This window comes from Streptomyces sp. NPDC021749, assembly GCF_040640655.1.
Classification (GTDB): domain Bacteria; phylum Actinomycetota; class Actinomycetes; order Streptomycetales; family Streptomycetaceae; genus Streptomyces.
In genome coordinates this window covers 1-56,133 of record NZ_JBFACE010000039.1, presented here as the reverse complement: position 1 = coordinate 56,133, position 56,133 = coordinate 1, and the positions used below count along the sequence as shown (strand labels likewise).

Sequence of the window (56,133 nt, the reverse complement as noted above, 5' to 3'; positions counted from 1 at the left end):
TCGCCGGGCTGCGCGTCTACTTCCCCGACCCGTGGCCCAAGAAGCGCCACCACAAGCGGCGGCTGATCCAGCCGGAGTTCGTCTCCCTGGCGACGACCCGGCTCGCGCCCGGCGCGCTGGTGCACTGCGCGACCGACTGGGAGCCGTACGCCGAGCAGATGCTGGAGGTGCTCTCGGCGGAGCCGACGCTGGAGAACCTCCACGCCGGCTACGCGCCGCGTCCCGACTTCCGGCCGCTCACCAAGTTCGAGGGCCAGGGCCTGGACAAGGGGCACGTCGTCCACGACCTGCTGTTCCGCCGCCGCGGCGCGTGAGGCGGCCGCCGCTCGTTACGGTCGACAGGTGCACCCGCCCGTTCAGCCACCGCCGCAGCAGCAGCCGCGCCGGAGAGCCCTCCGGCGCGGCACGACCCGCAGTACGACCCGCGGCACGACCGGTGACCCGGCCCGCGACCCGGCCCGCCGTACGCGCCGCGGCACGACCCTCCGCGCCACCGCCCTGATATCCCTGCTCACGCTCTCCGGCGTGATCATCGTCGGGATGGTCCGCCGGGAGACCGGCACCGAGGGCCTGCTCGTCGGGCTGGGCCTCGCGGTCTTCCCGGTGCCGCTGCTGCTCGCCGCGTTCCGCTGGCTCGACCGCATAGAACCGGAGCCCCGGCGGAACCTTGCGTTCGCCTTCGCCTGGGGGGCGTGCGCCGCGGCCCTGGTGGCGCTGGTCACCAACGGCTTCGCCACCGACTGGCTCGCCGCCAACATCGCCTCCACCTCACCCTCCGAGGCCGAGACCTGGGGCGCGACAGCGATCGCCCCGGTCGTCGAGGAGACCGTGAAGGCCGCCGCCGTACTGCTCCTCTACCGCTTCCGCCGGCGCGACTTCGACGGCATCACGGACGGCATCGTCATCGCCGGCATCACTGCCACCGGTTTCGCCTTCACCGAGAACATCGTCTATCTGGGCAACGCCTTCGGCGAGGACCGGTCCATGGGCCACACCGGCCTGGACACGCTCACCGTGGGCACCTTCTTCGTCCGCATCGTCATCTCCCCCTTCGCCCACCCCCTCTTCACCATCCTCACCGGCCTCGCCTTCGGCATCGCCGCCACCCGCTACCCCCGCCGCCGCGCCGCCCGTATCGCCCTCGCCGCCCTCGGCCTGCTCACCGCCGTCCTCCTGCACGCCATCTGGAACGCGGCCTCCTCCCTCGGCGACATCGGCTTCCTCCTCGTCTACGGGCTCTTCATGGTCCCGGTCTTCCTCGCCCTGGCCTCCCTGGCCGTCTGGGCCCGCAAACAGGAACTCCTCTCCCTCCGCGGCTACCTCGCCCCCTACATCACGGCCGGCTGGCTCACCCCCGCCGAACCGGACGCGCTCTCCTCCCTCAAGACCCGCGCCCTGGCCCGCGACCTCGCCCGCCGCGCCCACGGCCCCGCCGCCGCCCGCGCCGTCACCGCCTACGCCACCGCCGCCACCGCCCTCTCCTTCCACCGCCGCCGCGCCCACCTCACGGGCCCGGATCCGGACTTCACCACCCGCGAGCAGTACTTGCTGCAACGGGTCAGGCATTACCAGAGGTGGGGGCGGCCGGCGTTGACGTGTGCGTTGCGGACTGCACACCAGCAGGGTGCCCCTTCAGCACAGCCCTCGGGGCACGGAAGGTCGCACTCCACTTAGTCGCACATGGCAGCATCAGTGCGCTGGCCGGCATTGCGGACTAGGTATGGCGGTCATCGCCACCCCTGTCAGTCTTGCTGGCAGGCAGGGATACGCTCAGTGGGTGCCTTCCGAAGAGGACTGGACGGCCCCTGAAGGATCGTGGGCCTCGTCCGCCGCCCGCCGCCGCAATATGCAGGCGATCCGCAGCCGCGACACTAAGCCTGAGCAGCGGATCCGCCGTCTAGTCCATGCGCAGGGGCTGCGCTACCGCGTAGCGGCCCGGCCGTTGCCGGGTCTCCGGCGGACTGCCGACATGGTGTTCCGGCCTGCAAAGGTGGCGGTTTTCATCGACGGCTGTTACTGGCACGGCTGTCCTGAGCACTACGTTGCACCCCGGACCAACTCCGGGTACTGGTCGGAGAAGGTGACCAGAAATGTCACCCGTGACCGCGACACTGACCAGCGGCTTGGCGAGGCAGGATGGCTCGTGCTCCGTTTCTGGGAGCACGAGCCCGCGGAACTATGCGCCTACAAGATCGCTGCTGCGGTCATCCAGAGACGCCTGAGCGGAGGCAGCGATTGAAACACCGATCAGCTCGCCGATCTCCCCCTGCCGGTATCCGCGCCTTCCTCTCTTCGCCCCTAGCTGCTCAATCCTGAGGCCACTGAGGAGTTCTTCCCGGCGCTCGGGCTGGAGGACGGAAGCAATGGCGCGTCCCACAGCTTCGGCAACCGGCGGCGGAAAAGCATTGCCGACCTGACGGTACTGTGCAGTCTTACCACCCTCGAATTTCCAGCCGCCCGGGAAGGACTGGATCAGCGCGGCTTGCTCAACGGTCAGCATGGGCCCCTCCCGGAGGAACTCCCGCATGAGGTGTTTTTCCCTCTGGACCTTGACGCACTCGATATCGTCCGCGACGCCAAGGGCGTTGACACCAAGATCGCGCCAGGCCGCCTTGGCTCGGCTGGGGCCCAGGTCAGCACCGCCATGCTTCTTGGAGCCGCCAACCAGGGTAGGTGCTACCACGTCGGGCTTGTCAGCCATGCCACACCATGCTTCGTATGCTTTTTCAATAGCATCAGCATCGTCCGGAAACTTCTCAATCAGCTGATCGCGGCGATGCGCCATGCTTTTTTCGAGGGCTTCAAAAACGTTGTCCCGGTGCGTCGTGATTCCCACCGGCCAGGGAAAGTCCTCGACACCCAGACCAGCCTTAACGCGCTCCTCCTCCTTGATGGCAACGAAAATCGAACGGGGGCGCAACTGAGGGACACCATAATTGCGCGCCTCAAGCAAATGCCATCCGCAGAACCAGTAATTCATTCCTTCGATGGCCTCGGTGATCGAATTGCAGTATGCGTCAAACTTGGAATCCATGATCCCTCGGACGTTCTCGATCATTACAGCCCGGGGCTGCAATTCATCGATCAGCTCAACCATCCGAGGGAACAAGTCTCTTTCGTCTTCAGCACCGAGCTGCTTCCCTGCTACAGAGAATGGCGGGCAAGGCACGCCTCCAGCCAGCAGGTCAAGCTCCCCCGCCCTGAGAGCCCTGCCGCCGAGCGCAGCCATCGGCCGGCTGGCCTTGAACTTGTGGAGATCCTCTTTCAGCGCTTCACAGCTGCCCCAGTCGGCATGCTTCGCGATGTTCTTCGTCAGTGTTGCATGCGCGTTCTTATCGATCTCAACAAGGGCAAGGTGCCGGAAACCAGCTTCATGCAAGCCGAGCGCCTGCCCCCCTGCTCCTGCACAGATCTCGATCGAGGTCAGCGGAACGCTCTCGTCACGGCTGCTCGCGCCCATGGGCGTGGCTCCTCCTGGTGTGGCTCAAAGCAGATTCTCAAGTGTCGCAGAGTTCCCGGCTGCCGCTCACAAAGCGCCGCTGCCCGCTGTCTGCTGTTCAGCACCAGAAGTTTCCCAGGGCCCGCGCAGGCTGCCGGGGGCAGGGCAGCCCCGGCAGCCCACGAGCCTCTTTGATGCCTGCCTACCCCTGCCCCCTGCCGATGTGCCTCAGCATCGCACGGATGTCCTGTGGGTCCAGACCGCCCGCCAGCGGTGGCGCCTCCTGCAGGTCAGCTAGCTGCTGGACAGAAGGATCGTCCAGGACCCTGGCCATGAACTCCAGCTTCTGCTGCAGCCGGACGGCCACCACCTCGTCAATCGTTTCCTGGGCAGCCAGGACCGTCACACGTGTCTCGACGTCCGGGTCCAGTCCCAGCCGGTGAATACGGTCAAGACTTTGCAGGTAGCGGCCCGCCATGAAATCCCGGTCGACGTAAACCGCGTCATGACACACCTGATGGAGGCTGATTCCCTCCCCCAGAGTGGCGGGGTTGGACACGAGCACCATGCAGTCAGGATCTTCACGGAACCTGCGCAGCTGTTCCTCGCGGTCAGGAGTCCCGCCATGTACCACCGCGGGCCCGAAGTTCTCCAGCAGCTTGGCCAGTGAGGTCAGACTCCGCACGAACGTCGTCCATACGAGCGTCTTCCGTCCCTGCGCAGCATTCTCCGCGACGATCCTTGCGGCTTCCTTGTACTTGGGTGAAAGCTCGTAACTGGCCAGATCCTTGAGCAGCTCATACAGGGAGTCGCCCTGCGGAATTTCCAGAGGAGGGAGACGGTACTCGACCGGCTCATACTTACTGCTTCCTTCCAGCAGCAGAGCAGGATTCGTCGCAGCCATCAAAAGCCGCAAAGCGGACTTCCCAAGGGCGGCGAAGTCGTCAGCTGAAGACTCAGCCCGTGCCGACATGTCACCCACGAGGGCTTGATATATCTCTGAGTGCAGGGGAGTCATACCTACTGGGACCAGTACCGGTTCCAGCGGTGGCAGCTGGAGTTCCCGCTTGGTCGTCCGGGTAAAGAGGGGACGGAGAACCGCACTTGCATGGGCAAGGTCACCACCCGCAACTGCCTGGGCCACCGACCGCTGACCGTAGCCTGGCCAGACAAACCCCAGAAGGTTCTCCAGATCCTTTGCACCATTCGGCGCCGGCGTGCCAGTGAGGATCAGCCGACGTCTCGCGAGCGGTCCCAGGGTCATGCAAGCAGCACCGTAAGTCCCCCGGGCACCCAGTTTCATTCGGTGCGCCTCGTCAAGAACAATCATTGACGGAGCCTCCTGGAGCCAGGAGGCCAGAAAGGGAAGCGAACGGTCAAGCCGTTCATAATTGACGATCAGGATCTCGGCCCATTCATCACGGGCTGATTCCAGCAGCATGGGCCGCGGCCGGTTCCGGAAGCACGCGCCGCTCTCATACAGCCATGACTCATAGGCCGATTTGGGGCTTACCACCATCAGGCGGCTGACCTCACCAGCCTCCTTCATCGCTGCATAGACAGCGAGACCGACGCGAGTCTTACCAGCACCGGGAACACTGAAGTTGGCGCCGTGCCGCAGGGAGAGCAGTTTTGCGATGTCCCGCTTCTGGAACTCCGTGAGCTGGGCGGACCAGTTGTCGCCGAGCCTTTCCGCAACGTCACTCGCGGCCAGCTGTTCCTGGGACCCGGGTGCCTCCAGCTCCTTCCGGACCGTTTCCGCATCCTGCACGCTTGAGGCGACCAAGTGCCTGAGCTCAGGCGCCCATTCGACCCCGCGGGGGTCAGGCCAGCTTCCGATGGCATTGAGGCTGGAGAGAAGATCACCGATGTCGACGACCACAGCCAGGGGGCCTAGCTGGCCGCCCGTACGGAAGCGGGCAGCCAGCTGGACGAGTTGTGAGCGGTATTCCTCCGTGGTTCTCAGAACGACCTTGGTGTGTGAAGTGTCAAAGCCGAGCCGCAGCGTGGCCTCGCTGCCCGCGTCCGGCATCACTCCCGCCCCGCAGACGCGGCAGCCAGCAGCCACCCAACGCCTTCGCCGAGTTCCTGCGAACCCCTGCCGGCCTGATGCGCCAGCTGCCGAATGCTCTCCCGCAGCTTGAGGACGGCGTCGTCAAATGCCTCCTCATCAAGGCTGTGGGAGGCACGCGCCTTCACCAGCTCACCCACGCAGAGCTCAATAGCTGCACAGGCATCCATCAGACGCTCCGGCGCCATCTGCTTCCGCTTGCGCAGCCGGGCATCACGGCCAGCCCGGTCGATGGCCTTGTCGAACGCCTTCCGCAGATCGTCTTGAAGAGACTGCGCTCCGCTCTTCTGCGACTCGCTGGCACCAGGAGCAGCTACACGCGCCTTTGCCTGAAGGACGTGCCGGTTCAGCTCACGTGCCGCCGAGACACCGGATGACACCCCGGGGACCGAGAGGCCCAGGCCAGGCACTGCGATGTTCTCTTCCTGCACGGCCTCGGTGATGAGGTCCGGCGGGAGGACGGTGGACAGGTACTTTTCCTGGAAGCCCTCTTCAATATGCCGGACATCCGTCTTGGAAAACCCGAGAGTGATTGCCGCCATGCGGGTCTCCTTGAGGATCTCCGCCCCGTCAGGGTCGGCGGCAGCCAGCTTGATGTAGTCCCGGTGCAACTCCTTCAGCTTCTCCTGGTGGTCCTCGAAATCGATCAGGCGCAGAGCCGCACCCCCGTTCTCGCTGCGCTCAATCTGGTCCCGTACGACCCGGAGGATCCACCGTTCCTGTTCGTACGTCTTTACCTGGATGCGAAAGGCCTTGGCGATCACATCCGGCGTACGTCCAAGGCTCGCCTGCTCTTCCATGGCGAGGAGCCGGTTGATGTACGAGTAGTCCCGGCGGTGGTCCTTCCTGAGCTGCAGGGAGAGTTCTACTGCGTTGATGTCAGCCCAGGTAAACGACTCGGGCAGGACTCCTACCCTCATGGAAGCGGCACCGAGTTCCTTGAGTGCCGCGGCCCGGGTGTTGCCGTTGACCAGGACGCCGTGATGGGTGATCAGCCCGGGGTCGTTCTGCCCGTAGTCGTCCAGGCTCTTCTTGAGCTTGTCGAACGCGGGGTCCCTCCGGATCGGGTCGGCCGGCTCAGCCTTCAGCAAGGACTCCAGGAACTCCTGGCCCTCCTCGCTCCAAGGCGCAGCCTTCAGCACTTCGTCCTTTTCGGCATCATGAGTCCGCTGCGCGCGAATCCGGTGCGTCGCCGGGTTGTAGTAGAGGCCCGAGAGCGGGAGGTCGATGACCTCGACGGGCAAGGGCTGCCCATTCCAGTCCACGGTAACGGTCTCGCGCGTACCGCCGGAGTTTTTCACCTCGTTGACGCGCTTCGTGATCAGCTCACTGAACTCAGCCGCCCTCGGCGGCGGCGGAAACTCCTGCATGGTGCTGTCCCCTCCCTTTACTGGTCCTCGCCAAGAAGCTTGTACTTGGCGGCCTCACGCGCCTCCGCCGGAAGCGTGCGGTATTCTCCCCACAGTTTCTCAAGGGCGCTGTAGGTGCGGCGGTCCGCCTCGATCCACTGCGCCAGGACCTTGCGTTCGATAGGACCAAGGACTTCCACACGCTTGAGCCAGGCCGCCAGATCGGCTTCGCCGCCGCGGTTACCTACTCGGCAGCGGTTGCACTCCGTGACCAACTGGATTTCCGTGCCGCCGTCGGGCAACTTCACCTGACGGCGGGCGATGTCGAGCTGAGCACTCGTCCGGCCGTCGCCATAGCTCTCGCCAGGTCCCACCCCGCAGCTCCGGCACGAGTAACCGTCTGCCTTCATGACATCGGCCCGTTGAGTGGCGGTCAAGGTGCTGTTCGGCTTCGCCTTGCCCTTGCCCGGCTCCCAGACAGGCTCGCCCTGCTTCACGAAGCGCTGTTCGTTGCTGTTGAGGCTTGGGTCGCTCCGGCTGTTGAGGATCTCCCAACCGGCGTCGCGCAGGTCACGCATGCGCCGGTCAATCTGTGCGACCCCGGGAAACGCTTCCTGCAGCGCCGCCTTCGTGAAGCAGTTGCCTTCACCCACCACTTCTACGAGCCATCGGGCCACACGGATCTTGCTGCCGTACGACGTGTCCTGCCAAGACGGTACGTCCATGACACCCCAGCCTTCTCGTAAATCCGCCAACTTCCCGCTGCCTGGCCGCAGCAGCCAGCGAGTCCATTCATGTCACCGCTTCGGGACCGGCATTGCGAGCAGTTGCCGCTGTTGCGCCGCGAAATGCAACGAAGCGACCTAGGCTGGGGAAGCGGTGCTATGACAGCGAAGGCGGGGGATATGGCACAGCAAGTGCGTCGTCTGGCAGCGATTGATCCGTCTCTGCCAGCAGGGCAGCAGCGGCTGGCAGAGGCCCTCCGGTCACTGCGCTTACGACTGACACCAGGCCTGGGAACGTTCGCACTCATCGCCGAGCAGGCCGCCAAGGATTGCGGACGCGAAGCCCTGAGCAGGGCTACTGTCTCTCGCTACTTCAGCGGCAAACTCGTAGCTCCCAGCTGGTTCATTTCCTGGCTGCACGACCAGGCACAGCTCAACAGCGGAGCCATGCAGCACGTCCCCGGGCTTGAGGAACTGCTTCTGCTGCAAAGGGAAGCAAATGAACCAACCGACTGCTCTCGGTGCAACAGACTCATCAGGCAACTCAGCAGTAGCGAGGCTGAGCTTCTGACCGTCAGGAGCCGGAGCTGGCAGCTTGAAAGGATCCTCGCCGCGCGCCTGGATGCGGCCGGGCCAGCGGGACTTACAGCCGGCTCTCGCAGGCGTTCGTCGGCACAGCCCTGGCCCCTGCATCCCCTGCCGGTCCCCCGCCGCATGGAGGACCGGCAGAAAGAATTGAGCGACATTCAGGCAGCGAGGGCAGCCACGGACCACATCGCCTCCTTGGCTAGCAAGCAGGACCTTCATGGGCAGACCGCTGCCGTCCAGAACGCCATCGCGGCTTTACCGCCCTCCGGCTTGGCCGTCATTGTGGTCAGCCTGCGTGGACGTCAGGTCAGGGAAACTGCCGAGACGTTGCTGCAAGTGTGTGCACGAGAGTTGCCAGCCCGCGGCGTGATGGAGCTTGCTGCGAGCCTGCTGCAGCGCGGCCTCGCAGCCGATGCGGAAGAGCTCCTCCGCTCCGCAACCAGATGACACTGCACTCTGGGCCGGCCTGCTGCTAACCCTCCTCGAAGACAGGACAAGCGTAGGCTCAGCACCGTTTCAGCCCAGGTAAGGAGAAAACAGAAATGGCCGGCGTTCCGAGCAGTGTGGTGGCGGCGAGTGGGCTCGTGGGGGGTTATGGGGTGGCTCGGTGGACGAAGAAGCGGCCGTTGGGGGGTGTGGCGCTGGCTGCGGCGGGGGCGGTGGCGGCGCGGGAGTGGCAGCGGAAGGCCGGGGGCAAGACGGCGGCGGCGTTGAGTGGGGCCTATGTGGCGGCGTTTGTGGGGTCGCATCCGTTGGCCAAGAAGATCGGGGCCTGGCCTTCGGTGTTCGCGGTGGCCGGTGGGGTGGCGCTGGCGTCCTGGGCGGTGGTGGACCGGCGGGGGTAGCCCCAACGCGCAGCACGCAGCACGCGTCACGCATCACTCAGCACGCGTCACGCAGCACGCAGCACGCGTCACGCAGCACGCAGCACGCAGCACGCAGCACGCAGCACGCAGTAAGCATCACGCGTCACACGTCACGCAGTAAGGCATCACGCGGTCCGCAGCACGCATCACCCCGTACATATCGCGGACCGCGGCAGGTGTACGGAAGAAGCGGGGCCCCGGGGTCCCGCTTCTTCCGTGTGGTGGGCAGTTCAGCCCTGGCCTGGGTCAGGCCGATGCCTCGGTCAGGAGGGTGAGTTCGGGGTCCGTGAGGGTCAGGCCGGTGACGGCCAGGAGGGGGGCGAGCTGGGCGGTCGTGCGGGCGCTGGCGATCGGGGCGGCGACCGTGGGCTGGGCGACGAGCCAGGCCAGCGCGACGGTGGCGAGCTCGGCACCGTGGGCGGCGGCGATCGCGTCGAGGGCCGCCAGGACGCGCGGACCGCGGTCGGTGGACAGGTACTGCGCGGCCTTCGCGGACCGGGCGCTGTCGACCTCGGCACCCGGCCGGTACTTGCCGGTCAGGAAGCCGGAGGCCAGCGCGTAGTACGGGACCGCGGAGACGCCGTGGCGGGCGGCCACCTCGGCGAGTTCCCCCTCGTACGTGTCGCGGGAGACCAGGTTGTAGTGCGGCTGCAGGGCCACGTAACGGGCCACGCCCTCGCGGTCGGAGAAGGCGAGGGACTCCTCCAGGCGCCGCGCGGAGATGTTGGAGGCACCGATCTCGCGGACCTTGCCGGCCCGGACGAGGTCGTCCAGGGCGGTCAGGAACTCGCCGACCTCGACCGACTCGTCGTCGTAGTGGGTGTAGTAGAGGTCGATGTAATCCGTGCGGAGACGGGTGAGGGACTTCTCGACCGCGGACTTGATGGTGGCGGCGGAGAGGCCCTTGTAGTCGGGGTGCGCACCGACCTTGGTGGCGATCACGATGTCGTCGCGATTGCCGCGGGAGGCGAGCCAGTTGCCGAGGACGGTCTCGGACTCGCCGCCCTTGTTGCCGGGCACCCAGGCCGAGTACACGTCGGCGGTGTCGATGAAGTTGCCGCCGCCCGCCACGTACGCGTCGAGGACGGCGAACGACTCGGCCTCGTCGGCGGTCCAGCCGAAGACGTTGCCCCCGAGGGAGAGGGGGGAGACGGACAGCGAGCCCAGGGCCCTGGGGGTAGGGGAGTTGTTGCTTGTCGCGCTCATGGCGGCGGCAGCGTCGCGGGGCGGGTGGTTATTCCCTCGTGCGGCGGTCGCCGCCGCGCGCGGGCCCGCCCCGCCCCGCCCCTCTTCGTCAGACGTCGACGCCGTGGTCGCGCAGCCAGGGCATCGGGTCTATCGGGTCGCCGGCACCGGGGCGTACCTCCAGGTGGAGGTGGGGACCGGTGACGTTGCCCGTGGCGCCGACCCGGCCGATGACGTCGCCGGTGTTGACCTTGCCCGAGGTCTTGACCATCGAGGAGAGGTGGCAGAACCAGAGCTCGGTGCCGTCGTCGAGGGTCAGGACGATGCGGTAGCCGTACGAACCGGCCCAGCCGGCCTGGGTGATGGTGCCGGAGTGCACCGCCTTGACGGGCGTGCCGGTCGGGGCGGCGAAGTCCTGGCCGGTGTGGTCCGCGACCCAGCGGTCCCCGGCCTGGCCGAAGCCCGCGGTGAGGGTGTACGAGGAGACCGGGGTGATGAAGCTCTGTGCCAGTTTGGCGAGGCGTTCGGCCTCCGCCTTCCGGCGGGCCGCCTCCTCGGCCTTGCGCCGGGCCTCGGCCGCTGCCTCCTTCTTGGCGGCCTCGGCCTTCTCGGCGGCCTTCAGGTCCGCGGCCGCGTCCGTCGTGGCCTGCTTGATCGCGGCCTGCTCGGCGGCCTCGCGGGCCTCCTGTTCGCTGGCGCCCTGCTGGGCATCGGCCTGCTGGAGGATACGGCTGCGCAGCGCCTCACCGGCGTTCCCGCCCGAGCCGGTGTCCGTGACCGTACGTGCACCGGTGTCCGTGTCCTGGCCGGTGGTCGCCGGCGAGCCCGTCCCGGCGGGCTGGGCGAGCGGGTCGACGGGAGCGGAGGCCGAGGCGGAGGCGGTGTCCGAGCCGCCGTCGGATATCAGGTCGCCGACGCCGGGCAGGGAGGCGGCGTCCGGAAGGTGGTCGGAGACGGCGTCGGCCACTCCGCCGAGGTCGGGCATCGAGATGGGCACCGGCGGCTTGCCCTCGGCCGTGGCCATTCCGCCCGCGCCGACCGCCGCGATGACGCCGACGCCGAGGACCGTGCCGCCGCGGGCGAGTCCGCCGGCGCGCTGCTTGGCCACCCGGTGCTTGCCGCGGACCGGGCGGACGGACTCCTCGGTGGGGTTCCATTCCTCCCACGGACCGTCAGGGGCCGGTGCGGCGAAGCCCGCATCCGTCCCTGTGGCGGTGCGGGCGGCGAAGCCGGTGTCGCCGGGACCGGCGAAGGAGCCCGGGCCGTACGGGGCGCCGGGGCCCCGGTCGTCGGACTCGTAGGCGGACGGAACCTCGGGAACGGGCCTGTTGGACGCCACGGGGGCGCACTCCTTTCCTTCCTTCTCGCCTACCGGGTTAGCTGACGGGTTCGGAGCAGGAAGGTCTCCTACGGGCACGCTCTGGCGGAGGCGTCCGATTCACCCCAAGGTGGTGGTTCCCCGGTTCCCTTGGTGCAGTTCGAGGTGCTGGAGGTGCGTGAAAAGCGCGTGCGGGATTCGGCGTCGGCGCGCGGTGCCGCCTCTTGCGGCGGCTGGGACGACCGCGCTGCGTTATCGGACAGTAATAGAGATCGCGGCCGTTTTCCAAGCCTTCCCCGGAATCCATATGCCGCGCGCACCAGCTTTGGCGTGGTCTTTTCCGGTCACCATGGCCATAAATGGGGCGAGTTGACCCCACCGCCCCGCGCCGGATCTAAACGATCTTTCGATGATTGTGCGTCAGTTGTTATGCGGAGGGGTGCCTGGCCATTACGGAACGTGAAGACAGTAACGTCGGATCATGGTCGTCAACGCCGAGCGCCCCGGACACCTCGAACCCGCCCGCACCAGCGGTCCCGGCCGTCACGGCCGCCCCGGCCGCCCCGGCCACGGCGGTGTCACGACCGGCAGCGCCCACGACGTGGCGCGGCGGTACCAGGCGTTCTCCTGGCGCGAGGCGCGCGGGCGGTCCGACGCCCATGAGGAGCTGTCCGCACGGATCGGCCAGGACCAGGAGTTGTGCGAGCTGCTGGCGGGTTCGCTGCCGGCCGGCGACAAACAGCAGCCCCAGCTCCTGCTCGCCGCCGTCCGCCATCTCGACGGCCCGCACGCGGAGCAGGGCCCGCGCGGCGCGGCGGCGTACGGGCGCTGGCGCGAATGGACGATCCGGCACTGGGACCAGGTGCGGGACGTGGTCCTGCGCCGCGGCACCCAGACCAACGAGCCGGCCCGCTGCGCCACGCTGTTGCCGCTGCTCGCCCGGCTGCCCCAGCCCCTGGCCCTGCTGGAGGTCGGCACCTCGGCCGGGCTGTGTCTGCACCCGGACCGGTATCGCTACGCGTACGAGTACGAGTACGGGTACGCGGGCGAGCCGGCCCCCGGCCACCCGGGCGGGCGCGAACCGGGAGCGCACCGCCCGGCCGTCGAAGTGGGCGCGGCCGACAGCCCGGTGGTCTTCCCCTGCCAGGTGCCGGCGCCGCCGCCGGCAGGGCAGGGGGCGCGCGGGCCGCAGCTCCCCACCCGGCTCCCCGAGGTCGTCTGGCGGGCCGGGATCGATCTCGAACCGCTCGACCCGGTCGCCGAGCCGGACGACCTGCGCTGGCTGCAGTCGCTCGTATGGCCCGGCGACGAGGCGCGGGCGGCCCGGCTGTCCGCGGCCGTCGAGGCGGTGCGGGCGGCGCCGCGGCCGCGGATCGTCCGCGGGGACCTGATCGACGAACTGCCCGCGCTGGCGGCCGAGGCGCCGGCCGGGGCCACGCTGGTCGTGTTCCACACCTCCGTGCTGAGCTACCTGCCGCCGGCCCGGCGCGAGGAGTTCGCCCGGCTCGTACGGTCGGTCCTCGACGGGCGGGACGGCGGCGGGCACTGGATCTCCCAGGAGCACCACTCCGTGCTGCCGTGGCTTCCGCTGCCCGCGCACCACACCCCGCGCCCGGACGACCCGTTGCAGCTGACCCTCGCCCTGGACGGCCACCCGGTCGCGCTCACCGGCCCGCACGGGCAGAGCTTCCGCCCGCTGTAGGGCACGCCGCCCCGGGCCGGCCGGCCTCACTCCCCCATGGGCCGCTGCAGCGCCAACAGGGCCATGTCGTCCGCCGGGGCCCCGCCCGCGTGCCGGGAGACGTCCTCGATGAGGGCGTCCAGGAGGCTCGCGGGGCCCGGGAAGCGCCGGCCGCGGAGCTTGTCGGCCGGGTCGTAGAAGCGGCCGCGCAGGTCGCGGGCCTCGGTCACGCCGTCGGTGAAGAACAGGAGCAGCGACCCGGCCGGGAAGAACGACTCGTCGGAACGGTCCGGCCAGCTCGCCACCTCGCTCATCCCCAGCGGCAGCGCCGGCACGGCGGGCGTCAGCTCGCACAGTCCGCCGTCCGGGCCGAGCAGCAGGGGCGCCGGATGGCCCCGGTTGAGGATCCGCAGCACGGACCGCCCGCCGGCGGGGATCTCGGCCAGGACCGCGGTGGTGAAGCCCTCGCACTGGTCGAGCCCCGCGCGCCGCCCGCCCTCCCGTTGCAGCGCCCGTTCCAGCCGGCCGGCCACCGCCTCCAGGCTGGCCTCCTGTTCCGCCGCCTCCCGGAAGGCGCCGACGACGACCACGGCGGCCTCCACCGCCTCCAGGCCGTGGCCGCGGACATCGGCCACGATCAGCCGTACGCCGTGCGGGGTGTCCTGCACCGCGTACAGATCGCCGCCGATCCGGGCGTCCGCCCGCGCGCCCACGTAACGGGCGGCGACCGCGAGCCCGCCGAGCCGCTCGGGCGGCACCGGCAGCAGCGCCCGCTGCGCGGCCTCCGAGACGTCCCGTAGGGACGCCGGGTGGGCGTCGCTCATCCGGACGGCGCGGTGGACGGCGAGCGCCAGCAGGACGACCACGAAGACCGTCGCGATCTCGGTCACCGACTCGGGGGTGTCCTGGGCGGCGCTGCGGTACGTCACCACCAGCGACTCGCCGGCCAGGGCGGTCAGGGCGGCCAGGGCGGTGGCGGGCAGCGAGAAGAGCGGCGCCGCCACCAGCGGGGCGGCGGAGAAGAAGGGCGCGGCGGTGTAGCCGGGCGGCGTGGCCATGCCGAACGCGAGGCCACCGACGATCAGGACGGCGGGGAGCCAGCAGGCCGGGCTCCGGCCCAGCGGCGACGTCCGGGCCCGGCGCGCCCGCCGCTGCTCGTCGCCCGTGGAGGGCCCGTCGCCCTGCCGCATCCGCACCGGCCTCTTCCCGCTCCCGCCCGTCGCCGCACGAGCACCGGCATGCCGGACGCATGTCGACGTCACCTCGACGCCCCAAGGCTGTCCGCTCGGGGGGCGCACGGCGAATCCACGGGGGCCGGACGGGGCACCGCACAACGTTCCGCCAGGCCCGGACCGGGGCGGGCCGCTGTTCGGCCGTATCGGGGTGGTGGTGCGGGCCGGGAGCGTTCATGGTGAAGCTGAGCGCTCGTGCAGGCCCGGGCCGCGCCGCGGGGCTCCCGGTGTGGACCCGTCGAGGTGCGGCGGGCCGGGGTGGGGCGTGGTGGGCCGGTGACGACTGCCGGAGGTTGCTGTGTCCTTGACCGAGAGTGCCCTGCTGACGGCGACGAACGGCCGGCTGGAGGAGGTGTTCCGTTCCAGTCCGGCCGGGGAGGTGCCCCGTGGTCCGATGGAGGGCACCGCGATCCTGGCTGCCGGGACCCGCCTGGTACGACCGCTCGCGGCACTGGTGCGGCTGGCGGTGTGGCAGGGGAAGGTGTTCAGCCCCGAGAGCGGCTATCTGAGCAACCGGGTGGGGCCGTTCGAGACGCTGGCGGTGCTGGCCACGGTGGCCCCGGGCCCGAGCCTGCTGGACGAGCGGGCGTGCCTCGTCATCGACTACTCGCGCACGTCCCTGGTCGCCCGCGGGATTCGCGACGAGATCCGCCAGGTGGGCCCGGGCCTGTACCTGGGCCTGGTCTGGCTGTTCGGCAGGTCGAGGGCCGGCTGGTTCACCCTCCGCACACCGGAGAACGACGGCGGTACGGGCCGCGACCGGGCACAGCCGGAACGATGACCCGTCCGGCCCGCGGCCGGCGCAGGGCGGCGTGCTCCCCGCCGTGGAACAGGTGCAGGGCGAACGGGCGCCTCGCGGAGGGCGAGGGCCACTTCGGGCTCGACAAGCTCAACGGAACTTCGGGACAGGGGACGTTTCATCGGAAAGCGAAGCCCGTCAAGATAGCGTGGTGACTGGTGACTGTTCAGTCATGAAGCCTCGGCCGGGAGCGTAATGCGCTCCCGGCCGGCTTTCTCTCGGCTCGCGAGAAGCAAGGACGGCATGTCTCTGAAATTCACTCGGTGCTCCTTCCGATACAGCCGGAAGGTTCCCGTCCTCAACAGGCTCGATCTCTCCATCGGACACAGATCCACGGTCCTCCTCGGGCCGAACGGGGCGGGGAAATCAACCCTCCTGGGCATCGCCGCCTCATGGATCTCACCGAGTGAGGGCACCGTCACCTGGCGGGGAACCGATCCTTCTCAGCCGAAATCGCAGGCGGCTTACCGGAAGGCGGTGGGCTGGCTCCCTCAGAACGTCAAACCCATGCCCGGACTCACGTTACGTGAGAACGTCGCCTACATCGGCTGGTTGAAAGGGATGGCCCGCTCCGATGCCTGGGATCAGTCACGCGATGCCCTGGAGCGCGTCAAGCTGGGCAGCCTTGCCGACCGGAAGAGCCATCAACTCTCCGGTGGCCAGCTGCGACGCATGGGTATAGCCGGAACGCTCGTCCACAGCAGCGAAATCGTGCTGCTTGATGAACCGACGGCGGGCCTCGACCCCTCGCAACGGCAGATCTTCCGCGACCTCGTCACCAACCTGCTGTCCGACATCCAGGTGGTGGTGTCGACCCACCAGACCGAGGACCTCGACGCCCTCTACGACCATGTCGTCATCCTCGACAAGGGCCAGGTCCGCTTCGAGGGCGACACGCACGGTTTCCTGGCCGTCGCGCCGCAGGGGACTCCCGAGGGACGTCGGGCAGAGGGCGCCTACACCCAGCTGATCGCTCAGGAGGTGTGAGCCGTGCTGTGGCGTACGGTTCTCCGCTCCTCCTCCGCCACCTGGCTGGCTCCTCTGCTGGCCGCCTTCGTCGCCCTGCTCCTGTCGGACGACCTCACCGCCCAGGTGACCCACGGCTACTGGCCCAGCGCCCTGGGGGCCGCCACCTTCGCACTGCCCTTCGTCGCCCCCGCATGCGCCACCGCCGGCGCCTGGGAGGGGACACGCTTCACCCGCGGCAACGTGGCCGGCTGGGCACCGACCCGCTCGGCCATCGGCATCGCCCTGCCACTCCTGACGCCCGTCTTCGTACTGGGAGCGGTCGGCATGGCAGTCGCCGCCGCCCTGACCGTCTCCACGGGCCGGCCCGATGTCGGCACGCCGCCGATCGGCATGGTGCTCGTCTGGCTGGTCATCCTCGCCGCCCACTCCATGGCCGGCTTCCTGCTCGGCAAACGCCTTCCTCTGGTGATCGCCACACCTTTGGCGCTCGTCCTCAGCTTCGTCCTGACCGCCTACCCGGCCGCCATGGAACCGCTGTGGCTGCGCCACATGGTCGCCGGCGGCATGTCCTCGTGCTGCTCCCTCGACCAGGCCCCCGATTGGCGCGCCGCTGCCAGCGCCCTCGTACTGGCGCTCGGAGTGATCGGCGCATGCGCACTGGCCCTGACCGCACTGCACCAGCGGACGCGCGCCGTCCTGATCAGCACAGCGCTGGTGGTCGGCATGGCGGGCAGCGGTTGGCTCGCCTACGGGCTGCCCGCCGACCCCGTCACACCCCGTGCCGAGGAGCAGTTGCAATGCGCCGGGGACAACCCGCGCGTGTGCCTGTGGCCAGAGCTGTCCCGGCAAGCCGCCGTGATCCGCGAGAACGCCTCCGACGCCCGGCATCGTCTCCAGCGGGCCGGACTTGCCGTCCCCAAGACGCTCACCATGGCGGAACATTCAGGAGGCGGCGCCTTGTTCATCGGTACCTGGCCTGCCCCCAGCGCCTCAGAGGTGCGCGCAGGCGTGGGCACCGCCCTGTTGCCGACAGACCCCCCGGCCTGTGCCCAGTCCGGCAGCGACTTTCCCGGCGCTGACGCCTACGGCCCCACCGCGGCATGGCTCGCCCTGACCGCCGGAGCCGCATCTCAAGAGGCCGCCGGCCGTTACGGAGAGAAGGAAGCCGAAGTGGCGGCGCGCGTCCAGCAGTCCTCCCACAACGAGCAACTGGCCTGGTTCCGGCGCAACAGCAAGGCTCTGCGCGACTGCACGACCCGCCCCGCTCCAATCCCCTCAGCCCACGCCCGGGAGACATCGCAATGATCTGGTGGCTCAAGGCCAAGGGCGCCCCGGCCGTCGCAGCGGCCACACTCGCGGTATACGTCATGGCCATCGTCGTACGCGAGGAAGCCATCCCCGTACCTGCGGTCGTAGGCCCCTCAGGCCAGCTCCTGGTCACACAAATCCTCGGAGTGCTCCCGGTCGTCCTGCTCCTGCACGGCATCGACCGCGGCGACACCATCACCGAAGAGGTCGCACTGCGCCACACAGGCCGACGCAACCTTGCGCTCTGCTGCGCTTTCGCCCTTCTGACCCTGCTGCTGGCAGCCGGCGTCCAGCTCCTGTGGGACCGGCCGGAAGCTCTCTCCCTTGCCCGCAACTGCATCGGCCTCCTCGGAGCCGCGCTCATCGTCCGCGCTGTTCTGGGTGCCGGCGTCGCCTCGATCTGCGTCGCAGCGGTCCCCCTCGCCTGCGCCGCCGCCGGCCGCAGACCAGGAGGCTCACCGCAACCCTGGGCCTGGCCCATCCAGGAACCCACGTCTGGCCTGGGCGCCGCCGAGGCCAGCGTGCTCTTCGCAATCGGCTGCGCAGTCGTGCTCTGGAAGAGCCGCCCCCTGCTCAACCCGCTTGCCCGCACCACCTGACCGCGGCTTCGAACCTCGACCTCCGGCCGGAGAACCCACTCCGGTGCCGTGAGACTTCGCTGGCCAGCTGAGAGCACACAACGACGAGGGCCTCGACCAAGACCTGGACGGGGCCTTCGTTTTCCCTGCAGGGCAGTTGCGGAGGCTACGAAATTCAGGCTCGGATCGGATCCATGTCGGGGTAAGGGTCTTGTAGCCAGAGGCGAATTTTCTCCCAGCCGACACAGGGCCCCGCTCGGGGCACTCCGTCGGCTCCGCCCCCTCGCCCCCGACGCAGCTCGCACGCGCCCGTAGGGGAAAGCCCGTGGTGACCGCCATTGAGAAGCTGCACCGCCGGCGTGCGCAGGCCGCCGACTCGGGCACCACGGCCTTCACGTACGAGTGATAGCCAAGCAAGGCGCCATCCTGGAGACCCAGCGATTCGTAGCTTTCTGGGGTGACGGTCAAGTACGAGAGCCATGGGTTGCCTCTGGACGAGTATCAGCTTTCGCGGGCTGATCACCGTCGTCAGAGCGAGGCCGACGAGATAGCCGCCTGGGTGGAGCGGCAGGTCGCGAAAGCACCTCCCTGGACCGAGGAGCAGTACCAGCGGCTACAGGCGATGCTTGATAGCCACACTGCGCCACCGCCGTGGGAGTACTTGAGGTGGCGCGTGCGTTTTTACTGTGGGCACATTCAGGAGATCGAGCGGCACTGCCGCGATGCCCGCCCCGATAGGGACACGCAAGATACCCGATGCTCCGAGTGCGGCAAGGACCCTGCGGTGATTGTGGCCTTCGAGGTGATCGGGGCGGTGGCCGAGCCGCCGAAGGCTCCGAAGGCTCCGAAGGCTCCGAAGGCTCCGAAGGCTCCGAAGGCTCCGAAGCCAAACTCCCAGAGCACTGCGTCACGTCGCGGTCGCACAAGTCGCCGGACGAAGGCTGATCTGGAGGCAGAGAACTCAGCGCTCCGTGCCGAAGTCGAGCGTCTTCGCCGCAGTGACACCAAGTAGATACGGCACCCTCTGGGTCGGCTACGGAGCAGCGCGCCCCGTTGTGCGCTGGTCAACGGTCTTCGACCAGCATGTGCCAGCTGGGTGTGGCCAACGCGGTAGCGAGTAGATATCTGCTGGTGATCCAGTCGGTGCCGCCTCGGGCGACGGCCTGTCGTATGGCGGCGCTCTCGGCTGGACCGGGGACGGAGGGCCGATCCCTGCGGGCCCGCATGAAGTGCTTGAAGAGCTGGGGCAGTTGTTCGGGGCGCGTTCCGCTCTTCTCCTTGAGGGAGAAAAGCGGAAGGAACCAGGTCTCGAACGTTCGCTGGGTGGCGGCATTGGCGCGGTAGGCCCGGTACACCGCCTGGAGGTCGGCGGTGTGATCGTAGGGGAGGTGTCCGTGGAGGGCGTACTTCAGCCGGGTGCCGTGGTGTTCGCGGAAGTGCTGGCCGTGGGCGGCGATGTGGTTGGCGGCGTTCTGCGTGATCGTCATGACCGCCGTGTCCGCCTGGTGCCGGCGTGCCGCAGCGAGGACGGTGGCGTGGACGCCGACGCGGGGGTCCAGGACGAGGCCGGGAAGTCCGAGGGGTGCGAGGTCGATGCCGTGGTCGCGGGTTCGGGAGATGATCAGGCGGCGGCTGCTGATACTGCTGACCGTGTTCTGCAGGTGTTTGGGCTGGGCTCGGTGGCTGGAGTGGATGTCGGTCCGGTCCAGGACGGGGCGGTCCTTCGCGGGCTCGGCGACAAGGTGCTGTGCGGTGCGGTCGTGGATGTCGGTGCTGCCGCAGGCGCGGCAGGCATGGTTGCCGCGGCCGGTCATGTGGCGGCAGGACCGGCAAGTGGGGACGGTCTCGGGGCTGATCATGAGGGTGCCGGCGCGCAGGTTTTGCTCGATCATTTCCAGGGCCAGGGCGGCGACCTCGGGTTCGGTGTCGGTCATGGTCCCGGCTCCTGGTGGGGGATCGGGCGGGTACTTGGCGGCGATGAGGCGGGCCTCGAACTCCGTGCGGGTGACCGGTTCGCCGTCGGTGGCGCGGTGGCGTAAGTCGCCGTCCAGGGTGACCGTGTTCCACAGGTGGGGCGTGGGCGGTGAGCCGAGGATGGCGTTGAGTGCTGCGGCCAGGCGGACGCCGGCGGCTTTGCCGGGCTTGGTCTGGAAGGTGAAGGGGCCGTTCTGGACTGGGCCGTTGAGGAACAGAGGGTGCACGAGCCGCTCCTAGAGAGGCGGTGGGGTGGTCATTGCCGTTCTGGTGAATCGGTCGCCGTGCAGGGCGTAATGGAGGATCGCGGCGTTGGGCAGCTTGCCTTTGCGTTCCTCGGCGAGGATCTCCGGCAGGGGCAGGTCTTCGAGCAGGGCTCGGAGCGCTACCGCCGCGGTGTGGTGGGTGAAGGCGATGACCGCGCACGGTGTGCGCAGTGCGGCGCGGGCGAGTGCAGTGAAATCGGCGGCCCGCTGGGTGACACCTGTGGCGAGGGATTCGCCTCCGCCGGGTGCGGTCCAGATGTGCTTGCGCTGTCGGCGGTCCTCTGCGAGTTCGGGGTAGGTATCGTACAGCTCGCGCTTGGTCATGTAGGTGGCGTCGCCGTAGTGCTGTTCATCGAGGAGCGACGTCTGCTGGGGCCAGCCGGCCGGGAGCTTGGGCAGGGCGATGGCGGCGGTGTCGATTGCCCTGCGGTAGGTGGAGGTATAGACGCGGGGTTGGTGGTGGATGAGGTCTGGGAGCGTCTCGGCGAGCCACTGGGCCTGGCGGAAGCCGCGCGGGGTGAGGCCGACGAGGCTGCGGGAGATGTGATGGGCGGCGGCTCCGTTGTAGGGGGCGAGGGTCCTGGTAGAAGCCGAGGTACTTGTCGGCGTTCTCCACTGATTCGGCGTGCCGGATGATCAGGAGTGTCACGGGTCCGGCCCTATCCGGCGAGGCTGGCGACGTAGGAGTTGCTGACGGTCCAGGGCGTGAGCTCGATTCCGAAGCCGCTGCGTTCGCCGTCCTGGGTGTGGACGAGCTTGCCGGACAGGTGCACGGTGTCGCCCGACCGGAAGGCACCGGTGTAGGCGCCGAGGTACGAGCGCATGTGGGTGATCCGGCGAGCGAAGGAAGCGGGCTCGTCGACCGTCGAACTGAGGACGGTCTTCACCTTGATCTCGTAGACCGCCGGGGTGGCCAGGCCCTGGGCGTGGTCGGTGATCTCCGCCAGGACGGAGATTTCGCCGATCTCCTTGGAGGAGACACAGGCAAAGGTCTTGTCGCGGTCGGCGCGGATGGGCTCGCAGTTGATGTGCGCGCCGGCGTTCGGCGTCAGGCCCTGGAGCTTGCGGCGCTCCTGCTTGATGAGTGCGTCGAAGGAGCTGCCCTCCATGTACTTGGCCCGCCGGATGTAGAGGCGGGTCAGGTCGTCGCCGTCGTACGGCTTGATCAGCTGCTCGTGGTGGAACAGTGCATGGGCGGCCTCGTAGCCCTCGGGGCCGTAGCACACGAGGTCGATGTCGGAGCGCTCGTTGTGGCAGCCGACGAGGAAGGACCCGGTGACTCCGATCAGCCCTTGGGCGCCGTTGGCAGCGACCCACTCGGTGATCGCGAGGAGGTCCTTGCCTGCAGGACTGTCGGCGACGAGGCCGGGGTCCTCGTGGATGGCCACGAGGGCGTGGCGGCAGGAGTAGTGGACGACGATGTCGTCGCGTGGGATGCCGGTGATGACGCAGCCGAGGGTGTCGGAGTAGACGTAGCACTCCGGCCGGTTGGCGAGGATGCCGAAGGACTTCGAGACCACGCTGTTCTGCCGGTAGGTCTGGCCGAACAGACGCCGGTCGCCCTTGGCATCGGGGTGGTACTTCACATAGCCGAGGTAGTGGCTGCCCGGATGGCTGTCGCCGATGACCTTGAAGATGACCCCGTGGTGGTCCATCAGGTAGTCGCGGTCTCGGACTGCGGAGACTGGCCTACCGGTACTCGTCTGAGAACTGCGCCAGGGTGGGGAAGCTGCCGGTGTCGATGGTGCTGGACGACTCATACTGATCAAGTCCCATCGTGAAGAGGGCTCGGCGGTACTGCCACTTGATGTGCTTGTCGTGCCGTGCAGGGTCGGTGGGCCGCATGAGGGCGAGGAAGAAGAAGCACTTGACGAGCAGGAAGTCGCCCAGGTGCTCGCTCACAGGTCGGCCGATCAGGTCGACGGTGGTGTCGTCGAGGGTGCTGGTGTACGCGGTGCGCTGTGCAGGGCTGACGCTGTAGCCCTTGCCGCCTCCCTTGAAGGCCACGATGTCGAGTGCGGGATAGACGTCGTAGCCGAGCGGGACGGGGCCGTGGTGCTGCCAGTCGATGACGCCCTTGGCGAGGACGTTCGGGAGCCCGTAATCGAGGTGGCCGTGGACCATGGGCAGTGCCGCCGTCCGGTCGAGGGCCCGCTTGACCGCCTCGTGCACCCGCGGGGTATCGAGGTCCGGGTTCTCCTCGAATACGTTGGCGGCGAAGGCGGCTTTGTCGAACCATGGCGCCGCGGTCAGCGGGTGGGTTGCCTGGGCCCGCAGAAGCTGGGAGCCGACGGAGGCAGCCGTGCTGATCACCAGATCGCGCACTGCACCGTCACGCTGGGCGTCACTGAGAGCCTCGTCATGCAGGGAAGCGGTGCCGAGGGACCGTTCGATGACGAAGTGGCCTTCGTTCTCTTTTCCACTGTCGATGATTTCCGGAACGGGGTACCCGAGACCAGCGGCGAGGTGCTGAAACTCGATCTCCGCACATAGATCCTCGCCTCCAGTTCGCTTGTAAAAAAGGCCGTCAGCCGACCTCCACACCGCGCCCTGCGTGGCCGTCCTGTCCTTGACGAACTCCCAGTCGCTCATCTCTCCGTCCTTCCGTCGAAGCAGACCTCGGCTTGTTGCAGGATGAACGCCTTGATGCGCAGAGCCGAAACGGAACTCGCGGCGACGCCCATCGGTGGTATTGGTCCTCGTCCTCCTCTCGGCCGCGAACCGAGGAAGGGGAGTTTCAGGGGGCGGGCTCCGCATCAGGCGCAGAGAGGGCGCCGGACTGGTGCTCGTCCATCGCATCGCCGATGAGGACACCGACGCCGACGAGGCCGGTCGCGGCCAGCAAGGCCCACAGCCAGCCGAGGGCGGCTCCCAGCGGGTCACGGTCATGGGGACGGATGTGCGCGCTCATAAACTTCCTGCCTTCACTCGGCATGGCAGCTGGTGGGATGTCCGCTGTCGCGGATCAGAGGTCGTCTCGCGGCAGGCTCCGGAGGCCGGCGCGATAGTCCTCGCGGATCTTGATGGCTCGCTCGATCTGGATGGCATACAGCTCCATCTCCGAAGGGGTCAGGATCAGCACGGACTCGGACTCGGCACTGCTGTCCGAGTGGTGCAGTTGCACCGGCAGAGCCGCTTGCTGGGCCCGGTGGTCGTAGATGAGGTCTCGGGTCATGGGCGTGGCGTGCGTGACGTGGGGGATGGCGCTCGCCTGCTGCTCGTGGCGGTGCGCATTGTTCGGTTCGGGGTGCACGGCTGCTGGCCTCCGTCTCCACTGCGTACTGCATTGCCTGGCGTGCAGTTAACGGCTGACGACACGGAGTGAGGAAGGAACTCTTGCTGAACTTACGGCCGTCGGGCCCGGCATTCCGTGTTCGGCATCAGGTGACCGCTGACAGACTGATGCGCATGGCGCTCTTGAACGGACATCCGGCAGACCCCGACGCGCTGCGCACGCTCGCGCTCACCAACTACGGTCACTTCACTTCGATGCGCGTCGACGAACAGCACGTTCGCGGCCTGACCCGGCACCTGGAACGACTGGTGCGCGACTGCCGTACGGTCTTCGGCGCGGACCTGGACCCTGGCCTTGTGCGCCGGTACGTGCGTGAGGCGGTGGGCGACAAGCCCGGTGCCTTCGTCGTGCGGGTCACCATCCTCGATCCGGGGCTGGACATGGGACGCCCCGCTGACGCGAATGACCCCCATGTGCTCGTGACCCACCGACCGGCAGGCGCGCTGCCGCTGCCCCCGCTGCGCGTGAAGACCGTCCGCTACCAGCGAGATGTGGCGCAGGTGAAGCACACCGGGCTGTTCGGTGCCCTCCACCACCGTCGCGCCGCCCAGTTGGCCGGCTTCGACGACGCCCTGTTCGTGGGCCCGGACGGGCTGGTCTCCGAGGGCGGCACCTGGAACGTCGGCTTCATCGACGCGCACGGCAATGTGGTGTGGCCCAAGGCCGATGTGCTGCCCGGCGTCACGATGACCCTGCTCCAGGAACTCCACACCTACTCGGCTGCGCCCGTTCCCTCCGAGCATCTCCCCCAGATGCAGGCCGCCTTCGCGACGAACACCACCATCGGCGTGCGGGCGATCAGCGCAATCGACGAAACCCAGCTGCCCACCGAGCACCCCGCCCTCGTCGAGCTGCGCGAATCCTTCCTGGCCCTACGCGGCGAGCAGTTGTAGGACGGCCTGGATGGACCGGCCGGGGGTAGCGCGCTGGACCGGGCGTGAGACCAAAGCCCTGCGTCTGGCGATGCGCATGACGGTACGCGGGTTCGCTGCGGGGATCGGGGTCAGCGACCGCATGGTGTCCAAGTGGGAAAGGGGCGGAGAGAACATCACTCCCCGCCCCGGCAATCAGGCTGCGCTCGACACGTTGCTCGTCCGCGCGGGTACGCAGGTGCAGGAGCGGTTCGCGCAGCTGCTGACGGCCAGGGCCGCAGCGGGCGACGATGAGCGCACCGAAGCGCTTTTAGCTCCCGCCACGCAACGTCATCGCCACCCCGTGGACGGGAAGTTGATGATTGCCGTGGAGGAAGGGATCTATCTCAGCGGAGCGGCCAACACCCCCAGCTGGCTGCCGGCCTTCTTCATAGACATCTATCCGGTCACCAACGCCGATTACTTTCGCTTCACCGATGCGACGGGCCATCCCGCCCCCAGGCACTGGGGGCGGGATGGGCACTGCCCCGACAGCATCTTCGACCACCCGGTGGTGTGGATCACCTGGCGTGATGCGAATGCCTACGCGACCTGGGCGGGGAAGAGCCTGCCCACGAGCGAGCAATGGGAGAAAGCCGCTCGTGGAGCCAAGGGCAGCGCCTACCCATGGGGCGACGCAGCAACCGCCGCGAAGTGCAACGTCCAGGAATCCGGAATAGGGCACACCACCCCCGTCTCCCGCTACCACTCCGGCGTCAGCGCCTTCGGCGTCTACGACCTGTGCGGCAACACCTGGGAATGGTGCACAACCGAATCGGAACCCGGCCGACGTGTCCTCAAAGGCAGCGCCTTCACCAGCCCCTTCATCCGCGCCGACCCAGCCGCCTTCAACGACGCCTCCGAGACGATGAGCGACAACGACACGGGATTTCGCTGCATCACCACCGGGCTCGAATTGGGGCGCCGCTGATCCGCAGAACTGCGGCCCGGCGCTCGACGCACCGGGCCGCGACTACGCTGGATGCCCTCAGAGAAGAGGATTCGCGCCGATCGTCACCTCTGCGTTGGCGAGCATCCGCGCAATCTGGATCGGAAGGTTTCCGAATTCCTCCATGACGACATCGAACGGGGCTACGTAGCCAGCCTCGCCGTCGCGTGCCGCACCTTGGATGACGTACCGGAAGCCGCGGGGCGAGGTCTCGTCGTCCAAGACCTTCCATGAGGCCCCGTGTTCGCGAATTCCGACATCCGCCACATACGCGGCCAGGTCATTGTGAAGGGTGACCCAGTCGTCTGGCTCGAATTCGTCAAGCGGGAGCCTGGACACGTAATCCTGTAGCGGGCCGATCAGGATCAGCGCGTCCTGCTCGTATTGCTCGGCGGGGCGTTGAGCATGTCGGCGATCCTGAGCATATTCTCGTGCGCGTCCTGGGCCCATCGTTCGAGGTTGGCCCGCGCCTGGTCTGCCTCGAAAATCTGCATTACCTCTTTCCGGCCGGTAGCAGGGGCGGGGCAGCCATGACGGCGGGGTGGAGGCAAAGGCAGAAGCCATTACATCGGAAGTCGAGAGAGAAGCTCCTCCAGCCGATCAAGTTCACTATTGAGGGCCGTGACCTGCTCGGAAGGGAGAGTATCCCAGTTCTGGTCGACAGCTACGGAGAAGATGACTTCTACCCCGAAGGCTGCGGACTGGAACTCCTCCAGCCACTCCGCAGCGGACATGTTCAATTGCGAGGAGAACTCATCCATTGCCGCTTCCCCGCGATCGGCAAACACATCCGCGAAGGACATCAGGTCGTCAGCAAGAGTCTTGAGCGGCAGCTCCTGACGATCGAACTGCGCAAGGCTGCGTTCCACCAAGTGGCGTTGGTTCGCCCACCACTCCATCTCGCTGTTCATTGCTTGATGATCCCTCCGGAAACCGTCACCACACGCCCGGTCTCAGTATTCGTGATGACCGTCATGCCTTCTGCGTGGTTGTAGTGTGCCGTCGTGTTGGGAATCTTCCCGGGGACGGCCTCGCCATTTCTAATTGTATCTTCCACCACGGATGGCATGAATCCACGCTGCTGCATCCGGTCCAAGGCATGGCCCGTGTACGGACGTCCATGAATAGTGGCCGGGGCGTTCTTGGCTGTCTTGCCGTCAGGAAGCGCTACCTTGACCTCCCTGTTACCCCGATTGACGGCCTTGTCGTCCGCATCAGGGGAACGAATGCTCGTCTCCTCCTGCTTGCCCCGACGACCTACTGGGTAGTGAGCGGTGTGATCACGTGGCGCGTCCCCGGGACTGGGCTGCCCCGCTTCACGCGAGGCTCCACCGCCACCTTCACCGTTCCGCATCAAGGGACGACCGGTTGGACCGACGGGCCCTTCGCCAGCCATGGGCAGGCGCGGGCCGCCCAAGCCGTCCAGCTCCATCTTGCCGAGGACGTTCTTGGCGCCGCTTGCGTCAGCGATAGCCTTGGCGCCACGCCCTGCTGCGCCGAAAGCCCCGCCAAGAAGCACCCCGGAGACACCAGCGTCCTTGATCTCCGCGAGATTTATGCCGTGCTGGTCACCGAGGAGATTCCGCCCGCCTTGGGCGACGACCACGTCGACGGTAATGGCTTCGATGCCGCCGATGGCGGCGGTTGCCAGGACCGTGCCGGTGATCTCGGCGACGGTGGCAGAGACGGCGATACCTGCCGAGCTCGCTGCGGCGACGATCGCCTCGGTGGCGCCGGCTGCTGCGACTTCGCTGATGCCGCCGGTGAAGACGGCAAGGGCTGTACCGGCGACCAGGACCGCGCCGGCGATCTCCAGCTCGTGCTCGATCTTCTTCTTGGCCTCGGCGACCTGGTCGGCGTACTTGTCCAGGGCCTTGGCCATGTCACGGGCGGCGGTGGCCACGTCGTCGAGGTAGCCCTTGCCGCCGCCGTGGTACTTGCGCCAGAACTCGCCGAACGCCTCGATCGACTTGCCCTTGTTGTTGTCGATGACGTCCTGGGCCTTCTTGTGGCAGGCGGCAGTGCAGTCCTCGACGTCATCGGCGAAGGTCCGCCAAGCGCGGGCGGCCTCCCGGAGTTCGTCCTCGTCGCCCTCCGGCCACCACATGCCGGTGAGGTCCTGGACGATCTCCTTGGCCTTGTCGGCAGCACCCATCACTTACCGCCCTCAACGCCGGACTTGGCCGAGTGGTCAGCGTCTTCGTGGTTGGCGGCCATGTCGTTCATGGCCTTGGTGATGCTGGACAGGCCCTTGACCAGGGCCGCGGCTGCCTTCTCGATCTGCGCCTGGTGTGGAGCGTAGGCGTGCTCGAACTTCTTGCCCTGCTCGTCACCGCCCCAGGGCTCCCCCAGCCCAGCGAGCGTGTGGCGAAGCTTTGCCGTCGCCCGTTCCAGAGCGACAGACTCTCGGTGAAATGTCGGTGCGGCGGACTTGAGTTGGTTGATGTCTACGTCGAAGCCGTCGCCAGCCATGCCGTGCCTCCCCCTTGGCGGTGTGCTCGTAACCCGTTGCGAGCCGCTGACGATGCTGTCGGCTCACAGGTGGTGACGATGGCATACGGCACTGACAATCGCCCTGGTGGGAGCGTATTTCAGCCACGATGCAGCACCGCCCGGCCAGTGGGCCCAGGACAAGACTGCCGGCCCCCTGCCGGCCGGATTCCGGTAGGGGGCGGTTCACCGAGGCGCACGTCCAGCTCTGGTCGTTGTGGGCCGCAGCGGAGTGACGGTCGTGCAGGGTCGGGCAGCTAGCGACGCTGGCGATGCTGCTGCTCGGCCGGTGCCGTTGTTGCCGTTGGCGGCTGGACGTGGACGGGCGCGGTGGGCGGGTGCGGGGCCGCGGTGGTGGTGCGTAGGCGGGCTGCTGCGGCGCGGGGGTTGGGGGTGGGGTTTCGGCTGGTGTGCTGGATGCGGGTGATCAGGACGCGGGCAGGCTGCCGGGCGGTGGCCAGTTCCCGTCGGGCTGCTGCCTCTTTGAGGAGTTGGTGGGGTTTGTGGCCGTGGGCTTCTGCGTCGGTGAGGATGGTGGCGAGGGCCGGCCAGCCGGTGTCGGTGAGGATCCGTTCGGCGTGCTCGGGGATGGCGGCGCGTACGTCGCTGGCCAGGGTGCGGCGGGTCTCCTCCCTTGGCTGGCGTTGCGCGAGGTCCGTGAGCGTGGGGGCCAGGGCATGGTCGGCGGCGGTCTGGAGGTGCTGGAGGGCCTGGCGGGCGGCGTCGACCTGGTGGGCGTGGCCCTTGGCCTCGTGCCAGCGTCCGGCGACGATCATGGCCCAGACGAGTGCTGCGACCAGGGCGGCGAGGGCGCTGCCGTCGGGGGCGGTAGCGGTGTGGGCGATGTCGCGGGCCGCGTTGCGCAGAGCATGGGCGGCTCGATCTTCTGCCCGGATCTGGGACCGCTGGGCGCGTGCGAACGCCTTGGAGGCGGCTTGGAGTTCAGCGCGCAGGGCGGTGGGTGCTTTCTGGGCGGTGGCTTCGATCAGTTCACCGAGGGCGGTGATGTGCGCTTGGGCGTGTGCGTCATCGGCGAGGTCGGCGGGGAGGGCGTCGAGAGCGTCGGTGGCCTGGTGCCAGGGGGTGCTCGGGCGGTTGCGACGGGCGGTGGGGTGCTCTTCGGGCTGGCTGGATTCCAGGCGGGCCTTGATCTTGGGCAGGGAGAGGTCGGGGGAGATCTTGCCGCCCGGGTGGAAGATCTGCTCGCCGTCCTCGTTGAGGTCGCCGGGGCGGCCGACGGCATATCCCAGAAGGTCTCCTGACGGGCCGCGCCGGACCTGCACCTCGATGCCGCCGGCTTCGAGGTAAGCGATGAATTCCTCGGCGTCGGTCACGTGAGGAATGGCGGCTCGGATACGTCCCTGGAGCCACTCAGGACTGGTCTGCTTCCAGCCGAGGCGTTCGGCCTTGTGCATCTCAGCCTGGGTGGGCCGACGTGCGGCGGTGCGGTCACCCTTCTTCAGGCGGCGCAGGCCGTAGTCCTTCTCGATCTCGCGGCATGCGTCGCCGACGCGGAGGCCGCTGTCGTGGAGTTTGGGACGGCGGCCGTCTTCGCGGACGGTGGTGGCCAGGATGTGGATGTGGTCGTCGGCGTGGCGGACGGCGATCCAGCGGCATGCCAGATCGTCGCCTTCGGGCGCGATGCCGGCGGAGGCCACGATGCGCTGGGCGATCTCGCCCCATTCGGCATCGGAGAGGTAGCGGTCCTCGGGTGCGGCGCGGACGGGGCAGTGCCATACGTGGTCGAGGACAGGCTTGCCGAACTCGCTGTTGCGCAGGCCGACGGGCTCGTCGAGGTGGCGGGCGAGTTGGGTGAGGGTGGCGTGCTCGTCGCGGCCGGGCTCGGGCATGCCGAGCATGGCGAAGCCGGCGACGATGTGCGGGTCGAGGTGTTCGTCGTGGCGGCCGGGTCCATAGAGGTAGGCGAGCAGACCGCGGGTCTTGGAACCTGGTCGCTTGATGGCGGCGATCATGCGGCAACGTCCTCCCCTGGGTCCGCAGGCTGGCGCAGGGCCTTGGCTATCAGTTCCAGCAGGCGGTGGAGTTCGTCCAGGCGCTGGCGTATGTCGGGTGGGGTGCGGTCGCTGTTGAGGGCGCGGGCGATCTGGTTGACGTTGACGCCAATGCGGTTGAGCTGGCGCAGCACCTGAGCGCGAAACATGTGGGTACGGCGGCGGTCCTCGGACAGCGGAAGGTTGGCGGTGAACCGGCCGGTGAGGAAGGCGAGGACGATGTCGGCGGCGAAGCCGGATTCGCCTTTGTAGCCGTGCTCGTCGGCGGCCTCTTGGAGCTGGGTGTGCTCGTCGCCGGTGAATCGCAGCGGGCCGATGCGGACGGTGCGCTTGGTGCCGTTGAAGCGGCGGATCGTGGGCTGCACGATCTGCACGGTGGGCTCGCCAGCGGCGAGGACGTCAGCTGGCACGGGGCGCAGAATTTCGCGCTGGACGGCGTGGAGCTTGTCCAGGTCGGGGCCGCCCTCGGCCCCGACCTCCTGGTCCTGCGCCCCCTGGCGCCGGGCCGTCTCCGCCACCCCTGGGGCGGAGATCCCCGGAGACCGGCCTTGAGTCGGACTCGGGGTACTACTGGCTCCGCCAGGGGCCGTCTTTCCGAACGCCCGCCGCAGACGGTCCATCAGTCCGCGGGACTTCGTCAGCGGCAGTGGCTCGTCGAGGGCATCCTCGGCGTGGTGTGGGCCATGCGTCATAGGTGGTTCTCCAGAAGGGACGAGCGGGCAGGCGAGCTGCCGGGGCGGTCCGGACAGATTCCAGGCGGTCACCACCCCGTCCACAGGTGTGGATATGCAGGCGACAAGTGGGGCCGTGACCGGCTGGGTGGGTGACCGGAAGGGGTTCCGACCACCCACTGGGGCAAGTGGTCAGCCGCTATCTGGACCGGTGTCGGCAGTGGCTTCGAACTCGGGGCGGAGGACATCCATCACCTCGGTCAGCCGTTCCCCGCTGACCGTCAGTCCTTTGTCCTGTACGGCCTTTCGGACAATGGCCCGGGTGACTTTGCCCTGCTCGGCAGCGGCGATACGACCGATCTCCACGAGTTCCTCGACCGTGGCACCAGCCGGGCGGCCCCCACGTGGCTTGCTGTCCGATTCGCGGAGCTGAGGTTTCGGCGACTGGCCGGAACTGCCAGCCGGTGGCTCACTGGCGCGGACAGCAGCATTGGCCGCTGACTCTGGTGCCTCGTCCAATGCCGGTCCCGGTCGGCCGATCGGCCGGTCGACGAGCTGGTGGATCTGCCGCATCAGGACGCCGAAGGCCAGCAGCGCAGCGGTCGGCGGTACGGCAGCGACCACGTAGTCGAGCAGGGGCTTTGCTCCGAACCCGCCGGCTCCGCTGACCCCGGCTACGTTCAGCGCGATGGAACCGACCGAACCGGTAGCTGTGAGGGCGATGGCCCACCCGTCGGTGACCCGGCGCAGGCCCGCGCGAAGCATCAGCAGCTCTCCCGCGACGATGAACGCGTCCAACGTCGCGGGCCAGGTCCATTGGCGTACAGGGGAACTCTTGAGTCCGTGCTGCCCGGCGACCTCGGCGAGGTGCGCGTAGGAGAGCCAGAACCCACCGGCGGTCAGGGCGATGATGACGATTCCGGCCGCGACGAGCGCATACTGCTCGGCGCTCTGCTTGGTCATCACCAGCTGCCCTCCTGAGCGAGGAGTGCGGGACCCACCGGTCTCCTGATCGGTGTGGTCGGCGGGTGGTGCGAGGGTGGTCAAGCGGGGTTCTCCTGTGGTGGTGGCATGGTCCGTCTTGGCCGTCTTGGCCGTTGAAACCGCAGGTCAGAGCAGGTACGGCACAGGTACTGGCGTTCCGTCTCGGCGGCGGTGCCGACGTATTGCGGCACCGCCGCCCTCGGGGTGGAACACGGGGGGCGTGGACGTTGCGGATCCGTCTTCCGTCTTGGCCCAAGCCCCTGTGACCTGCGGCGATACGGCTGGGACGCCTGGGACGGCACAAGACTGATGTGGGAGACGTCCTTACGGTCAGCGCGCCGTTGGTGATCGCGTTGCCGTCTTGAGCCCGGCTGCCGTCTTGCCGACATGCCGTTTGACCTGCGGGATCACGGCAGGGACGGCAAGGACGGCAACCGGAGGGGCGGGGCTCAGCCCGAGCTGGGCGCAGGGCCGGCGTCGACGGGGTGCACAGCGGGGCAGTAGCGCCGCCACGCGTCGAGGAACTTGTTGCGCATGTAGCCCTTGCGCTGCGTCCCGTCGGCCATGCGGACGTTGCCGGACCTGATGCCGAACTCGCGCAGCATCGCGCTCAGATCGCGGGCACCCAGTCCGTTGCGCCCCCACTCGGCCCACGGGCTCTCCGCGTCTTGGCGCAAGTGGTGGAGGAGCTCCTCGGTGGAGAGGCTGTCGACCTCGCGCTGGGCAACGAAGACCCGGCGGATGTCGGCGAGGATCCGCGCTCCGCTGGGGTGCTCCTCCTCGGCCGCCGCTTCGGCAGCAACCATCTGCGCACACGCCGCCCGCGCGAGACGTGGCCAAGGTCCGGCAGCGAGGTCCGCGACGATCACCAGGGGCTCCCAGGTGTCGGCGGCACGGTCCTCGACCGGCATGACCAGCTCCAGGTCAGCGGCCTCATCCAGCAACGGCCGGGCCCACGCAGCGATCCGGTCGCGCAGGTGGTGCAGGGCCGGAGTGTCGCGGCGGGACCGGAACGGGCGGACGGTCTCGCCCTCGGCCCGGCGGCGCATGCGGACGACTACCGAACGGTCCATGATCGTGTCCGGCAGGTCGCCGATCCCCGCAAGAGCCGCCATGGCGAAGGTCTCGAACTTGCGGGGCGTGTGATCGTTGCCCACCACCCGCGTGACGTAGCGGTTGCGCTGGTGACCGGCATTGAGCAGGCCGCGCATCTCCTCGTTCTTCTCTGCCATCTTCGGCGTGCCGAAGATGGTGTCGGCCTCGTCCACCAGGAGCGTGGGCGGCTCCTCGGTGATCGAGCGGAAGACCGCTGCTGGGGTGGTGTTGATGGTGAGCATCGGCTCGTGCACCGTCTCGGTCAGCACGTCCAGCAGCCGCGACTTACCGCAGCGCTTTGCCGGACCCACCACCGCCAGGCGCGGAGCATGCTGCCACGCGGGCTGGAGGTGAGTGGCCGCGACCCACAGCGTGACGGCGTCCAATGCCTGCGGGGTGGGCGGGATCACGAACCGGGCTATCTGCGCACGCAGTTCGTCCAGCAGCGCGGAGCCCTCGGTCGGCTCCAGATCCGGGACCGCCTCCTCTGCAGGGTCAACGGCCTGCACAGGGCCCGACGCTGCGTCCTCGGCCGACGGGGCAGCCTCGGGGGTGGAGTGGTCGGGTCGGCCGGGCACTGCAACCGGAGGCCACACCGCTTTGCCGGCTGCGGAATGGGGCTCAGGTGCCGTAGGTTGCACAGGGCAGCTCCTTACCGGTGACGTCGGGCATGCAGGCCCAGGTCACGCAGGTCGTTCGTGGAATGCGGGCAGTGGAGTGTGCTGAGCCTCCGGCGTTGGCCCGCCGGAGGCTTCCTCGCTTCCTTGGCCGGGGCGAGGGAACACGGACAGTACGTCCACGCCTGTCCGCAGTCCAGCGATTCTGTGTCAGCTCAGCGCAGACAAGCCTGCTATGGGAAAGCCCGGTCACGCGGCAAGGCCCAACAGCTCAAGCAGATCAGCCGTCACGACCCGGTACGCCTTGCCCAGCCGCAATACCTTGCACGGGTACTGACCCTGCTTCGCCAGCGCATAGCCCTTGCTGCGCCCGAGGCCCAGCGCCCGGTTGCCAGTGTCCAGGTCAATGGCAGCGGGCAGGGCCAGCAGCTCCTCCCGGCTCATCCCGATCGGCTTGCCGGTGATCTCGTCCTCACGCATGCGGCGCTTCCTCCATAACTGAGCCCTCGGCGAACGCTGCGATCACGTCCGGCTCCAGGCCACTCGAACCAGGATGGCGAAGCTAATGTGTCTCCATGACACAACGCGATTCCAATGCTGGATACGACGACGAGGACGACGTCCCCGAATGGACCGACCACGTGATGGCCACCGTGGCCGCCGAGGTCCGACGACGCCGAAAGGAGCTACGAATGAGCGCCCAGGACCTGGCCGACGCCTGCGCAGAGCTCGGTCACCCGATCCCCCGCAACGTCATCGCCAACATGGAATCCGGCCGCCGCGCCACCCTGCCCCTGGTCGACGTCATGGTCCTGGCCCAGGCGCTGCACACGAACCCGATCTGCCTGATCTACCCGATCGGATACGTCGCCGAGGTCCAGCGACTTCCTTACGAGCATCGGGTTTCCCCATGGGACGCCATGCACTGGTTCACGGCTCATGACAGCGGCTACCTGGCCGACCACGACATGCTCCGCTACCAGCGCGAGCACATCGCGGCTCTCACCGAGGCCCGCGCCGCGATGTTCAGCGAGGAATGCGCGCGAGCCACAGGTGAACGGGCAAGCAACGCCACAGAGCGGGCCCAGGCTTTCCGCGATCGGGCCGCGGCCATCGAGCGGCTCGAAGCGGCCAAGCAACGCCTGCGCATTGCCCGCTCCTTCATCCGCCGCGACCGCGGCCTCCTCCCCTACCTGCCGCCCGAGCTCACCGACATTGACCTGCCCCACTCCGACCACACCATCACCGAGGAGAACGACCTTTGAAGGGCTCCACCCACCGCCGCTGCTACTGCCGCGACCCCAAGACCAGCAAACCGCTCGGCAAGAAGTGCCCCAAGCTCTCCAGCCGCAAGCACGGCTCCTACTCCATACGCCAGGAACTCCCGCCCCGCGAAGACGGCACCCGCCGCTCCTTCAGCCGCGCCGGCTACGAGACCCTCAAGGCCGCCCAGGCCGACCTCGACCACGTTCGGGCCCTGCTCGGTCTTCCTGACGCCGACGATCCCGAAGGAATGGCCCAGGTAGCCGCGCTGCTGGAGAAGCTCGGCAACGAAAAGGCTCCCCTGCCGGACATAGAGGAGACCCGTCGGCGTCTAAACCACGGCCTGGACCTCACCAACCGGCTCACCGTTGGCGATTGGCTCGACAGCTGGCTCGCCTTCAAGCGCGTCCGCAAGTCAACGCTGGACCGGTACAGGAGCGACATTCGGGTCCACCTCAAGCCGCGCATCGGGCATGTGCGGATCGATCGCCTGCGGGTCCGGACGGTCTCCGACATGTTCACGGCGATCATCGAGGCCAACGCCGAGGTGCTCGAACAGAACGCTGCGCGTCGCGCCGCTCTGGATGAGCTGGCCACCGTGCCCTGGAAGGGGTTGGAGAACCGCGCCCGTCGCAAAGCGATCAAGGAGGCCATCGACGAGATGCCGCCCTTCCGGAAGACCACGGGCCCTACCGCCCGGCGGCACATCCGGAGCACGCTGCGAGCGGCCCTCAACGACGCCATCGCCGAGCAGCTGATCACCTTCAACCCGGCGGCCCACGTCAAGCTGGAAGCAGCCGAGCGGCCCAAGGCCCTGCTCTGGACCGCCGAGCGCGTCGCCCAGTGGCGCCAGACGGGCATCAAGCCCTCGCCCGTCATGGTCTGGACACCCGAGCAGATCGGGCAGTTCCTGGACTTCGTTGCCAAGGATCGCCTCTACGCCATGTGGCACCTCATAGCCTTCCGCGGCCTCCGGCGGGGCGAAGCCTGCGGACAGCCGTGGTCGGAGACGAACCTGGACGCCAGCTCGCTGGCCGTGACCGCCCAGCTCGTCCAAGACGGCTGGGAGGTCGCGGAGTCGATCCCCAAGACGTCCAGCGGCTTCCGCACCATCCCCCTGGACGATGCGACAGTCCGCGCGCTCAAGGCCCACCGCGCCCGCCAGGCCAAGGAGCGCCTCAAGTGGGGGACGGCGTGGGTGGACACGGGCCGCGTCTTCACCAACGAGGACGGCTCGTGGCTCCACCCCGGCAAGGTCACCGACCTGTTCGAGCGGCTTGTCACCGCGTCAGGTCTTCCACCGGTGCGTCTCCACGACCTTCGGCACGGCGCGGCCACGCTGATGCTCGCTGCCGGGGCGGACATGAAGGTGGTCCAGGAGATGCTGGGTCACTCGTCGATAACGATCACGATGGACATCTACGCGAGCGTCCTTCCTGAGCTGGCCAAGGAGGCCGCGGAAGCCGCGGCGAGGCTCGTCCCTAGGAACCCGGCCGTGTAGCGCGCTCACGCATCGCTCACGCAATCGGCTGATCAAGAGGAAGCGCCCCGGCTAGGGTAAGTAGCCGGGGCGCGTTCTTGCAGGTCAGCGCCCTATGAGAGGGCTGGACCGGTGGGCCATCAGGGGCTCGAACCCTGAACCAATGGATTAAAAGTCCACTGCTCTGCCAATTGAGCTAATGGCCCGCACCGAGCAGCATAGCCCGAGGACGTCCCGCAGCCCGAAGGCATTACCGAACGGCCAGGTCACGGGGGTGCCGCGGGCCGCGCGGCGGGCCCTCGGGAAGGGCGTCACGACCGTACAACACACCGGGCCCGTACGGCACTTGTGTGCGTACGGGCCCGGTGGTGAGCGGCGTCGGTCAGCGATCAGCCGTTGCGCTTCCAGCGCGGCTTGTCCTCGCGGCGGCCGTAGGAGCCGGCGGTGGCGCCACGGTGGTCGTCACGGCGGCCGTAGGGGCGGTCACCGCCGGAGCGGTGGCCACCGGAGGAGGGGCGGCCGCCGGAGCGGTCGTCGCGGTTGAAGGGACGGTCGCCGCCGCCGGAACGGTAGCCGCCGGAGCGGTCGTCGCGGTGGAACGGGCGGCTCGGGCGGTCGCCGCGGTCGCGGTTGAAGCCGCGGTCACCGCGGTCGCGGCCGTAGCCGCCGGAACGCTCCTCACGGCGGAAGCCACCGCGGTCGTCACGACGGTCCCGGTCGAAGGAGCGGCCACCGGAACGCTCGTCCCGGTTGAAGCCACCACGGTCGTCACGGCGGTCGTCACGACGGTCCCGGCGCTCGAAACCACCCCGGTCGTCGCGGCGGTCCCGGTCGAAGGACCGGCCACCGGCGCGGTCGTCGCGACGGTCGTCACGGCGGTCGAAGGAGCGGCCGCCGGCGCGGTCGCCCCGGTCGTCCCGGCGGAAGCCACCGCGGTCGTCGCGGCGGTCGCGGTCGAAGGAGCGGCCACCGGAACGCTCGTCCCGGTTGAAGCCACCACGGTCGTCACGGCGGTCGTCACGACGGTCCCGGCGCTCGAAGTTGCCGCGGTCGTCACGGCGGTCGGAGGCGGCCGGGCGGCGCTCGTCGGCGGCGCTCCGCTCGGCGGCGGCGGCCTCGGCGGCAACCTCCGCCGCGGCGGTCTCGGCGGCGGCGGCCAGCACCTCGGCCGGGTCCTCACCGCGCTCGCGGGCGGCCCGCGCGGTCAGCCGGTCGGCCTCCTCGCGCAGCTCGCCGGCCCGGCGCTGCAGCCGCTCCAGCTCGCGGGTGAGCTGGGCGACCTCGCGCTCGGCCTGCTTGGCGGAGTTGTTGGCGGACTCGGCCTGGACCTCGGTGAGCGAACGGGCGCCGGTGATCCGGGCGACGTCCTCGTCGAAGGTGCCGGAGCCGACGATGTGCCGGGAGGCGTCCACACCGGCGTCCTCCATCAGGCGGAAGATCTGCCGGCGCTGGTGGGGCAGCGAGAGCGAGACGACCGTGCCGGACTGGCCGGCGCGGGCGGTACGGCCCGAGCGGTGCAGGTAGTCCTTGTGGTCACCGGCCGGGTCGACGTTCAGGACCAGGTCGATGCCGTCGACGTGGATGCCGCGGGCCGCGACGTCGGTGGCGACCAGCGCGTTGACGTAGCCGTCCTTGAAGTCCGCGAGGACCCGGGTGCGGGCGCCCTGGGTCATGCCGCCGTGCAGCGCGTCGGCCTTCACCCCGGCGTCCACGAGCTGCTCGGCGATGCGGTCGGCGCCCAGCTGGGTGCGGACGAAGATGATGGTGCGGCCCTTGCGGGCGGCGATGGCGGCGGTGACCGGCGCCTTGTCCTTCGGCTTCACGACCAGGACGTGGTGGGTCATGGTGGTGACGTTGCCCTGGGCGCTGTCGACCTCGTGGCTGACCGGGTCGGTCAGGTAGCGCTTGACCAGGGTGGAGATCTCGTTCTCCATCGTGGCGGAGAACAGCATCCGCTGGCCGCCCTCGGGCACCTGGTCCAGCAGCTCGGTGACCTCGGGCAGGAAGCCCAGGTCGGACATCTGGTCGGCCTCGTCGAGGACCGCGACCTGTACGTCCTCCAGGGAGCAGGCGCCGCGGTTGATGATGTCGCGCAGCCGGCCCGGGGTGGCGACGAGGATGTCGACGCCGCGCTCCAGGGCGTAGATCTGGTTGCCCATGGACGTACCGCCGCAGACGACCTTCATCTTCAGGCCGAGCACGTCGCCGTAGGGCTGGAGGGCGTCCGCGACCTGCATGGCCAGCTCACGGGTCGGGGTGAGGATGACGGCGCGCGGCTTCTTCTTCTCGGTGCGGCCGTCGGCGAGACGGGCCAGGGTGGGCAGACCGAAGGAGAGGGTCTTGCCGGAGCCGGTGCGGCCGCGGCCGAGGATGTCCTTGCCGGCCAGCGCGTCCGGGATGGTCGCGGCCTGGATCGGGAAGGGGGTCGTCACGCCGTTCTGCGCGAGCTTGCGCACGACGCCCTCGGGGAGGCCGAGGTCGGCGAAGGTGACGGTGTCGGTGTCGGTGTCGGTGTCGGCGCCTGCGTCGGCTGCGGTGTCGGCCTGGGCGTCGGCCTGGGCTTCCGCGTCGGACCCGGCCGTGGCCTCGGTCACCTCGGCGGTCTGCCGCTCGTCCTGTTCGTCGTTCGCGGGCAGGACGGACTGGTCAGTGGAAATGGACATGCGAAATGCGAAACCTTCCGGAGTCTCGGCACGCGCCCAAACTCCGTGTGTTTCACAACGACCGCCTCAATGCGGTCAGCCACGGCAAGGGAGAGAACGCGCCACGCGGCGCGCTTCTTTTCTGGCGCCGGGCAAATGGGATCAAACGATCTACCACCATACGCACTCCGCCCCCCGTATGGCAAATAAGCCGCTGACCTGGGTTTACGGGCCGGGCCCCGGGGCCTTCCGGTGCGAGCCCCGCCCCCGGCTCCCCCGTCGGCCCCGCCTCATGCCCCCTCGTCCATGGTGCCCGACTGCCCCGGCTCACCCGCCTCCCCCGGACCGATGAGGGACGACATCGGCGAGACCGGGGACGGACCGGACGCCTGGGCGCTCGGCGGGGACGAAGGGGTGCTCGGCGGCGGGGTCGGGGCGGCGGTGGGCGTGCTGGGGGGCGTGGGGGTGGCGGGCGGGGCGGACGGCCGGGTGGAGTGGGACGGCGAGGGGCCGGCGGGTCCGGGCGCGCCGCCGTGGCCGCCGGAGCCGCCCGCGCCGGGCTCCGGACCCGAGGGCTCCACCGGACCGGGTGTCGCACCCTCCTCGGACGGCTTCGGCTTCGCGGACTTCGACTTCTTGCCCGGCTTCTCGTCACCGCCGGCCGGCCGGGCCTCGCCGTTGCGGCCCAGCTGCCGCGCTCCGGCGCCGCGCCCGTCGGCGGTCGGTCCGCCGGGCCCGGGCTGCCCGCCCTCGCCGTCGTGCCGCGCGGCGCCGCCGGACGGCTTGGGCTGCCCCGGGTCGCTGACGCTCATGCAGCCGGCCAGGGACGCGGCCAGCGCGGAGAGGGTCACGACGGTGACGGCGGCACGGGACAACGCCCGGCCCGCCGGCGACGGCGCGGCGGACGGCTGCGGCACGGACGACCGGGAGCCCGGCGACGGCGCGGCGGACGGCTGCGGTGCCGGCGACTGCGGCGACGGCGCCGGTGGTGTCGGCGGCCGCGGCACCGCGGGCACGGCGGGCGGCGGGGTGGGGGACGGCGAGGGGCGGTAGGGGCTCGGGCGCACGGCGGGACCTCCGGATCCGGAGCGCAGGGACGGCGGCACGGACGCCCTGCCCAACTCCCGCCCCCCACTTGAGGACACGCGCCCCGCGCCGCCGATCACGCCGGGGCGCCGCCGCGGCTCAGCCGTAGCCGAGCGAATGCAGCCGGGCGTCGTCGATGCCGAAGTGGTGCGCGATCTCGTGAACGACCGTCACCTCGGCCTCGGCGACCACGTCCTCCCGCGTCGCGCACATCCGGAGCGTCGGCCCCCGGTAGATCGTGATCCGGTCCGGCAGCACGCCCGCGTACCACTCACCGCGGTCGGTCAGCGGCGTCCCCTCGTACAGCCCGAGCAGCTCGGGGTCGTCGGCCGGCGGCTCGTCCTCGACGAAGACCGCCACGTTGTCCATCAGCCGGGTCAGGTCCGGCGGGATCCGGTCCAGCGCCTCGGCGACCAGTTCCTCGAACTCCTCGCGCGTCATTTCCAGCACACCACCATTCTCCGCCACCGATCCCCGCCTCCGATCGTCGCGGCCCGCCCGCCGTCCCGCACCACCACCGACGTCGCCACGCCCTGATTGACGGGCACCGTGCCCGGGCATACGGGGCCAATGGCCCGTGCTGAGCGCTCCCGGACATCGGCCCCCGACCTGCCGCGAAACCCCCTGCTCCGGTGGCTGCCCCGCCCGTTCCGCCCCTCGTGGCGTCCGAGGCGGGACCGGCCGCACGGCGTATCCGCGCCGCCCGGAACCGTCCGCCGCCCCTCCCGCTTCCGCCGTACGGAACCCGCGGTCGGCCCCCTCGACCCGCCGCGTCCGCTGGCCCGTTCGCTCGGCCTGATAGCCGTGACCGCGCTCGGCTCCTGGCTGGGGCTGCTCCTCATAGGCACCGTGCACGCCCCGGTCGGCCCGATGGACACCAGCATGTCCCTGCGCCCCTCACTGACCGGCGGCACCCGGATCGACGTGGCGCCGCTCGGCGACCTGGAGCTGAGCAGCCACTACGCGCCGCTGCGGCTCGACGTCGACGTGGACCGGCTGGACCCGGTCCGCTCGCAGGCGCTGGTCGCCCACCCCGAGCGGTTCGCCGGCCTCCAGGACGAGGTCACCCATGACGTCTCCCGCGGCGCCCTCCGGCTGGCGGCGCACTCCTGCCTCGCCGTGGCCGCCGGCGCCACCGCGCTGGGCCTGGTCGTCTACCGCCGCCCGCGCCGCGCCCTGGCGTGCGGCGGCCTGGCACTCGCCCTGCTCGGCGCCTCGGCCGGCACCGCGTACGCCACCTGGAAGCCGGACTCGGTCCTGGAGCCGAAGTTCTCCGGGCTGCTGTCCTCGGCCCCGTCCGTGGTCGGCAACGCGCGCAGCATCGTCAGCGAATTCGACGTGTACCAGAAGGAGTTGGCGCGGCTGGTCACCAACGTCACCAAGCTCTACGACGCCACCTCGACGCTGCCGGCGTACCAGCCCGACCCCAGCACCCTCCGCGTCCTGCACGTCTCCGACATCCACCTGAACCCGGCCAGCTGGCGGATCATCGCCTCCCTGGTGAAGCAGTACCGGATCAACGTGATCGTCGACACCGGCGACACCATGGACCACGGCTCGGCCGCCGAGAACCACTTCCTCGACGCGGCGTCCACGCTCGGCGCGCCGTACGTGTGGGTGCGCGGCAACCACGACTCGCGCACCACGCAGAAGTACCTGTCCGGCCGCCGGCACGTCACCGTCCTCGACAACGGCCGGGTCGTCCGGGTCGCCGGGGTACGGATCGCGGGCACCGGCGATCCGCAGTTCACCCCGGACCGCTCGGTCGTGGCGGCCGGGGACGCGGCCGAGCGCGCCGCCGGCCGCCGGCTCGCCGACGTACTGCGCACCGAGCGGCTGGCCGGGACGCCGGTCGACCTCGCGCTGGCGCACAACCCGGCCGCCGTGACGGAGACCGACGGGCTGGTCCCGCTGGCGCTGGCCGGCCACATCCACCACCGCGAGAACACCACGCTCCCCGGGGGCACCCGGCTGATGGTCGAGGGCTCCACGGGTGGTGGCGGACTGCGCGCGGTGCAGAACAAGAAGCCCGCCCCGGTCCAGGCGTCGGTGCTCTATCTGGACCGCAGGACCAAGCGGCTGCAGGCGTGGGACGAGATCACGCTGGGCGGGCTGGGTCTGTCCCGCGCCGAGGTCAGCCGCCATCTGCCGCGGGAGAACCAGCCCGGCGCCACGCCGGCGCCGACCCGCTCCGCTCACCCGTCCGCCTCGTCCTCCGGCCCTTCCCCCCGCCGGTCCTCCGGCCGCTCACCGGGGCCTTTCTCGCGGCCGACCAGGACGCCTTCCGACGGCTCCGGGTAAACCGTTTTGGCGAACGGCCCGCCCATCCCATATGCTTCTCACGTCCCCGACGGCGCCGGTAACGACGCCAAGGAGGCCACCAGCCCTCATCGTCTAGTGGCCCAGGACGCCGCCCTTTCAAGGCGGTAGCACGGGTTCGAATCCCGTTGGGGGCACGCATCACCGTGTGTGAGAATGGTTCAGGCCGGTTTCACGCAATGCAAGGTCCTGTGGAGCAGTTTGGAGTGCTCGCCACCCTGTCAAGGTGGAGGCCGCGGGTTCAAATCCCGTCAGGACCGCTGCGGCTGGGTAGCTCAGTTGGTACGAGCGATCGCCTGAAAAGCGATAGGTCGCCGGTTCGACCCCGGCCCCAGCCACACCCTTTGGACGAAGGCCCCGGTTCCTCGAACCGGGGCCTTCGTCGTTGCGCCGGCCACTTCCCCCTCCCCATGCCCCTCGGGCGGCACCGTCGGCCAAGCCGCCGATGTCCGGCATTCCCGTGCAGGAGCCGTAAGCGGGCGGGAGCCCGGCCGGGCCGGCAAATGGTTCGCCAGTCGTTCACCCGAGGTGAGATCCTGGGGGACGTATGTCCAGTCAGCCTGCCTCCGCCCTGCCCGACGGCATCTCCTCCACCCCGCCCGGCACCGCTGCTCCCACCCTCCCCGCGCTGCTTGAGCGCCTGCCCGAGCTGATGCTGCGCGATGCGCAGCGGCTGGGGCGCCGGCTCGACGGCGCGCGCCGGATCCGTAAGCCCGAAGCCCGGGCGGCCGTGCTCGCCGAGATCGCCGACGGCATCGACGAGGCCGAGCTGCGGGTCGGCCAGCGGCGCGCCGCGGTCCCGGAGATCACGTATCCGGAAGAGCTGCCGGTCAGCCAGAAGAAGGACGACATCCTCGCGGCGATCCGCGACCACCAGGTCGTGATCGTGGCCGGCGAGACCGGCTCCGGCAAGACCACCCAGATCCCGAAGATCTGCCTGGAGCTCGGCCGGGGCGTGCGCGGTCTGATCGGGCACACCCAGCCGCGCCGGATCGCGGCCCGTACGGTCGCCGAACGCGTCGCGGAGGAACTGAAGACCCCGCTGGGCGAGGTGGTCGGCTGGAAGGTCCGCTTCACCGACCAGGTCGGCGCCGACACCCTCGTCAAGCTGATGACGGACGGCATCCTGCTCGCGGAGATCCAGACCGACCGCGAGCTGCGCCAGTACGACACGATCATCATCGACGAGGCGCACGAGCGCAGCCTCAACATCGACTTCATCCTCGGCTATCTGGCGCAGCTGCTGCCCCGGCGCCCCGACCTGAAGGTCGTGATCACCTCCGCGACCATCGACCCGGAGCGGTTCGCACGGCACTTCGGCTCGTTCGCCACGGTGGGGGCGGCGGGCGCCGCGTCGGGCGACGGTGACGCGGCCCCCGGCGCACCGATCGTCGAGGTGTCCGGCCGTACGTATCCGGTGGAGGTGCGCTACCGCCCCCTGCTGGAAGAGGGCGGCCAGGACGCGGACCGCGACCAGATCACCGCGATCTGCGACGCGGTGGACGAGCTGCAGGCCGAGGGGCCGGGCGACATCCTGGTCTTCCTCTCGGGCGAGCGGGAGATCCGCGACACCGCGGACGCGCTCAACAAGAAGCAGCTGCCGCACACCGAGGTGCTGCCGCTGTACGCCCGGCTGTCGCACGCCGAACAGCACCGCGTCTTCCAGCGCCATACCGGCCGCCGGATCGTGCTGGCCACGAACGTCGCCGAGACCTCGCTGACCGTGCCGGGCATCCGGTACGTCATCGACCCGGGCATGGCCCGGATCTCCCGTTACAGCTACCGCACCAAGGTCCAGCGGCTGCCCATCGAGCCCGTCTCGCAGGCCAGCGCCAACCAGCGCAAGGGCCGCTGCGGCCGGACCAGTGACGGCATCTGCATCCGGCTCTATTCCGAGGACGACTTCCTCAGCCGTCCCGAGTTCACCGACGCGGAGATCCTCCGGACGAACCTGGCCTCCGTCATCCTGCAGATGACCGCGGCGGGCCTCGGCGACATCGAGAAGTTCCCGTTCATCGATCCGCCGGACCGCCGCAACATCAAGGACGGTGTGCAGCTCCTCGAAGAGCTCGGCGCACTCGATCCGAAGCAGAAGGACCCGAAGAAGCGGCTCACGCAGACCGGCCGCAAGCTCTCCCAGCTGCCGGTCGACCCGCGGCTGGCGCGGATGGTGCTGGAGGCGGACCGCAACGGCTGCGTCCGCGAGGTCATGGTCATCGCGGCCGCGCTGTCCATCCAGGACCCGCGCGAGCGTCCGTCCGACAAGCAGCAGCAGGCCGACCAGCAGCACGCCCGCTTCAAGGACGAGACCAGCGACTTCCTGGCGTTCTTGAACCTCTGGCGCTATGTGCGCGAGCGGCAGAAGGAGCTCTCCTCGTCGGCCTTCCGCCGGATGTGCCGCAACGAGTTCCTGAACTACCTGCGGATACGCGAGTGGCAGGACATCTACTCCCAGCTGCGCACGGTCGCCAAGACGATGGGGATCCATCTGAGCGAGGAGGACGCGGCACCGGACCACATCCACACCTCCCTCCTCGCAGGTTTGCTTTCGCACATCGGCCTGAAGGACACGGACGCCAAGAACGAGTACCTCGGCGCCCGCAGCGCCAAGTTCGCGGTCTTCCCCGGCTCCGCGCTCTTCAAGAAGCCGCCGCGCTGGGTGATGTCCGCGGAGCTGGTCGAGACCTCCCGGCTGTGGGCGCGGGTGAACGCGAAGGTCGAGCCGGAGTGGATCGAGCCGCTCGCCCAGCACCTGGTGAAGCGCACGTACAGCGAGCCGCACTGGGAACAGAAGATGGCCGCGGTGATGGCGTACGAGCGGGTCACGCTCTACGGCGTCCCGATCGTCGCCCAGCGCAAGGTCAACTACGGCCGGATCGATCCGGAGACCTCGCGGGAGCTGTTCATCCGCAATGCCCTGGTCGAGGGCGATTGGCGCACCCACCACCAGTTCTTCCATGACAACCGCAAACTCCTCGGTGAGGTCGAGGAGTTGGAGCACCGCGCCCGGCGCCGCGACATCCTCGTGGACGACGAGACGCTCTTCGACTTCTACGACCGGCGGATCCCCGACCACGTCGTCTCCGGCGCCCACTTCGACTCCTGGTGGAAGACCAAGCGCCGGGACGAGCCGGAGCTGCTGAACTTCGAGCACTCGATGCTCATCAACGAATCCGCCGAGGCCGTCACCAAGGACGACTACCCGGATTCCTGGCGGCAGGGAAAGCTGAAGTTCAAGGTCACGTACCAGTTCGAGCCGGGCGCGGACGCGGACGGCGTGACCGTCCACATCCCGCTGCAGGTCCTCAACCAGGTCTCCTCCGAGGGCTTCGACTGGCAGATCCCGGGCCTGCGCGAGCAGCTGGTGACGGAGCTCATCCGGTCGCTGCCCAAGCCGATCCGGCGCAACTACGTCCCGGCGCCGAACTTCGCGGCCCGCTTCCTGGACTCCGCGGTCCCGCTGCAGGGCTCGCTGACGACCGCGCTGGCCGCCGGGCTGCAGCGGATGGTGGGCGTGCCCGTCGACCCGGCGGACTTCGACACGGCCAAGGTCCCGGACCACCTGAAGATCACGTTCCGGGTGGTCGACGAGCGGCGGCGCAAGCTCGCCGAGGCCAAGGACCTGGAGGCGCTGCGGCACAAGCTCAAGCCGAAGACCCAGGCGGCCATCTCCAAGGCCTTCGAGCAGGCCGCCGAACGGCCCGGCCGGGGCCGCAAGGGCGGCCAGGGCCCGGCCAACGAGGCGTCACCGGCCGGCGTGGAGCAGCGCACCGGCCTCACGTCCTGGACGATCGGCACCCTGCCGCGCACGGTCGAGACCCGGCGCGCGGGCCAGCTGCTGAAGGCGTATCCGGCACTGGTGGACGAGGGGAGCAGCGTCGCGGTCCGGCTCTTCGACACCGAGGCCGCGCAGCAGTCGGCGATGTGGGCGGGCACCCGCCGCCTCATCCTGCTCAACATCCCCTCCAATCCGGCCAAGTTCGCCCAGGGCAAGCTGAGCAACCAGCAGAAGCTCGCCCTGTCCCGCAATCCGCACGGCTCGATCGCGGCGCTCTTCGACGACTGCGTGACGGCCGCCGCGGACCGTCTGATCGCGGCGCGGGGCGGCCCGGCGTGGGACGAGGAGTCCTTCCGCAAGCTGTTCGACGCGGTCCGGGCCGACCTGGTGGACGTCACGCTGCGGACGATCCAGCAGGTGCAGGAGGTGCTGGCCGCGTGGCAGGCGTGCGAGCGCCGGCTGAAGGAGACCTCCTTCCCCTCGCTCCTGCCGTCGCTGACGGACGTCAAGGAGCAGCTGGCGGAGCTCATCAAGCCCGGCTTCGTGACCGCGCACGGCGCCAAGCGGCTGCCGGACCTGATGCGCTATCTGATCGCCGTCGACCGCCGTCTGACGCAGCTGCCGACCAACGCGGAGCGGGACCGCACCCGCATGGCGAAGGTGAAGGAGATGCAGGACGAATACGCCTGGCTGCTGGAGCAGTTCCCGCCGGGCCGGGCGGTGCCGGCCGAGGCCCGCGAGATCCGCTGGATGATCGAGGAGCTCCGGGTCAGCTACTTCGCGCACGCCTTGGGGACCGCGTACCCGGTCTCCGACAAGCGGATCATGAAGGCGGTGGACGCGGCGGTGCCCGCCTGAGGGGCGGCCTCCGGTAGCGAGTTCGACCGCACCCCCTGACCTGCTGTACAGTCTTGCTTCGCAGCCCGCCGCAAGCGGAAAGCGAAACGCAAGGTCCTGTGGAGCAGTTTGGAGTGCTCGCCACCCTGTCAAGGTGGAGGCCGCGGGTTCAAATCCCGTCAGGACCGCTTTTTACGGCCCGTATCCCCCGAGGATGCGGGCCGTACTGCTGCCCGGAGAGGCCGCGCCCACAGCGAAGCCGCCATCGGACACGGCACATCCCGTCAGGACCGCATCTGTTCGGCCCGCATCCTCTTGGATGCGGGCCGTTCTGCGTTTGCCGTGCGCCGGTCCGCTCCTCGTTCGCCGCGTACCGCCCGGCGCGCGCCGTCGGCTGCGCGCCGTGACGGCTTTGCTGCCCGCTGTATTGACGGGACCTTCCGGCGCCGGTACTCACTTGGGGAGGTTTGTGGGGGCCGGGGAGGTATGCACGATGACGACTGCGGTACGGCACGAAACCAGGGCGCTGCTGCGGGCTCACTTGGCGGCCGCCACGGGCTACCGGCATCTGATGCGGCACTGCCCCATCTGCCATCAGCTGCTGCGGCTCGCCATGGAGCCGCACACGGCCCGCTCCGGGCCCGCCGCGGCGCCGTCCGCGCCCGCTTCCGCCCCGGACCCCACCACGGCCGCCTGCGAGCCGTCGGCGGCCGAGGACAAAAATCCCGCGCCGCGGTGACCAAGGACGCCTGCGCGACGTCTTGTCCGGTGGCAGGGTGGGAAGCGGAAGGGCCTCTCAAGAGGCGGCAACTCCCCTACCGCAGTGGGCGGATCGCTTCAAGCGGCACGCCGTGTGACGGGAGTCACCGAACAAGTTTCGTCGGACGGGGAACTTACACCCTCCCTACAACGGGTCAATTTAATATGTGCAATTGCACCACCGCTCGGGCATCTCGAATGCCCTTTCCCGGAGTCACTCCCGAAGGCCCTCAGAGGGCCCCTGAAGGCACCGTGCGCGCCACCGGACGCCGGCCCGGGCAACAGGTGACCCGAGCCCTCTGAGCGGCCCTGGAGCGGCCGTACACAAAAAAATCGCGCTGGACCCGGCGGAGTCCAGCGCGATCGGTGACGTACCCAGATGGAGCGGGTGTGGGGCCTGTTGGGGTCAGGCGCCGCGTCGTATGAAGCTGTGTGAAGCGTGGTGGAGCAGGTCGAGCCTGGTGCGCGAAGTGGGCGTTTTCGGGTTGGGGGCCCCGAAAACGGCCTGGCTACGCGGCTTTTCAGGCCTCGCTGCGCTGCTGCGGAATGCCCGCCAGCAGTGCGCGGACCTCAGCCTCGCGGTAACGCCGGTGCCCTCCGAGCGTGCGGATGGACGTGAGCTTGCCTGCCTTGGCCCAGCGGGTGACCGTCTTGGGGTCGACACGGAACATCGTGGCAACCTCGGCAGGGGTCAGCAGCGGCTCGGCGTCAGGGGTGCGAGCGGTCATGAGCGGCCTCCTCGGGAGAACCGAACCATCACGGTTCTTTCCTCTAAATTCTGCACCTTGACCCACGTTGCCCGAAATGGCGGACGCGGGCCGAGTCGGTTATAGGACGAACGGCTTGTCCTCGGCACTACAACTACACCATCTGTCCAGCCACGTCGGCCAAACCGATGGAATTGCCCTCTCAGGTGTTCAACCTCGGCGGATGCCGATGGACCGTGCCATAGCGGACAGTCACCCGGCCGTGACGATCAGTCACAGCGTGCTCAGCCGCCACGAGACCCCTCAAGGACCGCAATACCGATCTATCCGCCCTTAGTTGGACGGAAGGAGCCCGCGTCGGGCTCCTTGTCCTATTTTGGCACGAGGAAGAGGCTTGCTAGCAAGACCCGAAGTAAGTGCTTTAGGTCACGCTTGAGGCAATCGCCCGGTTAGGGACCTACGTCCCTTACCGCCCGACCGCCGCGAAGCGAGCACCGTACGACAGCACCGTGAACTCGGGAAAGGGTTCGGCCGGTCAGCTGGAGAACTGACGTTCGCGGATCGCGCGCCACCGTCGGGAGAGCTTCTCGTACGCGGCACCGGCCCGCTCGCCGTCCCCCTCGCGCAGCGCCGCCAGTCCCTCCGCCACCTCGGCGGCGGAACGGTCCTCGGCGAGCTGCCCCTCGGGCACCGCGTGCACCAGCCCTCCGTAGTCCAGCTCCACGAGCGAGCGCGGGTGGAATTCTTCGAGCCAGCGCCCCACATCTACCAGGCCGTCGATCAGCGGGCCCTCTTCCAGGGCGTTCCGCAGCGTCCGCAGCGCCCGCGCGACCCGCCGTCTGGCCTGCACCATCGGCGTTCGGTAACGCAGCACGGTCCCCTCGTCACCCTCCGCGTACTCCCGCTCGGCGTCGTCGAAGAGCACGAACCAGCGCACCGGGACGTGCCAGGACGCGCCGCGGATCCACGGCCGGGCGTCGGGGTTGCGCTCCCGCCACTGCTCGTAGTCCGTGGCGGCCTGCCGGCGCACCACCGGGGGCAGCGCCGCGTCGAGCACCGCCGCCGGCAGCAGCTCCTCCAGCCCCTCCAGGGCCTGCCAGCCGCGCAGCCGGGTGCGCCAGGGGCAGACGCACACCACCTCGTTCACGACCGCGACGAAGGCGTCCGCGCTCTCGTGGACCGGGACCGGCACCGGCGGGGTCGGCAGCAGATCGGCCAGCGCCCGGCGCTGCTCGTCCTGGGCGGTGGGGGTGTCCTCCCGCTTGGCATAGCGCGCCCAGTGGGAGCGCTCCGGCTCGGGGAACGCTGCCAGCGGCTCGTAGACCCGCAGATATGCCATGTACGGGACGTTCACCGATGACGCCAGGGCCACACCCGCTCCTTACGAGGGAAGTCCACCGCCCAAGGACCCGCCGCACGGCGTGCCCGACACGCCCATGGGCCCCCGACCGGCCTGCGATACGACCAGATCGTCCCACGTCCGTCCCCCGGGAGAGGGTGATCCTCGGCACCTGACCGATCAACCGCCGCCGCAGGTCTTACGCTCTTCCCAACCGGCCCTCCCCACCCGTAGGAGGGCGTCCTTCGCGACTTATGGGAGTCACCACCGTGACTGACGTACGTCCGGCCCCCGCCGGCACCGACGGCGGCGTTCTGCACACCCTGTTCCGATCGGAACAAGGGGGCCATGAGCAGGTCGTTCTCTGCCAGGACCGGGCCAGTGGCCTGAAGGCAGTGATCGCCATCCACAGCACCGCGCTGGGCCCCGCACTCGGCGGCACCCGCTTCCACGCCTACGCCTCCGAGGAGGAGGCCGTGCTGGACGCACTGAACCTGTCGCGCGGCATGTCCTACAAGAACGCCCTCGCCGGGCTGGACCACGGCGGCGGCAAAGCCGTGATCATCGGCGACCCCGATCTGATCAAGTCCGAGGAACTGCTGCTCGCCTACGGCCGGTTCGTGGCCTCGCTCGGCGGCCGCTACGTCACCGCGTGCGACGTCGGCACGTACGTCGCCGACATGGACGTGGTCGCCCGTACGAACAAGTGGACCACCGGCCGCTCCCCCGCCAACGGCGGCGCCGGCGACTCCTCCGTCCTGACCGCCTACGGCGTCTTCCAGGGCATGCGCGCCTCGGCGCAGGCCCTGTGGGGCGATCCGACGCTGCGCGGGCGCAAGGTGGGCGTCGCCGGTGTGGGCAAGGTCGGGCACCTCCTCGTCGAGCACCTCCTCAAGGACGGTGCCGAGGTCGTGATCACGGACGTCCGGGCCGACGCGGTGGCGCGGGTCCGGGCCGAGCACCCGCAGGTCACCGTGGTCGCGGACACCGAGGCGCTGATCCGCACCGAGGGCCTGGACGTGTACGCGCCGTGCGCGCTGGGCGGGGCGCTCAGCGACGACTCGGTGCCGGTGCTCACCGCGAAGGTGGTCTGTGGTGCGGCCAACAACCAGCTCGCGCACCCCGGCGTCGAGAAGGACCTCTCCGACCGCGGCATCCTCTACGCCCCCGACTACGTCGTGAACGCCGGCGGTGTCATCCAGGTGGCCGACGAGCTGCACGGCTTCGACTTCGACCGCTGCAAGACCAAGGCGGCGAAGATCTTCGACACCACGCTGGCGATATTCGCTCGTGCGAAGGCGGACGGAATCCCGCCGGCGGCGGCCGCCGACCGGCTGGCGGAGCAGCGGATGGCGGAGGCGCGGCGGAGCTGACCGAAAGTTCCGGCCAGGACGGCCGGAAACACAACCTTGCGCGGCCCGCCACGGCCGGTCGGGGAGACATCCCTCACCACCCGTCGGCGGGTCGCCGTACGGGACAGGTTAAAATCGCAGTTGACCAGCGGGGACGGGGCACCCTGAAGGTCGTGCCGAGCGGCGGGTGATGCGGGCGACGTACCGTATGGCCGCGGAAGCAGGTACCGTTAAAGCTCTACGGGCCGGTCTCTCTGTCGAGAGCCCGCTCTGATCCATGAACGCGTGTCAAGACTCTGGGGCCATCGAGCCCCGTCACTGAGGGGGTCGACCCATGGGGCGCGGCCGGGCCAAGGCCAAGCAGACAAAGGTCGCCCGCCAGCTGAAGTACAACAGCGGTGGGACGGATCTCTCAGCACTGGCCAGCGAGCTGGGTGCAACTACGGCGCCGTCGAGCCAGCAGCCTCCGAACGCGGAGCCGTTCGAGGATGACGAAGACGACCCGTATGCACGGTACGCAGAGCTGTACAACAACGATGATGACGAGGACGAGGGCGACTCCTCCCAGCAGCGTCGTCGCGCTTGACGTTCTGCACGCTCGCGGCACCCGCTAACAGCATCACGGACCCGGTCCTGGGCATCGCCCGGGCCGGGTTTTGTGCTGCCCGGAACGCCAGCGTCCGGACGCCGGTCCGCCGGGAACCGGCCGTGCCGGTCCGCCGGGGAGGCGACGTAGCGGCGGCCGCACCGGCGGGTGCCGGCGCGGCGGCCGATCGGCTCAGGCGGCGTAGTCACCGGTCAGGGTCACCGCGTCGGCGTGGTCGCCGCGCTCGACGATCTCACCGCTGACCCAGGCGTCCACCCCGCGGTCGGCGAGCGTGGTCAGCGCCACGTCCACCGACTCCTGCGGGACGACGGCGATCATGCCGACGCCCATGTTCAGGGTCTTCTCCAGCTCCAGGCGCTCGACCGAGCCGGCCTTGCCGACCAGGTCGAAGACCGGGCCCGGCGTCCAGGTCGCGCGGTCGACGGTGGCGTGCAGCCCGTCCGGGACGACCCGGGCCAGGTTGTTGGCGAGACCGCCGCCGGTGATGTGGGAGAAGGCGTGGACCTCGGTGGTGCGGGTCAGCGCCAGGCAGTCCAGCGAGTAGATCTTCGTGGGCTCCAGGAGCTCCTCGCCCAGGGTCCGGCCGAACTCGGCGACCTCCTGGTCGAGGGCCATCCCGGCCCGCTCGAAGAGGACATGCCGGACCAGGGAGTACCCGTTCGAGTGAAGTCCGGACGAGGCCATCGCGATCACCGCATCGCCCGTACGGATGCGCTCCGCGCCCAGCAGCCGGTCCGCCTCGACGACGCCCGTACCGGCGCCGGCCACGTCGAACTCGTCCGCGCCCAGCAGGCCCGGGTGTTCCGCGGTCTCGCCGCCGACCAGCGCACAGCCGGCCAGCACGCAGCCCTCGGCGATGCCCTTGACGATCGCCGCGACCCGCTCCGGGTAGACCTTGCCGACGCAGATGTAGTCGGTCATGAACAGCGGCTCGGCGCCGCACACGACCAGGTCGTCGACGACCATGCCGACGAGGTCGTGGCCGATGGTGTCGTAGACGCCCATCTTGCGGGCGATGTCGACCTTGGTGCCGACGCCGTCGGTGGCCGAGGCCAGCAGCGGGCGTTCGTAGCGCTTGAGGGCGGAGGCGTCGAAGAGGCCGGCGAAGCCCCCGAGCCCACCGACGACCTCGGGGCGGGTGGCCTTCTTCACCCACTCCTTCATCAGGTCCACGGCGCGGTCGCCGGCTTCGATGTCGACGCCCGCGCTCGCGTAGCTGGCGCCGGAAGGTTCAGCGGACATGGCTGAGAACTTTCGTGTCGTGTGTGTACGAGCTCTACGGGCGACGCAGCGCGTCGGCCCCGCCGACCCCGGCGGTGAGCGTCTGGACGCCGTCCACGTCGGACTTCGTCGGTACCGCGGTCTCCGACTCCAGGAGGTGCTTGCCCAGCAGCTCAGGGTCGGGCAGCTCCATCGGGTACTCGCCGTCGAAGCAGGCGCGGCACAGATTCGGCTTGGCGATCGTGGTCGCCTCGATCATGCCGTCGATGGAGATGTACGCGAGCGAGTCGGCGCCCAGCGATTTGCCGATCTCTTCGACGCTCAGCCCGTTGGCGATCAGCTCCGCGCGGGTGGCGAAGTCGATGCCGAAGAAGCACGGCCACTTGATGGGCGGCGAGGAGATCCGGATGTGGACCTCGGCCGCACCGGCCTCGCGCAGCATCCGCACCAGCGCGCGCTGGGTGTTGCCGCGGACGATCGAGTCGTCGACGACCACCAGGCGCTTGCCGCGGATGACTTCCTTGAGCGGGTTGAGCTTGAGGCGGATGCCGAGCTGGCGGATGGTCTGCGAGGGCTGGATGAAGGTCCGGCCGACGTAGGAGTTCTTGACCAGGCCGGACCCGTACGGGATGCCGCTGGCCTCGGCGTAGCCGACCGCGGCGGGGGTGCCGGACTCGGGCGTCGCTATCACCAGGTCCGCGTCGGCGGGCGCCTCGGCGGCCAGCTTGCGGCCCATCTCCACGCGGGAGAGGTACACGTTCCGGCCAGCGATGTCGGTGTCCGGGCGGGCGAGGTAGACGTACTCGAAGACGCAGCCCTTGGGGCGGGCCTCGGCGAAGCGGCTGCTGCGCAGGCCGTCCTCGTCGATGGCGACCATCTCGCCGGGCTCGATCTCCCGGATGAAGCTGGCGCCGACGATGTCCAGGGCGGCGGTCTCGGAGGCCAGCACCCAGCCGCGCTCCAGGCGGCCGAGGACCAGCGGGCGGATGCCCTGCGGGTCGCGGGCGGCGTAGAGCGTGTGCTCGTCCATGAAGCAGAGCGAGAAGGCGCCCTTGACCTTGGGCAGGACGCGCGGGGCGGCCTCCTCGACGGTCAGCGGCTTGCCGTCCTCGTCGACCTGGCCGGCGAGCAGGGCGGTCACCAGGTCGGTGTCGTTGGTGGCCGCGACCTGGGTGGCCCGGCCGCCCTCGCGGGGCAGCGCGGCGACCATCTCGGCCAGCTCGGCGGTGTTGACGAGGTTGCCGTTGTGGCCGAGCGCGATGGAACCGTGCGCGGTGGCACGGAACGTCGGCTGGGCGTTCTCCCACACCGAGGCACCGGTGGTGGAGTAGCGGGCATGGCCCACGGCGATATGGCCCTGGAGGGAGCCGAGGGAAGTCTCGTCGAAGACCTGGGAGACCAGGCCCATGTCCTTGAAAACGAGGATCTGGGAGCCGTTGCTCACTGCGATGCCCGCGGACTCCTGTCCACGGTGCTGCAGCGCGTACAGCCCGAAATAGGTGAGTTTGGCGACCTCTTCACCCGGAGCCCAGACACCGAAGACGCCACATGCGTCCTGGGGGCCCTTCTCGCCGGGGAGCAGGTCGTGGTTGAGTCGTCCGTCACCACGTGGCACGCCCTTGAGTCTAGGGCAGGTCGCGGATTCATCCGAACCGGGGATGGCCGCGCACCTGGATGAGTGCATGAAAGAGACGGGAAGCGCGCTTGACGTGGTCACGGCCACGCGGACAGGATTTCCGCCCGTGCGGACCCCGCAGCCCTTGGCGCACCTGGTGTGTTGCCGGGCGCTCCGCTCCGCGCGGCATCTGGCCGGCCGGCGCCACAGCGACCTCGGTCGCGTCGCGAGCACCCTCTGCCGCTGAGCATCAGCAGCGTAGCTGCGGGTGACGACGGGTCCGGCGGATCTCCCGGACCACCGCTCTGAGCTGGCCTTTCGCCACACCCTCACACCTTCCGGCCGCCCATCCGGAATGCCCCTTTCGCGCCGTACGCACCGCATGCCGTGCATGCGGCCCGGCGTTCTGGTGTGAGATACGCGACGCCGCCCGTTCGCCGCCGTCCCCGGGGCCGCGCGCGCCGCGCCCCGCCCCGGGACGACCACTCCGAAAGAGCCGAACCCACGCCGTCCGCCGACCCCGCCCGCGCCGCCTCGATGGCGGCCGTCAGGCCATGACCGGCAGGTGGTCACCGAGGCCGGCCCGCTCGCCGCTGGCGCTGACCGTCGCGGCGGCCAGCTCCGCGTCCCAGGACGTCCGGCCGGTGGCCAGGCGTATCCAGGTCAGCGGGTCGGTCTCGACGACGTTCGGCGGGGTACCGCGGGTGTGCCGGGGGCCCTCGACGCACTGCACCACGGCGAACGGCGGGACCCGGACCTCGACCGACCCGCCGGGCGCCTTGACGGCCAGCGCATCGGCCAGCAGCCGCGTCGTGGTGGCCAGCGCCTGGCGGTCGTACGGGATCTCCGCGCCGGTCGCCGCGGCCAGGTCGTCGGTGTGCACGACGAGTTCGACGCAGCGGGTGACCAGATAGTCGGCCAGCCGCATCGCGCCGGGCCGGGCGGCCACCAGGCGCTGCGTACCCTCCGGCGGCAGGACCCGCTCGATCTCCTCCGCGGTGCGCGCCAGCAGCTCCACGGGGTCGTTGCCGGACGCCAGCGCGCGGGTGTCCGCATCGATCCCGGCGGCGAGCGGCGCGGTGGCGAACGGCCAGTCCAGCAGGGCGGTCGTCACCTGCGGCGGGGCGGGCAGCGCCAGCGCCCGCGGCACGCTGCCGACCGCCAGCGCCAGATGCACCGCGAGGTCCCGCACCGTCCAGCCGCCCAGCCGGGTCGGCCGCGCGAACTGATCGGCCGTCAGCTCGCCCACGGCCGCGCGGACGTGCGCGAACTGCGCGAGGACGGCGGCTCGGGTCTTCTTCTCGTCGTACTGGCGGGAGCGCGACTTCCGGGCGGCGGGAGACATGCGATCAGCGTAAGCGGCAGCACTGACAACCGCCCCGCCCTTGCGTGAACGCACCCCGCCCCCGCGCGCGGAAACGGCCCGCCAGACGTACTGGCGGGCCGTTCCGGCCGGGAAGGATCCGGGCCACCGGTGGACGGGGCCCGGGACGGGACGTCAGGCAATCAGCCCCGGGATGGTGCCTTCATGAGCCGTGCGCAGTTCGTTGAGCGGAATGGTGAACTGGCCCTGGACGTCGATCTCTTCGCCGTCGACGACGCCGATGCGGGTGGCCGGCAGGCCCCGGGCGTTGCACATGTCGGTGAAGCGGACTTCCTCGCTCCGGGGCACGGCGACGACCGCGCGGCCCGCCGACTCGGAGAAGAGGAAGGTGAACGCGTCCAGCCCGTCAGGCACGACGAGGCGGGCGCCGGT

At 69.3% G+C, this 56,133-nt stretch carries 52 protein-coding genes, 5 tRNA genes and 1 riboswitch (1 of these 58 only partly in view); of the genes, 25 read left to right on the top strand and 32 right to left on the bottom strand.

Annotated elements, in window-relative coordinates:
* From trmB to AB0G35_RS29935, 3 genes are all read left to right on the top strand, one after another.
* Nucleotides 1-314, top strand: partial view of a tRNA (guanosine(46)-N7)-methyltransferase TrmB gene (gene trmB / locus AB0G35_RS29945; protein WP_360955976.1) — the 3' portion only. The gene continues 562 nt to the left of window position 1, outside the view; only the last 314 of its 876 coding nucleotides appear in the window; its start codon lies beyond the left edge, outside the window; the stop codon is at nt 312-314.
* Nucleotides 315-342: 28 nt separating this feature from the next.
* Entirely contained in the window at nt 343-1,674 is a 1,332-nt protein-coding gene (locus tag AB0G35_RS29940; protein WP_360955974.1) for a PrsW family intramembrane metalloprotease, read from the top strand.
* Nucleotides 1,675-1,777: 103 nt separating this feature from the next.
* Complete coding sequence (locus tag AB0G35_RS29935; protein ID WP_360955972.1) at nt 1,778-2,239, top strand: very short patch repair endonuclease; 462 nt, start codon at nt 1,778-1,780, stop codon at nt 2,237-2,239.
* Here AB0G35_RS29935 and dcm read toward each other — a convergent pair.
* From dcm to AB0G35_RS29915, 4 genes are all read right to left on the bottom strand, one after another.
* Complete coding sequence (gene dcm, locus AB0G35_RS29930) at nt 2,177-3,460, bottom strand: DNA (cytosine-5-)-methyltransferase (RefSeq protein WP_360955970.1); 1,284 nt, start codon at nt 3,458-3,460, stop codon at nt 2,177-2,179. The genes AB0G35_RS29935 and dcm overlap by 63 nt on opposite strands.
* Nucleotides 3,461-3,641: 181 nt before the next feature.
* On the bottom strand, nt 3,642-5,471 hold the full coding sequence (locus AB0G35_RS29925; RefSeq protein WP_360955968.1) for a DEAD/DEAH box helicase: 1,830 nt from the start codon (nt 5,469-5,471) through the stop codon (nt 3,642-3,644).
* Nucleotides 5,471-6,880: a hypothetical protein gene (locus AB0G35_RS29920; protein ID WP_360955966.1), complete on the bottom strand. Its 1,410-nt coding sequence runs from the start codon at nt 6,878-6,880 to the stop codon at nt 5,471-5,473. Before AB0G35_RS29920 ends, AB0G35_RS29925 begins: the two co-directional genes overlap by 1 nt.
* Nucleotides 6,881-6,897: 17 nt before the next feature.
* Nucleotides 6,898-7,584, bottom strand: a complete 687-nt coding sequence (locus tag AB0G35_RS29915; protein WP_360955964.1) for a hypothetical protein — start codon at nt 7,582-7,584, stop codon at nt 6,898-6,900.
* A gap of 180 nt (nt 7,585-7,764) precedes the next feature.
* Between AB0G35_RS29915 and AB0G35_RS29910 the strand changes: the two genes are divergently transcribed.
* A complete protein-coding gene (locus AB0G35_RS29910; protein WP_360955962.1) occupies nt 7,765-8,619 on the top strand; it encodes a hypothetical protein in 855 nt (284 codons plus the stop codon).
* Nucleotides 8,620-8,714: 95 nt separating this feature from the next.
* Nucleotides 8,715-9,017, top strand: coding sequence for a hypothetical protein (locus AB0G35_RS29905; protein WP_360955960.1), 303 nt, complete (start codon nt 8,715-8,717; stop codon nt 9,015-9,017).
* A gap of 267 nt (nt 9,018-9,284) precedes the next feature.
* Here the strand turns inward: AB0G35_RS29905 and AB0G35_RS29900 are convergent, their stop codons facing one another.
* Both AB0G35_RS29900 and AB0G35_RS29895 read right to left on the bottom strand, forming a co-directional pair.
* On the bottom strand, nt 9,285-10,244 hold the full coding sequence (locus AB0G35_RS29900; protein WP_360955958.1) for an aldo/keto reductase: 960 nt from the start codon (nt 10,242-10,244) through the stop codon (nt 9,285-9,287).
* Between the two features lie 88 nt (nt 10,245-10,332).
* Nucleotides 10,333-11,562 carry a M23 family metallopeptidase gene (locus tag AB0G35_RS29895; protein ID WP_360955956.1) on the bottom strand — a complete coding sequence of 410 codons (1,230 nt, stop codon included), beginning with the start codon at nt 11,560-11,562 and terminating at the stop codon, nt 10,333-10,335.
* Nucleotides 11,563-11,573: 11 nt separating this feature from the next.
* A riboswitch (cyclic di-AMP (ydaO/yuaA leader) is annotated at nt 11,574-11,728 on the bottom strand.
* Nucleotides 11,729-12,022: 294 nt separating this feature from the next.
* On the opposite strand from AB0G35_RS29895, the gene AB0G35_RS29890 reads away from it, so the two are divergent.
* Nucleotides 12,023-13,243 (top strand): DUF2332 domain-containing protein, encoded by a 1,221-nt coding sequence (locus tag AB0G35_RS29890; RefSeq protein ID WP_360955954.1) that lies wholly within the window; start codon nt 12,023-12,025, stop codon nt 13,241-13,243.
* 26 nt (nt 13,244-13,269) lie between these two features.
* Here AB0G35_RS29890 and AB0G35_RS29885 read toward each other — a convergent pair whose 3' ends face one another.
* On the bottom strand, nt 13,270-14,412 hold the full coding sequence (locus AB0G35_RS29885; protein WP_360955952.1) for a PP2C family protein-serine/threonine phosphatase: 1,143 nt from the start codon (nt 14,410-14,412) through the stop codon (nt 13,270-13,272).
* Nucleotides 14,413-14,752: 340 nt separating this feature from the next.
* Here AB0G35_RS29885 and AB0G35_RS29880 point away from each other — a divergent pair, with 340 nt between their 5' ends.
* From AB0G35_RS29880 to AB0G35_RS29860, 5 genes are all read left to right on the top strand, one after another.
* Nucleotides 14,753-15,235, top strand: a complete 483-nt coding sequence (locus AB0G35_RS29880) for a hypothetical protein (protein WP_360955950.1) — start codon at nt 14,753-14,755, stop codon at nt 15,233-15,235.
* Between the two features lie 261 nt (nt 15,236-15,496).
* Entirely contained in the window at nt 15,497-16,240 is a 744-nt protein-coding gene (locus tag AB0G35_RS29875; protein WP_360955948.1) for an ATP-binding cassette domain-containing protein, read from the top strand.
* A 3-nt stretch (nt 16,241-16,243) separates the two neighbouring features.
* Nucleotides 16,244-17,527, top strand: a complete 1,284-nt coding sequence (locus tag AB0G35_RS29870) for a hypothetical protein (protein WP_360955946.1) — start codon at nt 16,244-16,246, stop codon at nt 17,525-17,527.
* Nucleotides 17,524-18,129, top strand: a complete 606-nt coding sequence (locus tag AB0G35_RS29865) for a hypothetical protein (RefSeq protein ID WP_051798922.1) — start codon at nt 17,524-17,526, stop codon at nt 18,127-18,129. The genes AB0G35_RS29870 and AB0G35_RS29865 overlap by 4 nt, the downstream gene beginning before the upstream one ends.
* 436 nt (nt 18,130-18,565) lie before the next feature.
* Nucleotides 18,566-19,120, top strand: coding sequence for a hypothetical protein (locus AB0G35_RS29860; protein ID WP_360955944.1), 555 nt, complete (start codon nt 18,566-18,568; stop codon nt 19,118-19,120).
* A 52-nt stretch (nt 19,121-19,172) separates the two neighbouring features.
* On the opposite strand, the gene AB0G35_RS29855 is transcribed toward AB0G35_RS29860, so the two are convergent.
* From AB0G35_RS29855 to AB0G35_RS29830, 6 genes are all read right to left on the bottom strand, one after another.
* The gene (locus tag AB0G35_RS29855) at nt 19,173-20,309 is read right to left on the bottom strand and encodes a hypothetical protein (RefSeq protein ID WP_360955942.1); all 1,137 of its coding nucleotides are present in this window, start codon (nt 20,307-20,309) and stop codon (nt 19,173-19,175) included.
* Nucleotides 20,310-20,318: 9 nt separating this feature from the next.
* Complete coding sequence (locus AB0G35_RS29850; protein ID WP_360955993.1) at nt 20,319-20,891, bottom strand: histidine phosphatase family protein; 573 nt, start codon at nt 20,889-20,891, stop codon at nt 20,319-20,321.
* A gap of 116 nt (nt 20,892-21,007) precedes the next feature.
* Entirely contained in the window at nt 21,008-22,003 is a 996-nt protein-coding gene (locus AB0G35_RS29845) for a nucleotidyltransferase domain-containing protein (RefSeq protein ID WP_360955940.1), read from the bottom strand.
* 34 nt (nt 22,004-22,037) lie between these two features.
* Complete coding sequence (locus AB0G35_RS29840; protein ID WP_360955938.1) at nt 22,038-22,940, bottom strand: phosphotransferase; 903 nt, start codon at nt 22,938-22,940, stop codon at nt 22,038-22,040.
* A gap of 145 nt (nt 22,941-23,085) precedes the next feature.
* Nucleotides 23,086-23,259, bottom strand: coding sequence for a hypothetical protein (locus AB0G35_RS29835; RefSeq protein WP_360955936.1), 174 nt, complete (start codon nt 23,257-23,259; stop codon nt 23,086-23,088).
* 54 nt (nt 23,260-23,313) lie between these two features.
* Nucleotides 23,314-23,601, bottom strand: coding sequence for a hypothetical protein (locus AB0G35_RS29830; RefSeq protein WP_360955934.1), 288 nt, complete (start codon nt 23,599-23,601; stop codon nt 23,314-23,316).
* 155 nt (nt 23,602-23,756) lie between these two features.
* On the opposite strand from AB0G35_RS29830, the gene AB0G35_RS29825 reads away from it, so the two are divergent.
* Together AB0G35_RS29825 and AB0G35_RS29820 are read left to right on the top strand one after the other, a co-directional pair.
* Nucleotides 23,757-24,536, top strand: coding sequence for an aminotransferase class IV family protein (locus AB0G35_RS29825; protein WP_360955932.1), 780 nt, complete (start codon nt 23,757-23,759; stop codon nt 24,534-24,536).
* A gap of 10 nt (nt 24,537-24,546) precedes the next feature.
* Nucleotides 24,547-25,485, top strand: a complete 939-nt coding sequence (locus AB0G35_RS29820) for an SUMF1/EgtB/PvdO family nonheme iron enzyme (RefSeq protein WP_360955930.1) — start codon at nt 24,547-24,549, stop codon at nt 25,483-25,485.
* A 57-nt stretch (nt 25,486-25,542) separates the two neighbouring features.
* Here AB0G35_RS29820 and AB0G35_RS29815 read toward each other — a convergent pair whose 3' ends face one another.
* The 9 genes from AB0G35_RS29815 to AB0G35_RS29775 all read right to left on the bottom strand — a co-directional run bounded on the left by AB0G35_RS29815 (nt 25,543) and on the right by AB0G35_RS29775 (nt 33,852).
* Complete coding sequence (locus AB0G35_RS29815; RefSeq protein WP_360955928.1) at nt 25,543-25,953, bottom strand: hypothetical protein; 411 nt, start codon at nt 25,951-25,953, stop codon at nt 25,543-25,545.
* A gap of 113 nt (nt 25,954-26,066) precedes the next feature.
* Nucleotides 26,067-26,414 (bottom strand): hypothetical protein, encoded by a 348-nt coding sequence (locus AB0G35_RS29810; RefSeq protein WP_351533649.1) that lies wholly within the window; start codon nt 26,412-26,414, stop codon nt 26,067-26,069.
* Nucleotides 26,411-27,658: a hypothetical protein gene (locus AB0G35_RS29805; protein WP_360955926.1), complete on the bottom strand. Its 1,248-nt coding sequence runs from the start codon at nt 27,656-27,658 to the stop codon at nt 26,411-26,413. The genes AB0G35_RS29810 and AB0G35_RS29805 overlap by 4 nt, the downstream gene beginning before the upstream one ends.
* Entirely contained in the window at nt 27,658-27,975 is a 318-nt protein-coding gene (locus tag AB0G35_RS29800; protein ID WP_360955924.1) for a WXG100 family type VII secretion target, read from the bottom strand. The genes AB0G35_RS29805 and AB0G35_RS29800 overlap by 1 nt, the downstream gene beginning before the upstream one ends.
* A 275-nt stretch (nt 27,976-28,250) precedes the next feature.
* A complete protein-coding gene (locus AB0G35_RS29795; RefSeq protein WP_360955922.1) occupies nt 28,251-29,966 on the bottom strand; it encodes a relaxase/mobilization nuclease domain-containing protein in 1,716 nt (571 codons plus the stop codon).
* Nucleotides 29,963-30,523, bottom strand: coding sequence for a MobC family plasmid mobilization relaxosome protein (locus tag AB0G35_RS29790; RefSeq protein ID WP_360955920.1), 561 nt, complete (start codon nt 30,521-30,523; stop codon nt 29,963-29,965). Before AB0G35_RS29790 ends, AB0G35_RS29795 begins: the two co-directional genes overlap by 4 nt.
* Before the next feature lie 345 nt (nt 30,524-30,868).
* Nucleotides 30,869-31,639, bottom strand: coding sequence for a DUF2637 domain-containing protein (locus tag AB0G35_RS29785; protein WP_360955918.1), 771 nt, complete (start codon nt 31,637-31,639; stop codon nt 30,869-30,871).
* A 470-nt stretch (nt 31,640-32,109) separates the two neighbouring features.
* Entirely contained in the window at nt 32,110-33,396 is a 1,287-nt protein-coding gene (locus AB0G35_RS29780; protein WP_360955916.1) for a DUF3631 domain-containing protein, read from the bottom strand.
* Nucleotides 33,397-33,621: 225 nt separating this feature from the next.
* Nucleotides 33,622-33,852: a hypothetical protein gene (locus AB0G35_RS29775; protein ID WP_360955914.1), complete on the bottom strand. Its 231-nt coding sequence runs from the start codon at nt 33,850-33,852 to the stop codon at nt 33,622-33,624.
* Between the two features lie 95 nt (nt 33,853-33,947).
* Between AB0G35_RS29775 and AB0G35_RS29770 the strand changes: the two genes are divergently transcribed.
* Together AB0G35_RS29770 and AB0G35_RS29765 are read left to right on the top strand one after the other, a co-directional pair.
* Nucleotides 33,948-34,637, top strand: coding sequence for a transcriptional regulator (locus AB0G35_RS29770; RefSeq protein WP_360955913.1), 690 nt, complete (start codon nt 33,948-33,950; stop codon nt 34,635-34,637).
* Nucleotides 34,634-36,136 carry a tyrosine-type recombinase/integrase gene (locus AB0G35_RS29765; protein ID WP_360955911.1) on the top strand — a complete coding sequence of 501 codons (1,503 nt, stop codon included), beginning with the start codon at nt 34,634-34,636 and terminating at the stop codon, nt 36,134-36,136. Before AB0G35_RS29770 ends, AB0G35_RS29765 begins: the two co-directional genes overlap by 4 nt.
* A gap of 112 nt (nt 36,137-36,248) precedes the next feature.
* On the opposite strand, the gene AB0G35_RS29760 is transcribed toward AB0G35_RS29765, so the two are convergent.
* The 3 genes from AB0G35_RS29760 to AB0G35_RS29750 all read right to left on the bottom strand — a co-directional run bounded on the left by AB0G35_RS29760 (nt 36,249) and on the right by AB0G35_RS29750 (nt 39,608).
* Nucleotides 36,249-36,321: transfer RNA gene (locus AB0G35_RS29760), tRNA-Lys, on the bottom strand.
* Between the two features lie 183 nt (nt 36,322-36,504).
* Entirely contained in the window at nt 36,505-38,778 is a 2,274-nt protein-coding gene (locus tag AB0G35_RS29755; RefSeq protein ID WP_360955909.1) for a DEAD/DEAH box helicase, read from the bottom strand.
* Nucleotides 38,779-39,047: 269 nt separating this feature from the next.
* The gene (locus AB0G35_RS29750) at nt 39,048-39,608 is read right to left on the bottom strand and encodes a hypothetical protein (RefSeq protein ID WP_360955907.1); all 561 of its coding nucleotides are present in this window, start codon (nt 39,606-39,608) and stop codon (nt 39,048-39,050) included.
* Nucleotides 39,609-39,612: 4 nt separating this feature from the next.
* On the opposite strand from AB0G35_RS29750, the gene AB0G35_RS29745 reads away from it, so the two are divergent.
* Complete coding sequence (locus AB0G35_RS29745; RefSeq protein WP_360955905.1) at nt 39,613-39,810, top strand: hypothetical protein; 198 nt, start codon at nt 39,613-39,615, stop codon at nt 39,808-39,810.
* Between the two features lie 132 nt (nt 39,811-39,942).
* Here AB0G35_RS29745 and AB0G35_RS29740 read toward each other — a convergent pair whose 3' ends face one another.
* Nucleotides 39,943-40,293 carry a metallopeptidase family protein gene (locus AB0G35_RS29740; protein ID WP_261956917.1) on the bottom strand — a complete coding sequence of 117 codons (351 nt, stop codon included), beginning with the start codon at nt 40,291-40,293 and terminating at the stop codon, nt 39,943-39,945.
* A 120-nt stretch (nt 40,294-40,413) separates the two neighbouring features.
* Here AB0G35_RS29740 and AB0G35_RS29735 point away from each other — a divergent pair, with 120 nt between their 5' ends.
* The 7 genes from AB0G35_RS29735 (at nt 40,414) to AB0G35_RS29705 (ending at nt 47,516) form a co-directional block, all read left to right on the top strand.
* Nucleotides 40,414-42,144 carry a metallophosphoesterase gene (locus AB0G35_RS29735; protein ID WP_360955903.1) on the top strand — a complete coding sequence of 577 codons (1,731 nt, stop codon included), beginning with the start codon at nt 40,414-40,416 and terminating at the stop codon, nt 42,142-42,144.
* Nucleotides 42,145-42,226: 82 nt separating this feature from the next.
* Nucleotides 42,227-42,299, top strand: a tRNA-Glu gene (locus AB0G35_RS29730).
* 48 nt (nt 42,300-42,347) lie between these two features.
* Nucleotides 42,348-42,422, top strand: a tRNA-Asp gene (locus tag AB0G35_RS29725).
* Nucleotides 42,423-42,426: 4 nt separating this feature from the next.
* Nucleotides 42,427-42,500 (top strand) — tRNA-Phe (locus AB0G35_RS29720).
* A gap of 209 nt (nt 42,501-42,709) precedes the next feature.
* Complete coding sequence (gene hrpA / locus AB0G35_RS29715; protein ID WP_360955901.1) at nt 42,710-46,798, top strand: ATP-dependent RNA helicase HrpA; 4,089 nt, start codon at nt 42,710-42,712, stop codon at nt 46,796-46,798.
* Nucleotides 46,799-46,890: 92 nt separating this feature from the next.
* A tRNA-Asp gene (locus AB0G35_RS29710) sits at nt 46,891-46,965 on the top strand.
* Between the two features lie 305 nt (nt 46,966-47,270).
* Nucleotides 47,271-47,516: a DUF6274 family protein gene (locus AB0G35_RS29705; protein ID WP_360955899.1), complete on the top strand. Its 246-nt coding sequence runs from the start codon at nt 47,271-47,273 to the stop codon at nt 47,514-47,516.
* A gap of 541 nt (nt 47,517-48,057) precedes the next feature.
* Here the strand turns inward: AB0G35_RS29705 and bldC are convergent.
* Together bldC and AB0G35_RS29695 are read right to left on the bottom strand one after the other, a co-directional pair.
* A complete protein-coding gene (bldC, locus tag AB0G35_RS29700; RefSeq protein ID WP_003949541.1) occupies nt 48,058-48,264 on the bottom strand; it encodes a developmental transcriptional regulator BldC in 207 nt (68 codons plus the stop codon).
* Between the two features lie 514 nt (nt 48,265-48,778).
* A complete protein-coding gene (locus AB0G35_RS29695) occupies nt 48,779-49,615 on the bottom strand; it encodes a hypothetical protein (protein WP_360955897.1) in 837 nt (278 codons plus the stop codon).
* Between the two features lie 221 nt (nt 49,616-49,836).
* On the opposite strand from AB0G35_RS29695, the gene AB0G35_RS29690 reads away from it, so the two are divergent.
* Together AB0G35_RS29690 and AB0G35_RS29685 are read left to right on the top strand one after the other, a co-directional pair.
* Nucleotides 49,837-50,955 (top strand): Glu/Leu/Phe/Val dehydrogenase dimerization domain-containing protein, encoded by a 1,119-nt coding sequence (locus AB0G35_RS29690; protein WP_360955895.1) that lies wholly within the window; start codon nt 49,837-49,839, stop codon nt 50,953-50,955.
* Nucleotides 50,956-51,268: 313 nt separating this feature from the next.
* Nucleotides 51,269-51,520, top strand: coding sequence for a DUF3073 domain-containing protein (locus AB0G35_RS29685; protein WP_360955893.1), 252 nt, complete (start codon nt 51,269-51,271; stop codon nt 51,518-51,520).
* 192 nt (nt 51,521-51,712) lie between these two features.
* Here AB0G35_RS29685 and purM read toward each other — a convergent pair whose 3' ends face one another.
* The 4 genes from purM to AB0G35_RS29665 all read right to left on the bottom strand — a co-directional run.
* The gene (gene purM / locus AB0G35_RS29680; protein ID WP_360955891.1) at nt 51,713-52,783 is read right to left on the bottom strand and encodes a phosphoribosylformylglycinamidine cyclo-ligase; all 1,071 of its coding nucleotides are present in this window, start codon (nt 52,781-52,783) and stop codon (nt 51,713-51,715) included.
* A 34-nt stretch (nt 52,784-52,817) separates the two neighbouring features.
* Nucleotides 52,818-54,377, bottom strand: a complete 1,560-nt coding sequence (gene purF, locus AB0G35_RS29675; protein WP_360955889.1) for an amidophosphoribosyltransferase — start codon at nt 54,375-54,377, stop codon at nt 52,818-52,820.
* 547 nt (nt 54,378-54,924) lie between these two features.
* A complete protein-coding gene (locus AB0G35_RS29670) occupies nt 54,925-55,722 on the bottom strand; it encodes a sterol carrier family protein (RefSeq protein WP_360955887.1) in 798 nt (265 codons plus the stop codon).
* 153 nt (nt 55,723-55,875) lie between these two features.
* The coding region (locus AB0G35_RS29665; protein ID WP_360955885.1) for an AIR synthase-related protein at nt 55,876-56,133 on the bottom strand (258 nt) is incomplete at its 5' end.

Excerpts from the sequence above, each read along its gene's own strand:
- AB0G35_RS29810 (WP_351533649.1), bottom strand. The coding sequence starts at position 26,414 with ATGAACAGCGAGATGGAGTGGTGGGCGAACCAACGCCACTTGGTGGAA.
- AB0G35_RS29685 (WP_360955893.1), top strand. The coding sequence starts at position 51,269 with ATGGGGCGCGGCCGGGCCAAGGCCAAGCAGACAAAGGTCGCCCGCCAG.
- AB0G35_RS29915 (WP_360955964.1), bottom strand. The coding sequence starts at position 7,584 with ATGGACGTACCGTCTTGGCAGGACACGTCGTACGGCAGCAAGATCCGT.
- AB0G35_RS29825 (WP_360955932.1), top strand. The coding sequence starts at position 23,757 with ATGGCGCTCTTGAACGGACATCCGGCAGACCCCGACGCGCTGCGCACG.
- AB0G35_RS29890 (WP_360955954.1), top strand. The coding sequence starts at position 12,023 with ATGGTCGTCAACGCCGAGCGCCCCGGACACCTCGAACCCGCCCGCACC.
- AB0G35_RS29815 (WP_360955928.1), bottom strand. The coding sequence starts at position 25,953 with ATGGGCCCAGGACGCGCACGAGAATATGCTCAGGATCGCCGACATGCT.
- AB0G35_RS29910 (WP_360955962.1), top strand. The coding sequence starts at position 7,765 with ATGGCACAGCAAGTGCGTCGTCTGGCAGCGATTGATCCGTCTCTGCCA.
- AB0G35_RS29670 (WP_360955887.1), bottom strand. The coding sequence starts at position 55,722 with ATGTCTCCCGCCGCCCGGAAGTCGCGCTCCCGCCAGTACGACGAGAAG.
- AB0G35_RS29835 (WP_360955936.1), bottom strand. The coding sequence starts at position 23,259 with ATGAGCGCGCACATCCGTCCCCATGACCGTGACCCGCTGGGAGCCGCC.
- AB0G35_RS29900 (WP_360955958.1), bottom strand. The coding sequence starts at position 10,244 with ATGAGCGCGACAAGCAACAACTCCCCTACCCCCAGGGCCCTGGGCTCG.
- AB0G35_RS29800 (WP_360955924.1), bottom strand. The coding sequence starts at position 27,975 with ATGGCTGGCGACGGCTTCGACGTAGACATCAACCAACTCAAGTCCGCC.
- AB0G35_RS29785 (WP_360955918.1), bottom strand. The coding sequence starts at position 31,639 with ATGACCAAGCAGAGCGCCGAGCAGTATGCGCTCGTCGCGGCCGGAATC.
- AB0G35_RS29840 (WP_360955938.1), bottom strand. The coding sequence starts at position 22,940 with ATGAGCGACTGGGAGTTCGTCAAGGACAGGACGGCCACGCAGGGCGCG.
- AB0G35_RS29875 (WP_360955948.1), top strand. The coding sequence starts at position 15,497 with ATGTCTCTGAAATTCACTCGGTGCTCCTTCCGATACAGCCGGAAGGTT.
- AB0G35_RS29690 (WP_360955895.1), top strand. The coding sequence starts at position 49,837 with ATGGGAGTCACCACCGTGACTGACGTACGTCCGGCCCCCGCCGGCACC.
- AB0G35_RS29755 (WP_360955909.1), bottom strand. The coding sequence starts at position 38,778 with ATGTCCATTTCCACTGACCAGTCCGTCCTGCCCGCGAACGACGAACAG.
- AB0G35_RS29925 (WP_360955968.1), bottom strand. The coding sequence starts at position 5,471 with ATGCCGGACGCGGGCAGCGAGGCCACGCTGCGGCTCGGCTTTGACACT.
- AB0G35_RS29795 (WP_360955922.1), bottom strand. The coding sequence starts at position 29,966 with ATGATCGCCGCCATCAAGCGACCAGGTTCCAAGACCCGCGGTCTGCTC.
- AB0G35_RS29770 (WP_360955913.1), top strand. The coding sequence starts at position 33,948 with ATGACACAACGCGATTCCAATGCTGGATACGACGACGAGGACGACGTC.
- AB0G35_RS29735 (WP_360955903.1), top strand. The coding sequence starts at position 40,414 with ATGGCCCGTGCTGAGCGCTCCCGGACATCGGCCCCCGACCTGCCGCGA.
- AB0G35_RS29705 (WP_360955899.1), top strand. The coding sequence starts at position 47,271 with ATGACGACTGCGGTACGGCACGAAACCAGGGCGCTGCTGCGGGCTCAC.
- AB0G35_RS29820 (WP_360955930.1), top strand. The coding sequence starts at position 24,547 with ATGGACCGGCCGGGGGTAGCGCGCTGGACCGGGCGTGAGACCAAAGCC.
- hrpA (WP_360955901.1), top strand. The coding sequence starts at position 42,710 with ATGTCCAGTCAGCCTGCCTCCGCCCTGCCCGACGGCATCTCCTCCACC.
- bldC (WP_003949541.1), bottom strand. The coding sequence starts at position 48,264 with ATGACCGCTCGCACCCCTGACGCCGAGCCGCTGCTGACCCCTGCCGAG.
- AB0G35_RS29865 (WP_051798922.1), top strand. The coding sequence starts at position 17,524 with ATGATCTGGTGGCTCAAGGCCAAGGGCGCCCCGGCCGTCGCAGCGGCC.
- AB0G35_RS29905 (WP_360955960.1), top strand. The coding sequence starts at position 8,715 with ATGGCCGGCGTTCCGAGCAGTGTGGTGGCGGCGAGTGGGCTCGTGGGG.
- AB0G35_RS29775 (WP_360955914.1), bottom strand. The coding sequence starts at position 33,852 with ATGCGTGAGGACGAGATCACCGGCAAGCCGATCGGGATGAGCCGGGAG.
- dcm (WP_360955970.1), bottom strand. The coding sequence starts at position 3,460 with ATGGGCGCGAGCAGCCGTGACGAGAGCGTTCCGCTGACCTCGATCGAG.
- AB0G35_RS29805 (WP_360955926.1), bottom strand. The coding sequence starts at position 27,658 with ATGGGTGCTGCCGACAAGGCCAAGGAGATCGTCCAGGACCTCACCGGC.
- AB0G35_RS29885 (WP_360955952.1), bottom strand. The coding sequence starts at position 14,412 with ATGCGGCAGGGCGACGGGCCCTCCACGGGCGACGAGCAGCGGCGGGCG.
- purM (WP_360955891.1), bottom strand. The coding sequence starts at position 52,783 with ATGTCCGCTGAACCTTCCGGCGCCAGCTACGCGAGCGCGGGCGTCGAC.
- AB0G35_RS29920 (WP_360955966.1), bottom strand. The coding sequence starts at position 6,880 with ATGCAGGAGTTTCCGCCGCCGCCGAGGGCGGCTGAGTTCAGTGAGCTG.
- AB0G35_RS29845 (WP_360955940.1), bottom strand. The coding sequence starts at position 22,003 with ATGGACCACCACGGGGTCATCTTCAAGGTCATCGGCGACAGCCATCCG.